This window comes from Pseudomonas sp. GW821-FHT09C08 (genome assembly GCF_059418125.1).
Genome location: NZ_JBWKPG010000001.1, coordinates 1197597 through 1254183, shown reverse-complemented (window position 1 = coordinate 1254183; position 56587 = coordinate 1197597). Strand labels below are relative to the sequence as shown.

48 protein-coding genes and 2 pseudogenes (2 of these 50 only partly in view) are annotated in these 56587 nt (G+C 63.3%); 21 read left to right on the top strand and 29 right to left on the bottom strand.

What is annotated here, in order from left to right:
* Positions 1 to 325, top strand: the 3' portion of a protein-coding gene (locus tag AC07OJ_RS05295; RefSeq protein WP_495094136.1) for a RidA family protein. It extends 146 nt beyond the left edge of the window; 325 of the gene's 471 nt are visible here — the last part of the coding sequence; its start codon lies off the left edge, out of view; its stop codon occupies positions 323 to 325.
* Positions 326 to 329: 4 nt separating this feature from the next.
* Complete coding sequence (locus tag AC07OJ_RS05290; RefSeq protein WP_495094271.1) at positions 330 to 1064, top strand: CPBP family intramembrane glutamic endopeptidase; 735 nt, start codon at positions 330 to 332, stop codon at positions 1062 to 1064.
* Between the two features lie 111 nt (positions 1065 to 1175).
* Here AC07OJ_RS05290 and AC07OJ_RS05285 read toward each other — a convergent pair whose 3' ends face one another.
* Both AC07OJ_RS05285 and AC07OJ_RS05280 read right to left on the bottom strand, forming a co-directional pair.
* Positions 1176 to 2885: an amidase gene (locus tag AC07OJ_RS05285; protein WP_262135787.1), complete on the bottom strand. Its 1710-nt coding sequence runs from the start codon at positions 2883 to 2885 to the stop codon at positions 1176 to 1178.
* 54 nt (positions 2886 to 2939) lie between these two features.
* Complete coding sequence (locus AC07OJ_RS05280) at positions 2940 to 3728, bottom strand: helix-turn-helix domain-containing protein (protein WP_262135732.1); 789 nt, start codon at positions 3726 to 3728, stop codon at positions 2940 to 2942.
* 84 nt (positions 3729 to 3812) lie between these two features.
* Between AC07OJ_RS05280 and AC07OJ_RS05275 the strand changes: the two genes are divergently transcribed.
* Positions 3813 to 4133 (top strand): DUF2834 domain-containing protein, encoded by a 321-nt coding sequence (locus tag AC07OJ_RS05275; RefSeq protein ID WP_495094135.1) that lies wholly within the window; start codon positions 3813 to 3815, stop codon positions 4131 to 4133.
* 163 nt (positions 4134 to 4296) lie between these two features.
* On the opposite strand, the gene AC07OJ_RS05270 is transcribed toward AC07OJ_RS05275, so the two are convergent.
* Genes AC07OJ_RS05270 through AC07OJ_RS05260 form a run of 3 tightly spaced genes read right to left on the bottom strand, consistent with a single transcriptional unit; the run spans position 4297 to position 7234 of the window.
* The gene (locus tag AC07OJ_RS05270) at positions 4297 to 5220 is read right to left on the bottom strand and encodes a sugar ABC transporter substrate-binding protein (protein ID WP_495006380.1); all 924 of its coding nucleotides are present in this window, start codon (positions 5218 to 5220) and stop codon (positions 4297 to 4299) included.
* Positions 5221 to 5255: 35 nt separating this feature from the next.
* Positions 5256 to 6389 (bottom strand): phytanoyl-CoA dioxygenase family protein, encoded by a 1134-nt coding sequence (locus tag AC07OJ_RS05265; protein WP_065908004.1) that lies wholly within the window; start codon positions 6387 to 6389, stop codon positions 5256 to 5258.
* Positions 6389 to 7234 (bottom strand): SDR family oxidoreductase, encoded by an 846-nt coding sequence (locus tag AC07OJ_RS05260; RefSeq protein WP_120448784.1) that lies wholly within the window; start codon positions 7232 to 7234, stop codon positions 6389 to 6391. Before AC07OJ_RS05260 ends, AC07OJ_RS05265 begins: the two co-directional genes overlap by 1 nt.
* A 124-nt stretch (positions 7235 to 7358) precedes the next feature.
* On the opposite strand from AC07OJ_RS05260, the gene AC07OJ_RS05255 reads away from it, so the two are divergent.
* Complete coding sequence (locus AC07OJ_RS05255) at positions 7359 to 8384, top strand: LacI family DNA-binding transcriptional regulator (RefSeq protein ID WP_495094134.1); 1026 nt, start codon at positions 7359 to 7361, stop codon at positions 8382 to 8384.
* A gap of 33 nt (positions 8385 to 8417) precedes the next feature.
* Complete coding sequence (gene iolG, locus AC07OJ_RS05250) at positions 8418 to 9422, top strand: inositol 2-dehydrogenase (RefSeq protein WP_495094133.1); 1005 nt, start codon at positions 8418 to 8420, stop codon at positions 9420 to 9422.
* Between the two features lie 51 nt (positions 9423 to 9473).
* On the opposite strand, the gene AC07OJ_RS05245 is transcribed toward iolG, so the two are convergent.
* Both AC07OJ_RS05245 and AC07OJ_RS05240 read right to left on the bottom strand, forming a co-directional pair.
* Positions 9474 to 10637 (bottom strand): GGDEF domain-containing protein, encoded by a 1164-nt coding sequence (locus AC07OJ_RS05245; protein WP_495094132.1) that lies wholly within the window; start codon positions 10635 to 10637, stop codon positions 9474 to 9476.
* Between the two features lie 109 nt (positions 10638 to 10746).
* Positions 10747 to 11958 (bottom strand): MFS transporter, encoded by a 1212-nt coding sequence (locus AC07OJ_RS05240; protein WP_065908015.1) that lies wholly within the window; start codon positions 11956 to 11958, stop codon positions 10747 to 10749.
* A 97-nt stretch (positions 11959 to 12055) separates the two neighbouring features.
* Between AC07OJ_RS05240 and AC07OJ_RS05235 the strand changes: the two genes are divergently transcribed.
* Positions 12056 to 12877 (top strand): AraC family transcriptional regulator, encoded by an 822-nt coding sequence (locus tag AC07OJ_RS05235; RefSeq protein ID WP_495094131.1) that lies wholly within the window; start codon positions 12056 to 12058, stop codon positions 12875 to 12877.
* Here the strand turns inward: AC07OJ_RS05235 and AC07OJ_RS05230 are convergent.
* Both AC07OJ_RS05230 and AC07OJ_RS05225 read right to left on the bottom strand, forming a co-directional pair.
* The gene (locus AC07OJ_RS05230) at positions 12870 to 14054 is read right to left on the bottom strand and encodes an MFS transporter (protein ID WP_495094130.1); all 1185 of its coding nucleotides are present in this window, start codon (positions 14052 to 14054) and stop codon (positions 12870 to 12872) included. The genes AC07OJ_RS05235 and AC07OJ_RS05230 overlap by 8 nt on opposite strands.
* Positions 14054 to 15076 carry an alpha/beta hydrolase gene (locus tag AC07OJ_RS05225; protein ID WP_495094129.1) on the bottom strand — a complete coding sequence of 341 codons (1023 nt, stop codon included), beginning with the start codon at positions 15074 to 15076 and terminating at the stop codon, positions 14054 to 14056. The genes AC07OJ_RS05230 and AC07OJ_RS05225 overlap by 1 nt, the downstream gene beginning before the upstream one ends.
* 166 nt (positions 15077 to 15242) lie before the next feature.
* Between AC07OJ_RS05225 and AC07OJ_RS05220 the strand changes: the two genes are divergently transcribed.
* Positions 15243 to 16166, top strand: a complete 924-nt coding sequence (locus AC07OJ_RS05220) for an AraC family transcriptional regulator (RefSeq protein ID WP_495094128.1) — start codon at positions 15243 to 15245, stop codon at positions 16164 to 16166.
* Here AC07OJ_RS05220 and AC07OJ_RS05215 read toward each other — a convergent pair.
* Both AC07OJ_RS05215 and proP read right to left on the bottom strand, forming a co-directional pair.
* Positions 16141 to 16647 carry a GAF domain-containing protein gene (locus AC07OJ_RS05215; protein ID WP_065908023.1) on the bottom strand — a complete coding sequence of 169 codons (507 nt, stop codon included), beginning with the start codon at positions 16645 to 16647 and terminating at the stop codon, positions 16141 to 16143. The genes AC07OJ_RS05220 and AC07OJ_RS05215 overlap by 26 nt on opposite strands.
* 51 nt (positions 16648 to 16698) lie before the next feature.
* Positions 16699 to 18201, bottom strand: coding sequence for a glycine betaine/L-proline transporter ProP (gene proP, locus AC07OJ_RS05210; RefSeq protein WP_065908025.1), 1503 nt, complete (start codon positions 18199 to 18201; stop codon positions 16699 to 16701).
* 539 nt (positions 18202 to 18740) lie between these two features.
* Between proP and AC07OJ_RS05205 the strand changes: the two genes are divergently transcribed.
* Positions 18741 to 19265 (top strand): GNAT family N-acetyltransferase, encoded by a 525-nt coding sequence (locus AC07OJ_RS05205; RefSeq protein ID WP_065908027.1) that lies wholly within the window; start codon positions 18741 to 18743, stop codon positions 19263 to 19265.
* A 144-nt stretch (positions 19266 to 19409) separates the two neighbouring features.
* The gene (locus tag AC07OJ_RS05200) at positions 19410 to 20813 is read left to right on the top strand and encodes an MFS transporter (RefSeq protein WP_495094127.1); all 1404 of its coding nucleotides are present in this window, start codon (positions 19410 to 19412) and stop codon (positions 20811 to 20813) included.
* Between the two features lie 42 nt (positions 20814 to 20855).
* Here the strand turns inward: AC07OJ_RS05200 and AC07OJ_RS05195 are convergent, their stop codons facing one another.
* From AC07OJ_RS05195 to AC07OJ_RS05180, 4 genes are all read right to left on the bottom strand, one after another.
* Positions 20856 to 21776, bottom strand: coding sequence for a bifunctional helix-turn-helix transcriptional regulator/GNAT family N-acetyltransferase (locus tag AC07OJ_RS05195; protein ID WP_106803667.1), 921 nt, complete (start codon positions 21774 to 21776; stop codon positions 20856 to 20858).
* A gap of 69 nt (positions 21777 to 21845) precedes the next feature.
* Positions 21846 to 23138 (bottom strand): PQQ-dependent sugar dehydrogenase, encoded by a 1293-nt coding sequence (locus tag AC07OJ_RS05190; protein ID WP_495094126.1) that lies wholly within the window; start codon positions 23136 to 23138, stop codon positions 21846 to 21848.
* The gene (locus AC07OJ_RS05185; protein WP_065908035.1) at positions 23135 to 23557 is read right to left on the bottom strand and encodes a DUF2231 domain-containing protein; all 423 of its coding nucleotides are present in this window, start codon (positions 23555 to 23557) and stop codon (positions 23135 to 23137) included. Before AC07OJ_RS05185 ends, AC07OJ_RS05190 begins: the two co-directional genes overlap by 4 nt.
* Positions 23558 to 23647: 90 nt before the next feature.
* Positions 23648 to 23971, bottom strand: coding sequence for a hypothetical protein (locus tag AC07OJ_RS05180; RefSeq protein ID WP_201144843.1), 324 nt, complete (start codon positions 23969 to 23971; stop codon positions 23648 to 23650).
* Positions 23972 to 24233: 262 nt separating this feature from the next.
* Here AC07OJ_RS05180 and AC07OJ_RS05175 point away from each other — a divergent pair, with 262 nt between their 5' ends.
* The 4 genes from AC07OJ_RS05175 to AC07OJ_RS05160 all read left to right on the top strand — a co-directional run bounded on the left by AC07OJ_RS05175 (position 24234) and on the right by AC07OJ_RS05160 (position 27759).
* The gene (locus tag AC07OJ_RS05175; protein ID WP_495094125.1) at positions 24234 to 24713 is read left to right on the top strand and encodes a P-loop nucleotide/nucleoside kinase family protein; all 480 of its coding nucleotides are present in this window, start codon (positions 24234 to 24236) and stop codon (positions 24711 to 24713) included.
* Positions 24710 to 25504, top strand: a complete 795-nt coding sequence (locus AC07OJ_RS05170) for a nucleotidyltransferase domain-containing protein (protein WP_495094124.1) — start codon at positions 24710 to 24712, stop codon at positions 25502 to 25504. Before AC07OJ_RS05175 ends, AC07OJ_RS05170 begins: the two co-directional genes overlap by 4 nt.
* A gap of 478 nt (positions 25505 to 25982) precedes the next feature.
* Complete coding sequence (locus tag AC07OJ_RS05165; RefSeq protein WP_106803673.1) at positions 25983 to 26885, top strand: LysR family transcriptional regulator; 903 nt, start codon at positions 25983 to 25985, stop codon at positions 26883 to 26885.
* Positions 26886 to 26964: 79 nt separating this feature from the next.
* A complete protein-coding gene (locus tag AC07OJ_RS05160; RefSeq protein WP_495094123.1) occupies positions 26965 to 27759 on the top strand; it encodes an alpha/beta fold hydrolase in 795 nt (264 codons plus the stop codon).
* Here the strand turns inward: AC07OJ_RS05160 and AC07OJ_RS05155 are convergent.
* From AC07OJ_RS05155 to AC07OJ_RS05145, 3 genes and pseudogenes are all read right to left on the bottom strand, one after another.
* Positions 27749 to 28516, bottom strand: coding sequence for a methyl-accepting chemotaxis protein (locus AC07OJ_RS05155; RefSeq protein ID WP_371905347.1), 768 nt, complete (start codon positions 28514 to 28516; stop codon positions 27749 to 27751). The two genes, AC07OJ_RS05160 and AC07OJ_RS05155, sit on opposite strands and share 11 nt — an antisense overlap.
* 87 nt (positions 28517 to 28603) lie before the next feature.
* Positions 28604 to 29608 (bottom strand): annotated as a pseudogene (locus tag AC07OJ_RS05150) (cache domain-containing protein); the annotation flags it as partial.
* Between the two features lie 231 nt (positions 29609 to 29839).
* Positions 29840 to 33841 carry a bifunctional nitrate reductase/sulfite reductase flavoprotein subunit alpha gene (locus AC07OJ_RS05145; protein ID WP_495094122.1) on the bottom strand — a complete coding sequence of 1334 codons (4002 nt, stop codon included), beginning with the start codon at positions 33839 to 33841 and terminating at the stop codon, positions 29840 to 29842.
* Between the two features lie 573 nt (positions 33842 to 34414).
* On the opposite strand from AC07OJ_RS05145, the gene nirB reads away from it, so the two are divergent.
* Both nirB and nirD read left to right on the top strand, forming a co-directional pair.
* The gene (gene nirB, locus AC07OJ_RS05140) at positions 34415 to 36958 is read left to right on the top strand and encodes a nitrite reductase large subunit NirB (RefSeq protein ID WP_315421532.1); all 2544 of its coding nucleotides are present in this window, start codon (positions 34415 to 34417) and stop codon (positions 36956 to 36958) included.
* Positions 36958 to 37320, top strand: coding sequence for a nitrite reductase small subunit NirD (gene nirD / locus AC07OJ_RS05135; protein ID WP_106803677.1), 363 nt, complete (start codon positions 36958 to 36960; stop codon positions 37318 to 37320). Before nirB ends, nirD begins: the two co-directional genes overlap by 1 nt.
* Before the next feature lie 378 nt (positions 37321 to 37698).
* On the opposite strand, the gene AC07OJ_RS05130 is transcribed toward nirD, so the two are convergent.
* The gene (locus tag AC07OJ_RS05130; protein ID WP_315421529.1) at positions 37699 to 38193 is read right to left on the bottom strand and encodes a MarR family transcriptional regulator; all 495 of its coding nucleotides are present in this window, start codon (positions 38191 to 38193) and stop codon (positions 37699 to 37701) included.
* Between the two features lie 49 nt (positions 38194 to 38242).
* On the opposite strand from AC07OJ_RS05130, the gene AC07OJ_RS05125 reads away from it, so the two are divergent.
* From AC07OJ_RS05125 to AC07OJ_RS05115, 3 genes are all read left to right on the top strand, one after another.
* On the top strand, positions 38243 to 39733 hold the full coding sequence (locus AC07OJ_RS05125) for an FAD-dependent oxidoreductase (RefSeq protein ID WP_495094121.1): 1491 nt from the start codon (positions 38243 to 38245) through the stop codon (positions 39731 to 39733).
* 203 nt (positions 39734 to 39936) lie between these two features.
* Positions 39937 to 40101 carry a hypothetical protein gene (locus AC07OJ_RS05120; protein WP_157955075.1) on the top strand — a complete coding sequence of 55 codons (165 nt, stop codon included), beginning with the start codon at positions 39937 to 39939 and terminating at the stop codon, positions 40099 to 40101.
* Positions 40077 to 41465 (top strand): XAC2610-related protein, encoded by a 1389-nt coding sequence (locus AC07OJ_RS05115; RefSeq protein WP_495094120.1) that lies wholly within the window; start codon positions 40077 to 40079, stop codon positions 41463 to 41465. Before AC07OJ_RS05120 ends, AC07OJ_RS05115 begins: the two co-directional genes overlap by 25 nt.
* 217 nt (positions 41466 to 41682) lie before the next feature.
* Here AC07OJ_RS05115 and AC07OJ_RS05110 read toward each other — a convergent pair whose 3' ends face one another.
* The 3 genes and pseudogenes from AC07OJ_RS05110 to AC07OJ_RS05100 all read right to left on the bottom strand — a co-directional run.
* Positions 41683 to 42303: a LysE family translocator gene (locus tag AC07OJ_RS05110; protein ID WP_495094119.1), complete on the bottom strand. Its 621-nt coding sequence runs from the start codon at positions 42301 to 42303 to the stop codon at positions 41683 to 41685.
* Between the two features lie 518 nt (positions 42304 to 42821).
* Entirely contained in the window at positions 42822 to 43856 is a 1035-nt protein-coding gene (locus AC07OJ_RS05105) for a methyl-accepting chemotaxis protein (protein ID WP_495005353.1), read from the bottom strand.
* A 264-nt stretch (positions 43857 to 44120) separates the two neighbouring features.
* Positions 44121 to 44387, bottom strand: a pseudogene (locus AC07OJ_RS05100) (PAS domain-containing protein); the annotation flags it as partial.
* A 163-nt stretch (positions 44388 to 44550) separates the two neighbouring features.
* Between AC07OJ_RS05100 and AC07OJ_RS05095 the strand changes: the two are divergent.
* Positions 44551 to 46749, top strand: coding sequence for an OsmC domain/YcaO domain-containing protein (locus AC07OJ_RS05095; protein ID WP_495094118.1), 2199 nt, complete (start codon positions 44551 to 44553; stop codon positions 46747 to 46749).
* A gap of 106 nt (positions 46750 to 46855) precedes the next feature.
* Here AC07OJ_RS05095 and AC07OJ_RS05090 read toward each other — a convergent pair whose 3' ends face one another.
* Positions 46856 to 48022: a cystathionine gamma-synthase gene (locus AC07OJ_RS05090; RefSeq protein WP_495094117.1), complete on the bottom strand. Its 1167-nt coding sequence runs from the start codon at positions 48020 to 48022 to the stop codon at positions 46856 to 46858.
* Positions 48019 to 49395 (bottom strand): pyridoxal-phosphate dependent enzyme, encoded by a 1377-nt coding sequence (locus AC07OJ_RS05085; protein ID WP_106803684.1) that lies wholly within the window; start codon positions 49393 to 49395, stop codon positions 48019 to 48021. The genes AC07OJ_RS05090 and AC07OJ_RS05085 overlap by 4 nt, the downstream gene beginning before the upstream one ends.
* A gap of 243 nt (positions 49396 to 49638) precedes the next feature.
* Here AC07OJ_RS05085 and atzF point away from each other — a divergent pair, with 243 nt between their 5' ends.
* Positions 49639 to 51435: an allophanate hydrolase gene (gene atzF / locus AC07OJ_RS05080; protein WP_495094116.1), complete on the top strand. Its 1797-nt coding sequence runs from the start codon at positions 49639 to 49641 to the stop codon at positions 51433 to 51435.
* Between the two features lie 2 nt (positions 51436 to 51437).
* Positions 51438 to 52133: a GntR family transcriptional regulator gene (locus tag AC07OJ_RS05075; protein ID WP_495094115.1), complete on the top strand. Its 696-nt coding sequence runs from the start codon at positions 51438 to 51440 to the stop codon at positions 52131 to 52133.
* Positions 52134 to 52442: 309 nt separating this feature from the next.
* Here the strand turns inward: AC07OJ_RS05075 and dapA are convergent, their stop codons facing one another.
* From dapA to AC07OJ_RS05050, 5 genes are all read right to left on the bottom strand, one after another.
* Positions 52443 to 53306 carry a 4-hydroxy-tetrahydrodipicolinate synthase gene (gene dapA, locus AC07OJ_RS05070; protein ID WP_495094114.1) on the bottom strand — a complete coding sequence of 288 codons (864 nt, stop codon included), beginning with the start codon at positions 53304 to 53306 and terminating at the stop codon, positions 52443 to 52445.
* 308 nt (positions 53307 to 53614) lie between these two features.
* Entirely contained in the window at positions 53615 to 55000 is a 1386-nt protein-coding gene (locus AC07OJ_RS05065; protein WP_106803688.1) for a hypothetical protein, read from the bottom strand.
* A 111-nt stretch (positions 55001 to 55111) separates the two neighbouring features.
* Positions 55112 to 55591, bottom strand: coding sequence for a VOC family protein (locus tag AC07OJ_RS05060; RefSeq protein ID WP_213553048.1), 480 nt, complete (start codon positions 55589 to 55591; stop codon positions 55112 to 55114).
* A 33-nt stretch (positions 55592 to 55624) separates the two neighbouring features.
* Positions 55625 to 56017, bottom strand: a complete 393-nt coding sequence (locus tag AC07OJ_RS05055; protein WP_106803689.1) for an ester cyclase — start codon at positions 56015 to 56017, stop codon at positions 55625 to 55627.
* Between the two features lie 15 nt (positions 56018 to 56032).
* Positions 56033 to 56587, bottom strand: partial view of an SDR family NAD(P)-dependent oxidoreductase gene (locus AC07OJ_RS05050; protein WP_065908077.1) — the 3' portion only. The gene runs 165 nt beyond the window's last position; 555 of the gene's 720 nt are visible here — the last part of the coding sequence; its start codon lies off the right edge, out of view; the stop codon is at positions 56033 to 56035.

Below are 56587 nucleotides of genomic sequence, written 5' to 3'. Positions count from 1 at the left end.
CATCGTGCTGCCGGGCAAGGTTGGCGACAGCATCACCCTGGCCCAGGCGCAAACCGCCGCCGGCATCAGCGCCTTGCGTTGCCTGGGGCTGCTCAAGCAAGCCTTGGGTTCGCTGGACCGGGTCAAGGCCATCCCTCGCATTACCGTGTATGTGCGCAGCGCCGAGGACTTTGATCAGCAGAGTGAAGTCGCCAATGGCGCCTCCGACTTGCTGCACGAGATTCTGGGCAGCGCCGGGGTGCATACGCGCACGTCGGTCGGTGTGATGCAGTTGCCGAAGTCGGCAGCGGTGGAGATCGACATGATCGCCGTTGCCCACGACTGAACCGATGATCACCCAGGGCATCGCGGTTCTGGTCAATTACGGTGCCTACCTGGCGCCGGGACTGTTGCTGTTTGGCCTGTGGTTCGCGCTGACGCCCAGGTCGCTTGCGGCGATGCGCATCCTGATCCTGCTGGCGGCATTTGTGCTGATGCGCGATGCCATGACACCCTTGGGCCTGTGGGCATTGAGCGATGCGGTAAGCATCGCCTTCACCGACAATGCGTTGGTGCTGGCGGCCTTGGGTGGGCTGTCGCTGGTGCTGATCGGGGGGCTGGCCTATGTCGCCCCCGAGCTATGGCGGTGGGTGGTGTGGGTCAAGGGGCCGCGTGCAATCGGGCTTGTGGTCGGGCTGGGTGTCGGCTGCCTGATCGGGGTGCCGTTGCGGCTCTATCAAGGGATTGAGGTGCAGGCGATCCCAGGCTATTGGGCGTGGCTGCCGGGCATGCTGGTGCTGGCGTATGGCGCCAATGCGCTTGAGGAAGTGTTGTTTCGCGGGTTCTTGCAGGGCTACCTGGAACAACAGGTCACGCCGCTGCGCGCAGCCTTGCTCAGCGGCGTGGCGTTTGCCGCCTGCCATGCCTTTCTGGCCTTGAGCGTCACCCAGTTGGGCTGGCCGGTGTTGCTGTTTACCCTGATCGAGGGGCTGGCCTGTGCGCTCGTGCGCATGCGTTACGGCGTGCTGGCCGCAACGTCGACCCACGGCACGGCGATCCTGCTGATTGCCGTGCCGATGGTGTAACACCGCCTGTAGGAGCTGGCTCGCCGGCTCCTACAGGACCGGTATTGCTGGCGAGTCAGTGGGGTACGGGCCGGCATTGCAAGCGAGCCAGCGTTTTCCGTTCCCACCGGCTTACGCGCAGGGCAATGGCGGGGTGCGCGGTGGAATCTGGCGTTTGCTGCCCGTCGCTTCATAGGCCGCTGCAAAGCGCAGCAACGCCGAGTCATCGTACGCGCGCCCGGCGAACGTCAGCCCGACCGGCATGCCGATATCCGCCATCACGCCCATCGGCACGGTGACGGTGGGCACGCCGAGGTGGCGAATCGCAAGGTTGCCGTTGGCCACCCACACGCCGTTGCTCCAGGCGATATCGGCGCTGGCTTCGTTGACGTCGGCGTCCGCCGGGCCGACATCGGCCACGGTGGGGAACAGCACCGCGTCGAGCCCCAGCGTGTCCATCCAGTCTTCCAGGTCGATCCGGCGGGTTTGCTCAAGACCGCGCAGGCCATCGGGGACGGTGCTGATCTCGTTCCAGGGGGTGATGCCACGCTCGGCCATGCGCACGTATTCGTCCATGCCGGCGGCCAGGTCATCTTCACGGTTGGGCAGGGTGCCGGGGTCGTGCGGGAAGATCTGCGGGCCGTCGACATCCGCCAGGCGGTTCAGCGCCGGGTCGTTGTTGGCGCGCAGGAAATCATCGAAGGCCCACGCGGAAAGCTCCCACAGTTCATCGTGCAGGAATTCCTTGGACACCAGGCCACGGGTAAACACGGTCGGCGCGCCGGGGCGGTCGCCTTCGCAGTTGGACACCAGCGGGAAATCCACCTCGATGACTTCCGCGCCAGCCGCTTCGAGGGCCTGGCGCGCGGCCTGCCACAGGTCGATCACGCTGGCGCGGGTATTGATCTTTTGCCCGGTCGGCCCGCCGATGCCGGGTTTTTCGCTGGTGCCGGCGTCCGGGTCGGCGTTGATGTACATGCGCGGCACGCCGAAGCGTTTACCCACGAGGGATTCGGCCGTCACCGCCAGTTGCGCGTAAGACGCCGGGCGCACCGAAGTGGCGCTCGGAATCGGCACCCAGGGCTGCAGGCGCCACAGGTCGCCGCGCGTGTCCGGATCGTCGGCCACCACCACGTCAAGCACTTCCAGCAGGTCGGCCATGGTGCGCGCGTAGGGCACGACCACGTCCATGGTGGGCGTCAGCGGCCAGTTGCCGCGCACCGAAATCACCCCCCGCGACGGTGTGTAGGCGCACAGGCCATTGTTGGACGCCGGGCCACGCCCGCTCGACCAGGTTTCTTCCGCCAGGCCGAAAGCCGCGAAGCTCGCGGCGGTCGCGGTGCCGGCACCGTTGGACGAGCCGGAGGCGAATGGCGCGGTCAGGTAGTCGGCGTTGTACGGGCTTTCTGCGCGGCCATACACACCGCGTTGCATGCCGCCATTGGCCATCGGCGGCATATTGGTCTTGCCCAGGCAAATGGCGCCACCGGCGCGCAGGCGCTCGATGGTGAAGGCGTCACGCTGGGCGACCAGCTTGGCAAAGGCCGGGCTGCCCGACGCAGCCGTCAGCCCCTTGACCAGGTAACTGTCCTTGGCGGTGTAGGGAATACCGTCCAATGGCCCCAAGGTTTCGCCCTTGGCCCGGCGCGCATCGGACGCCTCGGCCTCCTTCAGGGCCTGAGGGTTGCGCACCACCACGGCATTGAGTGCGGTAGCGGTCTGCGCACCGTCATAGGCATCGATCCGCGCCAGGTACGCCTGGACCAGTTCAACGGCCGTGGTCTGGCCGGTTTCAAGCGCCGCGCGCAATTGGGCAATGGAGACTTCGGTAACTTGCATCAGATTTTTTTCGCCGCCTTCAAGTGGGGGTATGGCGGCAGTCTACGTACAGATATTTCACAAAACCAGCGCCGCATAATCCGCATGGGCGCCGCGCATCACCTGCCAGGTGGCGTCGTCAGCAGGAATCAGATGTTCGATGCGCAGCGAGGCGAGGGTGATGTCCTGGGGCATGCCGAAGGTGGTGAAGGTCGACAGGAAGTTCAGTTCGCCACGGGTCGAGCGCACGCGGGTGAGCACCAACGGCGGCAGCGCCTCGGACCGCTCGGTGCTGGCCGGCGCCGGCAGAGAGGCCAGCAACGCCGCCAGCGTCGGATTACCCAGCGCCTCCCGGCTGGCGCGCTGCCAGGCCAGGGTGCGGATTTCGTCGGCATTGATCAGGTGATCGCCGAGGCCGCACGGTTCCAGCAAGGTGGCCAGCAGGTTCAAGCCGTCGCTGGCCTGCGGCGGGATGCCCACCAGCTCGAACAGCACCGCGGTGCTGGCGTTGGCGGCCAGCACTTGCCATTCGCTGCCCAGCAGGATCGCCGGGGCCGGGTTGTTGGCGTGCAGCACATGGCTGACCGCCTCGCGAATCGCCGCCATGCCGGGCGCCGCGAGTGGCGTGGCGGTGTAGCGCGGCGCGAAGCCGGCGGCGAGGAATACGCGGTTGCATTCGTCCAGCGGCACTTCCAGCGCGGTCAGCAGGTTATGCAGGGTGCCGGGGCTCGGCTTGGCGCGGCCGGTTTCGAGGCAGCTGAGGTGGCGCTGGGAAACACCGGTGATCAGCGCCAGGTCGAGCTGGCTCAGCTTGGCGTGCCGACGCAGTTGGCGCAGGTAGGCGCCGGCGGTAACAGGCGTGTCCATGGCGTGTTCATGACCTCCGAGGTCATTGCGAGGGCGCCCACCTTATCACTAGGGTGACGGCTCGATCACTACAAGGAAGAAACCATGCTCAGACCCTCTATCGCCCTGGCCGCCTTGCTCGGGTTTTCGCTGTATACCCTGGCTACGATGCTCATGGCCGAGCAGTCGCTCATGGCGTTTGGATTGGAATTGATCTCGCGCCCGGACACCGCGCAGGTGGTGATTGACCTGTACCTGATGGCAGTACTCGCCTGCGTGTGGATGTACCGCGATGCTCGCGGGCGAGGGCGGTCGCTGGCGTCGGTGTTGCCGTATTTTTTGCTGACGGCGGTGTTCGTGTCGGTGGGGCCGCTGCTCTATATCGTCGTCAACCAGTGTTCGCGACGCACACAGCCCCCGGTCTGACGCAATTCCCTGTGGCGAGCGGGCTTGCCCCGCGTTGGGCTGCGCAGCAGCCCCAGTCATCGCCACCCCGTTTCTTCAGACAGACCGAGGTGTCAGGTTTTTTTTGGGGCTGCTGCGCGGCCCAACGCGGGGCGAGCCCGCTTGCCACGGAGGTAGAGGAGGGTCAAGGGTTGAGGAAGGCCTGGTAGTTGTCCTTGGTGATCTGCTGATAAGGGATGGTCAGCTCAGCCACGTAGGGCTCTTGCTTGACCATCTTCACTGCCAGGTCAATTGCGCCCACGGCCTGCCCCTTGTTGTCCTGATACGCCGTCACCAGCAACTGGCCTTTCTTCACGGCATCCAGCCCGGCCGCGCCGCCATCGCTGCCGGCGACCAGGATGTCCTTGCCCGGTTGCATGCCCGCCTGGCTGATGGCCATGGCCGCGCCAATCGCCATCTCATCGGCATTCGCCGCCACTGCGTCGATCTTGCGTCCGGACACGATCCAGTTGTTCATCAGGTCAATCGCCTTGCTACGCTGCCACTCCGCGCTTTGCTCCTCGACAATCTTGATGCCGGGGTAGTCCTTGAGCACGTTTTTCACGCCCTGCGTGCGGTTGTGCGTGGCGTTGTTGGACAGCAGCCCGAGCATGATCGCGAGGTTGCCCTTGCCGCCCATTTTCTCGGCCAGGTAGCGCATCTGGATCTCGCCCGCCTTGATCTCATCCGAGCCGACATAGCCCACCCCCGGTGGCACCTCCTTGAACTCGGGACGGCGGTTGACGTACACCAGCGGGATCTTGGCCTGCTGCGCATTCAGGGTCATTTTCTGCGTGGCGGCGGTGTCGACGGCGTTGACGATAATCGCGTCCATGCCCTGGGCGCTGAAATTCTGTACCTGGTTGAGCTGGCGGACCACATCGCCCTGGGCGTCTTCGAATTGCAGGCTCACGCCCGGCAGCTCCTTGGCATGGGCGGCCATGTAGTCACGCATCTGCGCGAGAAATACGTCGTCGACCTGGGCGATGCTTACGCCGATACGAATATCGGCGAGTGCCCAGGGGCTGATGGCGAGGGTGAAAAGTGCCGCAAGGAGGTGTTTCTTCATGATATTGCTCCGTTGTTTTTGTTGTTGTTAAAGCATCACGCCTGTCGCTTGGCCCGCAGCTGCACGACGGCCGCCGCGAAGTCTGCAGGTGTCCAGCGTTCGTCGAGGGCTTGCAGCATCAGTGCCTGTCCGGTTTGCGGGGCCAGGCCGTGCAAGGGTGGGTCGGTGTCGAGGTTGGTCGGGAAGGCATAGCCGTCGGCGGTGCAGGCCACCACCGCAGCAACCGCCTGCGCGTCCAGGCCGGTATTGGCCAGCAACGCCGGGTACACCGCCAGCATCATGCGGTCCCGGTCGAGGGCTTCCATGGGCTTGCCGAATGCCGAGGAGATTTGCAGCAGATTGGCCATGCGCTGGCAGTCGGCGGTGCGATTGGTGCCGGCGGCATGGAACAGCGCCGGATTGAAGAACAGCAGGTCGCCCTTGTTCAGTGGCAGTTGCACCGCATGGTGCTGGAAGTAGTCGATAAACTCTGCGCGGCGCCAGGCCAGGTAGCCCAGGGCGTATTGCTGGGAAAACGGTAGCAGCTGGGTCGGGCCGGTTTCCAGTGGCATGTCCGAGTGAGCCACCGCGCCCTGCAACGTCAGGTACTGCGACAGCAGGTGCAAGGGCAGGGGGAAGCGCTCCACCACCTCGACGGTCTGGAAACCCAAGTGATAATCGCGATGCGGCTGTTGCGCCTGGCCGCCGGGATGCACCACGTTCACCTGCGCCGTGACCTGGTAACTCGGGCCCAGCCACGCCTCGGCGATCAGCCCCAGCAACGGGTTGGCGTAGTACTCGACAAACGATTCCGGCGACTGCAACGCGGCCTTTTGCAACGCGTTCCAGATGCGCCCGTTGCTGCCGGCCTTGGCAAAGTGGTCGGCGGCCACACCTTGCGCGGCCTCATGCGCGAAGATCGCGTCGAACACCTGGCTGTGCCGATCCACCACCTCCAGGTCTTCATAGGCGCGGCGCACCACCATCACTCCCGGCCCGTCGCGAAACAGGCGATGCAGTTCGTTCATGACCGCAAGGCGGTCGCTGTTGCGCAAGGTCTGCGCCTGGTAGATCGGCACGTTGCTGACCACTTCAGCGGCCAGCGGATAGTCCTCGGCATGCGCCTTCTGCGCGCAGACGCGGCTGAAGTCAGCCAGGCGCACGGCCTCTTCGGTCACAAATGCGGACATCACGCACCTCCTGGCAGGCTCAGCGCCTGGTGCGGTTGCGGGCTGCCGCCGTCGGTGCAACCGACCACGCCTTGTTCCAGGTCGATGATCGAGCCGGTCATCATCCCCGACTCGCGTGACAGCAAAAACGCCACGCTTTGCGCGACCTCCTCGGGCTTGAGCAGGCGCCCGAACGGCTGCGCGCTTTCGGCCTTGGCCAGCCAGCCATCCTCGGCACCGTGGTAGTGGCGCTGGATTTCATCCTCGTGGGGCGTGTCCATCCAGCCGATATTCAGGCCATTGACGCGGATGCGGTTGCGCAGCGCGCTGAACGCGACGTTCTTGGTCAGAATCGCCAGCGCGCCCTTGGACGCCGCGTAAGCACTGAGGAACGACTGCCCGCCATGCCCGGTCACGCTTTGGATATTCACCACGGCGCCTTCCACACCGTTGCTGATCATCAGTTTCAATGCGTCCTGCATCAGGAAGAACGGGGCGCGCACGTTCACCGCCATCAACCGATCAAACAGCTGCGGCGAGGTGTCGAGAATGGTGCCGCGATCCGACATGCCCGCGCAGTTCACCAGCCCGTGCAAGGTGCCGAAGTGGGTGCGTGCCGCCTCGATGATCGCGCGACAATCCTCGACTTTCTCAAGGTCGGCCTCGACAAAAAACGCCGGGCAATCGAGTTGTGCCAGCAGTCGCACCTGCTCTTCGCCCTGGGCGCGGCGGCGCCCGCAGATGATCAGCCCGGCGGCGCCACGGCGCGCCAGGGTGTGGGCGACTGCCGCGCCGAGGCCCTGGGTGCTGCCGGTGACGACAAAGTATTGGCCTGAAAACGAGGTGGCGAGATCGGTAGAGGGCATGCAGTTTCTCCTGGATTCTTGTTGTTGTGGATCGTCCGGCTCGACGCCGGGCAAAACTGAGACTAGCATTGCAAAACCTCAGTAACGCCCAAAAAAGACCTCAAAAACACCTCAGGCGAAACCCATGCTCGAACGCGCAAAACATTTCTCCATCAAGCAACTCGCTACCCAGGCCGGGGTGAGCAAAGCCACGGTCGACCGCGTGCTGCACCAGCGCGGCAGCGTGCACGCGCAGACCCGGCGGCGGATCGAGCAGGCGCTGGAGGAATTGGAGGCCCAGGAGAAAAACGGACTGGCGGTGGGGCGCACGTTTCATGTCGACGTGATCATGCACACCCCGCAACGCTTCAGCGCGGCGGTGCAGGCAGCAATCACCGCGCAGTTGGCGAGCCTGGCGCCGTTTCGGATTGCCCCGCGTTTTCACCTGTTCGAAGAAATCGAGCCGCAGGCCATGCACGACCAACTGCTGCGGTGCCTCGACACCGGCAGCCAGGGCGTGGTGCTCAAGGCGGCCGATGAGCCGGCGGTGAACCAGGCGGTCAAGCAACTGATCGCGGCAGGGATTCCGGTGGTAACCCTGGTCACGGACCTGCCGCAAAGCGAGCGCATCGGCTACGTCGGCATGGACAACCGCACCGCCGGCCAGACTGCCGCCTACCTGATGTCGCGCTGGTTGCCGACGCAGCCCCAGGACGTCGCGGTGGTGATCGGCAGCGAGCTGTTTCGCGGCGAAGAAGAACGCGAGATGGGCTTTCGTGCCTGGCTGCGCGGGCGTGCCCCGCACTTGCGCGTGCTCGATATCAGCGGTGGCTACGGCGTGTATGCACGCACGTTCGAGCGGGTCACCGAGGCGCTGCAACAGCATCCCGACCTCAAGGCGGTGTACAGCGTCGGCGGCGGCAACCGCGCGATTGTCGATGCCTTCGCCGCGCTTGAACGCCCGCTGGAGGTGTTTATCGGCCACGACCTCGACCAGGAAAATCGCCAGTTGCTGCTCGACGAAAAAATCGCCGCGATCATCGATCACAACCTGCAGATCGATGCCCGCCACGTGTTCCTGCACATCCTGCACTACCACCGGTTATGGAAGGCCGGCCCGATTGCGCCGTCACAGGTACAGATCGTCACGCCGTTCAACCTGCCGGACTGAATCTCCCTCAATAACAACATCAGGAGTTCGACCATGCTACGTATCGCCGTTCTGGGTGCCGGGCGCATCGCCAAGATCCACGCCGCCAACGTCGCCGCCCACCCCAATGCCACGCTGGTGCTGGTGGCTGATCCCTGGCGCGAAGGCGTCGATGCGCTCAGCGCGCAACTGGGCTGCGAGGCGGCCTACGATTGCGCCGCCGCGCTGACGCGCAAGGACATCGACGCCGTGGTGATCGGCACGCCCACCGACACCCATGTCGATTTGCTGCTGGCGGCGGTCGCCGAAGGCAAGGCGGTGCTCTGCGAGAAGCCCATCGACCTCGATATCGCCAAGGCCCGCAGCGCCGCCCAAGCGGTGGAGCGCCAGGGCGGCAAGGTGATGCTCGGCTTCAACCGGCGCTTCGACCCTGACATGCTGCGCCTGCGCCAGGCCCTCGACGCCGGTCAGATCGGCGCAGTGCGCCAGGTCATCATCACCAGCCGCGACCCCGGCCTCGCGCCCCGCGATTACCTCGAACACTCGGGCGGCATCCTGCGCGACATGACCATCCACGATTTCGACACCGCCCGCCACTTGCTCGGCGAAGAGCCGGTGCAAGTCAGCGCCATCGCCAGCCGCCTGGTGGACCCGAGCCTGGAAGCGATCGACGACTACGACAGCGTGATGGTCCTGCTGCGCACCGCCTCGGGCAAGCAATGCCATATCAACTGCTGCCGCCAGGCGGTGTACGGGTACGACCAGCGGGTCGAAGTTTCCGGCGCCAACGGCGTGTTGCTCACCGATAACCATCGTCCCAGCACCGTGCGCCACTGGAGCGCCGAACACACCGAGGCGCTGGAACCGCTGCAGCACTTCTTCCTGGAGCGCTACGCCGATGCTTATCGCAATGAGCTGACGCAGTTCATCGAGGCGCTGAACCACGGCCACGCACTGCCCACCAGCATGCGTGACGGCTTGTACGCCCTGCACCTGGCCGATTGCGCATTGGCTTCGGTGCAGACCGGGGGCAGCGTGGCCGTTAACTACGACCTGTAGGCGCTGGCTTGCCGGCGCTGACGCGTCAACACCGGGCCGATTGCAGCGTCACTAAGGCGCCTGCATCGTCCGGCGGTCCACCAACCGGATGCTATCGCGCCCGCCACGCTTGGATTCATATAACGTGGTGTCGCCTTGCTCGATCAATGCGGTGAGGCTCGCCGGCGGTTGGTCGAACAGGTTGGCGCCGATGCTCAGGGTCACCGGCTGCGGGGTAGGCACGGTCTGCGCGGCCAGTTGATAAAACTGGTCGCGCAGGCTGCTGCCCAGTTCGATGATCTGCTCGCTCGACGCCGGGGTGAGCAGGATCACAAATTCGTCACCGCCCAGGCGTGCGGCCAATGCGCCACGGGGCACCACACTGCGGATCATCTCGCTCAGGGAGATCAGCAGGCGGTCGCCGGCCGTGTGGCCGTAAAGGTCGTTGACCCCTTTGAAGTTATCGATGTCGATCAGCAGCAGCGCACCCGGTTGCGCAGGTGATACCTGGGCCAGCAGGCGTGGCGCGCGCAAGTCGAGGGCGCGGCGGTTGTACAGGGCGGTCAGCGGGTCGCGGGCGGCGAGGCGGGCGATCTGTTGTTCGCGCCGGTAGCGTTCCGAGCCGGTCATCGACAGTGCGATCAGCATGATCGCCATGGCGCCTTCCACCAGCGACACCTGGATAATTTCGCCCTTGAACGCGGCAAGGTCGATCAACGTGCCGGGGATCAGCACCGACAGCGCCTTGGCCAGATAGAACAGGCCATGGATCAGCAGCACGTACCGCAGCTGCACCGCGCCGATGCTCAGCGATTTACCGTGCGGACGCAGCAGGAAGCTCGCGCGCAGCGTCGGCAGCGCCACCAGCAGCGATTGCACGCCGAGCATGGCCTTGGACCAGGGCAGGTCAGCCGGCAGCATCAGCATCCCGAGCCAGACCACCAGCAGCAACCACCACAGGCGCGAGAGGCGCACCTGGGTGAACCGCGCCACGCCGAGTAAAAACAACAGGTGCGCAGCCACCAGCAGGCCATTGGCGAACCAGATGCCGATCATCAGGAAACCGCTGCTGCGCAGCAGGGCCAGGGTTGAACCGAGGGTAATGGTGGCGAAACCGGCGCTCCAGAACAGCAGCGAAGGTTCGCGTACGCTGCGCCATTCAACGGCCAGGTACAGGGCGGCAGCGGTTGCCAGGGCAACGGTGAGTGCCAAAATCGTGGGAGGGTCGAGCGTCATTTCGTGCCGGGTCTGCCTGGGTGTGCGTTTAAACCGGGATTGTAAGCGCACACGCAGGTTTTTCAGAACACTTAGGGTGATGGCACACAGCCATCCGATGACCGGCGGTCTAGACGCCTTTGGTTGACGGCAACAGGATGGTCAGGATGCCCACCAGCGGCAGGAACGAGCACAGCTTGTAGACATACTCGATGCCATGGTTATCGGCGAGCAGGCCGAGCAAGGCCGCGCCGATCCCGCTGAAGCCGAACATCAGGCCGAAGAACACCCCGGCGATCATGCCGACGTTGCCTGGCACCAGTTCCTGGGCGAACACCACGATGGCCGAAAAGGCCGAGGCCAGGATAAAGCCGATCACCACGCTGAGCACGGCGGTCCAGAACAGATCGACGTAGGGCAGGGCGAGAGTGAAGGGCGCGGCGCCGAGGATCGAGAACCAGATGACTTTCTTGCGGCCGATCTTGTCGCCAATCGGGCCGCCAAAAAACGTGCCCGCCGCCACTGCACCGAGGAACAGGAACAGGTACAGCTGCGAATTGGCCACCGACAGGTTGAATTTCTCGATCAGGTAGAAGGTGAAATAGCTCGTCAGGCTGGACATGTAGAAGTACTTGGAAAACACCAGCACCGCCAGTACCACCAGGGCAAACGTCACCCGGCGTTTCGACAGGCCGTGGGTGGCTTTGCTGCCTTGCTTGAGCTTGAACAGGTTGAGGTGGTTGCGGTACCAGCGGCTCAAGCCATAGAGCACCAGGATCGCGAACACCGCAAACAGGCCGAACCAGGCGATATGGCCCTGGCCGTAGGGAATGATGATCGCCGCCGCGAGCAACGGGCCGAGGGCACTGCCGGTATTGCCGCCGACCTGGAAGGTCGATTGCGCCAGGCCGTAGCGCCCACCGGAAGCCAGGCGCGCGACGCGCGAGGTTTCCGGGTGGAAGGTCGACGAGCCGACGCCCACCAGGCCTGCCGCCAGCAGAATCGCCGGGAAGCTGCCGACAAACGCCAGCATCAGGATGCCGATCAGCGTGCACACCATGCCAGCCGGCAGCAACCACGGCTTGGGATGACGGTCGGTGTGGTAGCCGATCCACGGTTGCAGCAGCGAGGCGGTCAGCTGGAATGTCAGGGTGATCAGGCCGACCTGGGTGAAGCTCAGCCCGTAATTGGCCTTGAGCATCGGGTAGATCGAGGGCAGCACGGCCTGGATCAGGTCGTTGATCAGATGCGCCAGGGCGCAGGCGCCGAGGATACGCATGACTAACGGGCTTACTTGAGGCGGACTCGAGGTGGCAGCAGGTGATGCGGTCAAGGTCGACATGCAGGCATTCCATACAAGGCAGCGATCAGGGACAGCCCGTACTTGAGCAGGCTGTCCATTTCAAATTGTTTCGATGGTTATGCTAGAGTCGCCGAAAATGCCTGTCTCGCGTAATTCGGGAGGCAACCATCGCAAAAAGGGCGAAATGATTAAATCACTCGATGTTTTTCTGCAGGAGATCGATGCGGGCGACTGGGCCGTGATCAGCTCGGCCACCGACTACCCGGAGAACTGGGTGATCCCCGACCATCGCCACGAAAAGCACCAGCTGTTGTACGCCACCGAAGGCGTGATGGTGGTGCATTCGGCGCATAACCAGTGGACGGTGCCGCCCAATCGCGGTTTCTGGATGCCCAGCGGGCAGGTGCATTCACTGCGTTGCGTGGGTGCGCTGAAAATGCGCAGCGTGTTTGTGCGCCCCGACAGTTTTCCCAACCTGCCGACCGAGACCAAGGCAGTCAGCATTTCGCCGCTGCTGAGCGAACTGATCAAGGCCTCGGTCAGCCTCAAGCCGCCGTACGCCGAGGATTCGCGGGATGCGCGGATCATGCACCTGATCCTCGACGAACTGGCGCTGCTGCCAGCGTTGCCGCTGTCGTTGCCGCAGCCCGCCGACGCGCGCATCAATCAGATCTGCGAGGCGTGGCAGGAGGATCCGGGTGATGCCTCCACCGTGGCCGACTGGAGCGAGCGCCTGGCCCTGGACCAGAAAACCATCCAGCGCCTGTTCCGCAAGGAAACCGGCATGACTTTCGGCCAGTGGCGCCAGCAGGCACGGCTGCTGCTGGCGCTGGAGCGTATTGCGGTGGGAGAGAAGATCATCGACGTGGCCCTGGAACTGGGTTACGACAGCCCGAGCGCCTTTACCAGCATGTTCAAGAAACAGTTCGGCAAGACGCCGAGTCATTTTTTCAGGTAGCGCGGCGCGCTTCGACAGACCTCAAGGCCGGGTGGGAGGCCAGGCCGGCAAGCACGGCGGCAATCACCAGCAACGCGGCGCTCAGTTCGAACGTCGCCGGGTAGCCGCTGCGATCGAATGTCACGCCACCGACCGTAGCCCCAGCCGCAATTGCCAACTGGATGATCGCGACCATCAACCCGCCGCCAGCCTCGGCATCTTCGGGCAGCGTGCGCGCCAGCCAGGTCCACCAGCCCACCGGCGCGGCGGTGGCCACCAGGCCCCAACCGCCCAGCAAGACCGTGGTGATGATCGGTGAACGGCCGAGGGCGACGAGCAGCACGGCGATTCCTGCCATCAATAGCGGGATGGCAATCAGCGGCACGAACAGGTTGTTCTTGAGCACACGTTCGATCAGCAACGTACCGGCCAGCCCGGCCAGGCCGAGGACCAGCAGCATCAGCGACAGCGTGGACACACTGACCTGGGTGACGCTTTCCAGAAATGGCCGCAGGTAGGTGAACAGCATGAACTGGCCCATGAAAAACACACTGACGGCGAGCATGCCCAAGGCCACGGGTGTGTGTTTCATCAGCCGCAACACATTGCCGGTTTTCGCCGTGCCGTCGGCCTTGATCGTCGGCAGGCTCACGAGCAGCCACACTGCCGCGACCGCGGCCACCGGCACGACGCAGAAAAACGCGCCCCGCCAGCCGATCAGTCCGCCAAGAAAGCTGCCCAGCGGCGCCGCAATCACCATGGCCAACGCATTGCCGCCATTCACCAGCGCCAGCGCGCGCGGGACCTGGGCCGTGGGCACCAGGCGCATGGCGGTGGCGGCCGACAGGGACCAGAAGCCGCCGATGGCCACGCCGATCAGCGCGCGACCGAGCATGAACGTCAGGTAGTTCGGCGCGAGGGCGACCACGCTGCCGGAGAGAATCATCAGCAGCGTCAATGCCAGCAGCAGGCGCTTGCGCTCGACCCGCGCCGCCACGCTGGCGATCACCAGGCTGGTGAGCAAGGCAAACAGCCCGGACACCGAGATCCCTTGGCCGGCCTGGCCCTCTGTAATGTGCAGGTCGGCCGCCAACGGGGTCAGCAGGCTGACCGGCAGGAACTCGGACGCGACCAGGGCGAAGGCGGCCAGCGCCATGGCGAACACCGCGCCCCAGTGAGTTTTAGAGGTATTGGCCATTACTTCAGGTTGCCTTTGAAAAATTCCGTGAGCGTGGCGAAAGGGATCAGGTCGACCCGGTCGTAGAGGTCGACATGGCCTGCGTTGGGGATGATCACCAGTTTCTTGGGCTCGGCGGCGCGCTGGTAGGCGTCCTCGCTGAACTCGCGGGAGTGCGCTTCGGCGCCGGTGATCAACAGCAGCGGGCGAGGGGAGAGCGTCTCGATGTCGTTGAGCGGGTAGAAATTCATGAACTTCACATTGCTGGTCAGCGTCGGTCGCGTGGTAGTGCGCGCCGAAGCCCCGGCCGGGGTGAATTCGCCGCGCGGGGTGCGGTAGAAGTCGTAGAACTCATCACCCACAGGATCACCGGTCAGGGTGTGTGGGGTGCCGCCGGTGTACACGGTCTCGCCACCCTGGAACTCCACGTAGCGCTGGTTGGCAGCCTGCAGCAGCACCTGGCGACGTTGCGCGAGGGTCACGCCGTGCTTGAGGCCGTTACGGTTGGCCGCGCCCATGTCGTACAGGCTGACCGTGGCGATGGCCTTGAGGCGTGGGTCGATCTTCGCCGCACTGATGGCGAAACTGCCGCTGCCGCAGATACCGATCACGCCTATGCGCTCGCGGTCGACGTTGGGCCGGGTGCCGAGAAAGTCCACGGCAGCGCTGAAGTCTTCGCTGTAGAGGTCGGGCAGTACCGCGTTGCGCGGTTGGCCCGCGCTGGCACCCCAGTACGACAGGTCCAGTGACAGGCTGACGAAACCCTGCTCGGCCATCTTGGTGGCGTAGAGGTTGGCGCTCTGTTCCTTGACCGCGCCCATCGGGTGGCCGACGACAATCGCGGCAAGCTTGGCGTCGGGGGCGAGATGTCTGGGCACGAACAGGTTGCCTGCGACGGCCATGCCATATTGGTTGTTGAAGGTGACTTTTTCGACGGTCACCTTGTCGCTCGTATAGAAGTTGTCAGCACCGTTGGACATATCGGCTCCCAGCGCAGAAAGAGAAGTCACCAGCAAACCCAGGGCGAGCAAGAGGCTGTTCATGAGCGGTTCCTTGAGAAAAATGAGTCTGCGCATTTTCCCGGCACTGCCACGCGAGCTGTAGTGCGTTCCAGTGGATTGCTTGCCTGATCCTCTGAGTTTCGCCGTTTGCCAGGGACACCTGCGGGCGGCCGCGGTACAGTTCGATCAACAGAAAAAAGGGCCCTTCATGAGCATTCATTCAACGCCCCTGGACGTGCTGATCCAGGCCATTGGCGCGCGCGTCCGGGTACCCGGGGACAGCCCCATGCCGATCCCGGGCCTGGGCTTTTATCGCCGTGAGGAGCCGGCGACCCCGGTGGTGTGCATGGTCGAGCCGAGCATCGTGCTGGTGGCCCAGGGCGAGAAGCGACTGTGGGTGGGCGGCGAGGGTTACCCTTATGACACCTCGCGCTTCCTGGTGACCTCGCTGGACATTCCCGCCAACTCGGAAGTGCTCACCGCCAGCCCGGAAAAACCCTGCCTGGGCCTGACCTTCAAGCTTGACCTGCGCATCCTCGCCGAGCTGATCGCCCAGAGTGAGGCGCCGCCCAGGCGCGAGCGGGCGGTGCTCAAAGGCGTGGGAATCGGCACGGTCACCACCGGCATGCTGGCGTCGTTCGCGCGCCTGGTGGAATTGCTTGATGAGCCTGAGGCGATACCGGTGCTGGCCCCCTTGGTCCAGCGCGAGATTCACTACCGGCTGCTGCAAAGTGATCAGGCTGGTCGCCTGCGGCAGATCTGTTCGGTGGACGGCCAGGGTTACCGGATTGCCCGGGCAATCGACTGGCTGAAACTCAATTACCACGGCCCTTTGCGCGTGGATGAATTGGCCGCGCGCGTGCAAATGAGTGCCGCGACCTTTCACCATCACTTTCGCCAGCTGACGGCGATGAGTCCACTGCAGTATCAGAAATGGCTGCGCCTGAACGAGGCGCGGCGCTTGATGTTGAACGAGCATCAGGACGTGTCCAGTGCTGCGTTCAAGGTTGGCTACGAAAGCCCGTCGCAGTTCAGTCGCGAATACAGCCGACTGTTTGGAGTACCACCCAAACGCGACATGGCCGCGTTGCGTGGCAAGGCGGCGGTCACTGATCTGCGGGGGTCAGATTAGCGTAGAAAATGCAGCCGATCAGGCGTGCAAACAGGCTGAGGGTTTCCGGCAGGTTGGGGTCATCAAACAGCATCGACCGCGAATCCAGTGCGCACAGCGCGCCAAACAGGCGGCCGTCGGGCAGGAAGATCGGCGCACCGGCGTAGCTCTCGATCGCGTATTGCTTGACCACCGGGCGCGATGCAAAGCGGCCGTTGTCGCTGATCTGCGGAATGAACAGGGCCTGGGGGTCGATGCAGAACTCGCTGCACAGGGTGGTTTCGAGGTCGAGGACGTCGTCGACGTGGATGCCCATGTCGACCGTGTCATGCACGGAGCAGACGATCCATTCCAGGTCGGTGAATTTGGCGATGCCGGCAAAGCGCATGCCGGTCAGGCGGGTGACCAATTGCAGGATGCTGGTGGTGGCTTCTATTTCGGCGATGGCAGCGCGTTCATCGGCGCTGAGTAGCGATTGTGCAGCGGTGACGCTTGAAACCATGCTTGACACTCCAATGGCGCGACGGCCGGGGCCGCCACGCCGGGTAAGGGCTTAATTAATCCGTGGATGCTGCTGCACCAGGTTCTGGCGCTTGGCTTCCAGGGCGGCAATCTCGGCATCGATGTCTTCGATTTTCTGCTCGATATTGTCGTGGTGCTCCTGCAGGAGTTCCTTGGCTTCTTCCATGTCCGAGGCGGCAGGGGCTGCGCCGCGCAGAGGCTTGTTGGCGGTTTCCTTCATGGTCAGGCCAGTGATCAGGCCGATCACGGCAAACACCATCAGGTAATAGGCGGGCATGAACAGGTCATTGGTGCTTTCCACCAGCCAGGCCACGGCGGTTGGCGTCACGCCGGCGATCAATACCGACACGTTGAACGCACTGGCCAGGGCGCTGTAGCGCAGGTGGGTGGGGAACATCGCGGGCAGCGTCGAAGCCATCACGCCGATAAAGAAGTTCAGCACGACCGCGAGGATCAGCAGGCCAGCGAAGATCAGCCCGGTCTTGCCGCTGGTGATCAGCATGAACGCCGGGATGGCCAGGAACAGCAGGCCGATGCTGCCGGCGATGATGAAAGGCTTGCGGCCGATCTTGTCACTGACAAAGCCAATGAACGGCTGCACGAACAGCATGCCGACCATGATCGCGATGATGATCAGCACGCCGCTGTTTTCGGCGTAGTGCAGGTTGTGCGAGAGGTAGCTGGGCATGTACGTGAGCAGCATGTAGTACGTCACGTTGGTGGCCGCGACGATACCGATGCAGGTCAGCAGGCTGCGCCAGTGCTTGGTGGCGATTTCCTTGAACGACACTTTCGGGCCGTGGGTCAGGCCTTCGCGGTCGCCTTGTTCAAGCTTGTCGACATGTTGTTGGAACGCCGGGGTCTCTTCCAGCGCATGGCGCAGGTACAGGCCGATGATGCCCAGGGGCAGGGCCAGGAAGAACGGCAGGCGCCAGCCCCAGGCTTCGAAGTCCGCTTCGCCGAGCACGCTGGAGATCAGCACCACTACACCCGCACCCAGCACGAAGCCGGCAATCGAGCCAAAATCCAGCCAGCTGCCGAGGAAGCCGCGCTTGCGGTCTGGCGCATATTCGGCAACGAAAATCGACGCGCCGGTGTACTCGCCGCCCACCGAGAATCCCTGGGCCATCTTGCACAGCAGCAACAGGATCGGTGCCCAGATGCCGATGGAGGCGTAGCCTGGAATCAAGCCGATGGCGAAGGTACTCAGCGACATGATCACGATGGTCGCGGCGAGGACTTTCTGTCGCCCGTATTTATCCCCCAGCGCGCCGAAGAACAGGCCGCCCAGCGGACGAATCAGGAAAGGCACGGAGAAGGTCGCGAGGGCGGCGATCATTTGGACACTGGGCGAGGCGTCCGGGAAGAACACTTTACCCAACACATAGGCGACGAACCCGTAGACACCGAAGTCGAACCATTCCATGGCGTTACCCAGGGCGGCGGCGGTGATCGCCTTGCGCATCTTGGTGTCGTCGACGATGGTGATGTCTTTCAATCCGATGGGTTTGACGCTTTTCTTACGTAATTTCATGCGGGCCACTCTAAAGCAGAACAGGGGAGGTGCCATCGTTGCGATGGCACCGCTCTGTCACTTCAGATACAAGGGGACACGAAATAATTCACCACTATTTGTGTTTTTTTGCTTGGCGGGGAAACTGATTTTAAACCGATTGGGTTTTATGGGGGGATTGGTTTGGGGTGAGCTGGCTTTCTTCGTGGCGAGCTGGCTTCTTTTGTAGTGAGCTGGCTGTCTTTGTAGTGAACTAGCTTTCTTTATAGTGAGCTGGATTTTTTTGTAGTGAACTGGATTTTTTTGTGGCGAGCGGGCTTGCCCCGCGTTGGGCTGCGCAGCAGCCCCAAAACCAGTCGCCACGGTATACCTGATGTTTAAAGGGGGTACTTATGGGGGCTGCTGCGCAGCCCAACGCGGGGCAAGCCCGCTCACCACAAAAAGCGTGCTCACCATAAGCTTGCACACCATAAGCCTGCTCAGCATAAGTCAGCTCACCACAGTTCGGTGCGCCGCAAAAAGACACACTACTATATACAAACAGAAACGAGAGCTAGCCGATGACCGCCCCACGCCTTACCTACCGCCAGCCCCAGCCCACGGATGTGGCGCGATTGTTCGCGATCTTCGGTGACCCGCAAACCAACCTCTTCAATCCGGCCGGCCCGATGCAAGACCTGGCAGCGGCCCAGCGCCTGCTCGATCACTGGCTGCAGCAATGGGCGGCGCATGGCTATGGCTGGTGGGCGATTGCTCGGCGCGAAGCGCCGGCGCACATCATCGGGTTCGGCGGTATTGCGCCGCTGAACTACCTCACGCAACCGCGCATCAACCTGGGTTATCGCTTTGCCGTGGAGGCCTGGGGGCAGGGCTATGCCACTGAAGTCGCGCGTGATGCCTTGAGGCTGGCGTTTGACACCCTGGGGCTGCCCGCCGTGTTCGGTTTGGTGCGGCCGGACCATGCCGCTTCGATTCGCGTGCTGGAGAAAGTCGGCATGCAGCCATTCGGTGAACTCGATGACGTACCCGGCCAAGCCCCGAGCGTGGTCATGTGCGTGCGTCATCCTACAACTTGTCGCGCCTGACAGTTTTGACACCGGCGTGACACCCCACAAAAACCGCAATCTTTCAGATTGACAGCCGTCAGGCAGCCCGCTATAAAAGCCACAGTTGTACGACGACATATGACGTTACATATGTCCTGACTAACAAAAATAAAAAGTGATGCCATGAACTTGAATGAGCCCATCAACGCCCACCGCGTTGGCCAGGCGGTAGGCAACTATCGCTGGACCATCTGTGCGATGTTGTTTTTCGCGACCACCGTCAACTACCTCGACCGCCAGGTGCTCAGCCTGCTGGCGCCGCAGTTGTCGACGCAATTTGGCTGGAGCAATACCGACTACGCCAACATTGCCGCTGTGTTCCAGTTCGTCTACGCGATTTCGATGCTGTTCGCCGGGCGCTTCGTCGACAAGATCGGCACCAAGGCCGCGTATGTCGTGGCGATTGGCATCTGGTCCACCGGCGCAATCATGCACGCGTTCGCGGTGCCGATGGGCGAGGGCATCGCGGCGGTCAGCGGGGCGATCGGGCTGGCGGTGATTCCGGTGTCGATTGCCGGCTTCATGCTCTCCCGCGCGGTACTGGCGATTGGCGAGGCGGGTAACTTCCCGATCGCGATCAAGGCCACTGCCGAGTACTTCCCGAAGAAAGAACGCTCGCTGGCCACCGGTATCTTCAACTCCGGCGCCAACGTAGGCGCGATCCTGGCCCCCATCTGCGTGCCATTGATTGCCGGCCTGTGGGGCTGGGAAGCCGCCTTCATGGTGATCGGCATGTTGGGCTTCGTGTGGGTGGCGGTGTGGTCGGCGCTGTACGAAAAACCCGACCAGCAAAAACGCCTGTCCGCCGAAGAGCTGGCGTATATCCGCAGCGACCAGACCGTCCAGCCGTTCACGGCGGCGCCGGCCGGCACGCCGGAGAAAAAAGTCTCGTGGTTCAAATTGCTCAGCTACCGCCAGACCTGGGCCTTCGCCTTCGGCAAGTTCATGACTGACGGCGTGTGGTGGTTCTTCCTGTTCTGGCTGCCAACCTACCTGTCCGCGCAATACGGCATGAAAGGCGCCGACATCGTCATGCCCCTGGCGGTGCTGTACAGCATGACCATGGTCGGCAGCATCGGCGGCGGCTGGTTCCCCAGCTACTTCATGGCGCGCGGCGACGCACCGTACGACGGTCGCATGAAAGCCATGCTGGTGATCGCGCTGTTCCCGCTGGTGGTATTGCTGGCGCAGCCGCTGGGCTATATCAGCTTCTGGGTGCCGGTGTTGCTGATCGGGGTGGGGGCGTCGGCGCATCAGGCGTGGTCGTGCAATATCTTCACCACCGTGTCCGACATGTTCCCGCAGAAAACCGTGGCCTCGGTGGTCGGCATCGGCGGCATGGCCGGCGGTATCGGCGGGGTGGTGATGACCAAGATCGGCGGCTGGGTATTTGATTACTACAAGTCGATCAATGATATCCATACCGGCTACATGATCATGTTCGCGATCTGTGCGCTGGCCTACCTGGTAGCGTGGAGCGTGATGAAAGCGCTGGTGCCGCGCCACAAGGAAATCACTGATTTGTAACGCCTGGCCTCCCGCGCCGAGTACAGCGCGGGAGGTATTTTTCTACAGGGCGCGTACCCACGTCTCACTGACCAGGGTCTTGCCGAAACTGACGGTGGGCTCCTCCTCGGTCAGTTCGAAGCCCGCCTTCTGATATAGCTTGCGCGCGTCGGTGAGGATGTTCACCGTCCACAGCAGCATGCTTGTATAGCCGGCCTGCCGGGCAAAACGCAGGCATTCATCCACCAGCCGCTGGCCAATGCCCATGCCTCGGGCGCTGGCGTCGACATACAGCATGCGCAACTTGGCGGTGGTGGCGTCATGGCGCACCACAAACACCGAACCCACCACCTCGCCGTCCTTTTCCGCAATCCAGCAGCGCTCGCACGTTGGGTCAAACTCGCGCAGGTACTTGGCGACAATCTCCGCCACCAGCGCCTCGAACTCCCAGTTCCAGCCATATTCACGCGCGTATAAGGCCGATTGCTGTTGCACCACCAGGCCCATGTCGCCAGGTTGCGGGTCGCGCAGCAGGTAGGTCGGCGCAGTGCCTTGCAGCAGGGCCTGGATGCGTTGCATCGCGCCGGTGAGTTGGCGTTGCTGGGCGTCGGGCAGGGCATCGAGCAGGGCGATGACTTCGTTCTGCGTCTGCTGCTCCAGCGGGGCCAGTACGGCGCGGCCCAGATCACTGAGGTGCAACAGCACCGCACGTGCGTCGGTGGGCGAGCGGACTTTCTGGATCAGGCGGTTTTTTTCCAGGCCGCTGGTCAGCCGGCTCAGGTAACCCGCGTCGAGGCTGAGCATCTGGCACAGGTCGGCGCTGGTCAGGTCGCCTCGCGATGACAACTCGTACATCACACGGATTTCGGTCAGGGAGAAATCGCTCTGCAGCAGGTGTTCCTGCAGCACGCCGATCTGGTGGGTATAGAAGCGGTTGAAGCCGCGCACGATGCCGGCGCGTTCGACAAGCTGGGGTGTAGACATGGCGGATGCTCGAATGGTTGCCCGAGGCAATTATATTGTTGCTTCAGGCAACCAAGTCAAACATTTTACTCAGCGGTTACGTGTCACCCGCCAAACGGTGTTGGCCAGGTCGTCGGCGATGATCAACGCACCTCTGGGGTCCACCGTCACGCCCACCGGGCGCCCGCGGGTCTTGCCGTCGTCGCCGCGAAAACCGGTGGCGAAGTCGATCGGCTCGCCGGAAGGCTTGCCATTACTGAACGGCACGAAGATCACTTTGTAGCCCACAGGGTTGTCGCGGTTCCAACTGCCGTGTTCGCCGACAAACACACCGTCGGCGAATTTCTCGCCCAGCGCCGGGATGGAGAAGTCCACGCCGAGTGCCGCCACGTGGGAGCCCAGGCTGTAGTCCGGCTTGATCGCGGCGGCAACTTTGGCCGGGTTCTGTGGTTGGGCGCGCGGGTCGACGTTCTGGCCCCAGTAGCTGTAGGGCCAGCCGTAGAAGGCCCCTTCGCGTACCGAGGTCAGGTAGTCGGGCACCAGGTCCGGGCCCAGCTCGTCGCGTTCGTTGACCACCGTCCACAGTTGCCCGGAATCAGGCTGGATGGCCAACGCCGTCGGGTTGCGCAAGCCGGTGGCGTAGGGCTTGTGGGCGCCGGTTTGCGCGTCGATCTGCCAGACCATGGCGCGGTCGATTTCGACTTCCATGCCGCGTTCGGTGATGTTGCTGTTCGAGCCGATGCCCACGTAGAGCTGGCGGCCATCGGCGCTCACGGCCAGGGATTTGGTCCAGTGGTGGTTGATCTGCGCCGGCAGGTCGGTGACCTTGGTCGGCGGCCCGCTGGCTTTGGTCTGGCCGTCGACGTAATCGAAGCGCACCAGCGCGTCCTGGTTGGCCACGTAGAGCTTGCCGTCGGCAAACGCCAGGCCGTAGGGCGCGTTGAGGTTGTCGGCGAACACGGTCTTCAGTTCGTAGGTGCCATCACCGTCGGCATCCCGCAGCAGCGTCAGGCGGTTGCCGCCCTTGACCTTGGTGTTGCCCTGGGCCTTGATCACGCTGGCGATCACGTCCTTGGGCTTGAGCTTGGCCGCGCTGCCGCCACGGCCTTCGGCGATAAGGATGTCGCCGTTGGGCAGCACCAGGGTCTGGCGCGGGATGGCCAGGTCGGTGGCAATGGCGGTGACGCTGTAGCCCTCGGGGACCTGGGGTTTCTGTTCGCCCCATGGCGTTGGTTCGGCGATCTTCATGCTCGGCAGCAGGCTGCTTTGCTGCTCCGGCAACTTCGGGTCGGGGCCGCGGGCCTGGGTCTTGTCACCTTCGCCACCGCAGGCGCTCAGCAGCAGCGCTGCACTCAATACGGTCAGGGTGCTGGACGTTTTCATTGGGCATCTCCCGAGCGCAGGTTGGTCAGGCCGGTCCACGTCGCCGCCACCGCCAGCAGCGTGACGATCGCCGACAGCACCAGGCCCGTGGGCATCATGGCGTAGGCGTCCTTGGCATGCTGGAAGGCGTTGACCAGCCCCACTACCCAGGCCGCGAGCAACAGCAGGAAGTACACGGTCGGGCGCCCAGCCTTGGGCCGGGCGCGCAGCAGATTGACCAGTGCGAACAGCAGTGCAAAACCGCTGAACACCAACGCGCCGGCGATCAGCCAGGAAGCGAAGTTGGCCCATTGAATCTGGTAGGTCTGCCCGTAGGCAATATCACTGAGCAAGGCCCCTAGAAACAGCGGCACACTGCCGGCGAGCAACGTCGCATGCAGCGGCCCTGGGGTATAGCGGTAGGTGGGGAGGGTGGTCATGGGGGTGGCGGCTCCTTATCGTTCTGCGCCCATGGGCTCAGGGGCGCGATGACTTCGCATAGGAAAGGAACGTGCCGTTTGTAAGAAAGTTCAGTGGGGTTTCGTGTCGAGATGTTTTTCGAACCAGGCGGCATAGGGCGTGTTGGCAACCTGGCACCGATTGAAATCAGGACTGCCATCGGTCCACCATACGGGGCCGCGCTCGCCGAGAGCGACCTTGGCGCGCTGCACCTGTTGGCGTGCGGCCTTGAGTTGTTGGGGATCGCCGCTGGCCTTGGCCGTCTTGACCGCGCGGCGGGCGTCCATCAAGTCATTGACCCAGCGTTGTCGCGTGGCGTCATCCAGCGCCGGGTCCGTGCAGCGCCAGAGTTGGCCCTTGACCACAAAGTAGCGCCCATCCGGCGTGCTAATCATGGTGCCAGCGCAGCACCCGCAGTACGCCCCACATCATTGAAATCACAATAGCCATCCAACCGGCAAACAGGCTGAAGAGTGTCATTGCAAGGTTCATAACCACCTCCATTGCGTTGTCGTCTCGCTGTCGTCCTTATAGGTGACCGCCCTGTAAACGCAGGAATTCAACTTAATTGATCGAGCGTGCATCGCTGTGCTTCGACACGCGGGGCAAAAATGTGGCAGCGTTGGCATCCTTGATTCAGACAATGGAGCTGTGCCCATGCCTACCCTGCACCTGCTGTGCGGCAAGATCGCCGCCGGTAAGTCGACACTGGCCAAGACCTTGGCGGCCGAGCACGCGGCCATCCTGCTCAGCGAAGATGCCTGGCTCGCCCGCTTATACCCGGGTGAAGTGCTGTCGATCGCCGACTACCTGCGCTGCGCCCAACGGATTCAAGCGGTGTTGGGGCCGCTGGTGGTTGATCTGCTGGGAGCAGGCGTCAATGTGGTACTGGATTTTCCTGCCAACACCCTGGCCAATCGCGCAGCGCTGCTGGGGTTGGCGCAGGCCGCCGGGGCGCCGCACTGCCTGCATTACCTGGAACTCGATGACGCCATCTGCCGCGCGCGGCTGCACGCACGCAATGCACGTGGCGAGCATGACTTCGCCGCCACCGATGCCGAGTTTGAGCTGATCACCCGCCATTTCTGTGTGCCGAGTGCGGAGGAAGGACTGGTGATTGAGGTGCATCGTCCGTGAGTACCGTGCATTCCACCGGCCTTGATGCCGAGGGCTTTATCCTGACGGTAGGCCGGGTGCCTGTGCAGCCGGCGTTCCAGGCGTTGCTCGCGGATGTGTGCAGCTCGTTGTCGCTGCCGGCGTTGGGGCTGGACGGCATTTACCTGTATGGCAGCGTCGCGCGCGGCGAGGCCACGCCGGGTGTCAGCGACCTGGACCTGACGCTGGTGCTGCGCGAGCCGCCGACTGCGCAGAGTGTGCAGCAACTGGAGGTGCTGCGCCTTGCGCTGGAGCGGCGGCATCCCGAGGTCACCAAGATAGATTTCGATATCGGCAGCCGTGCGCAGGTGTTGTCGGCTGAACACCGCAACAGTTGGGGCTTCTGGCTCAAGCATCACTGCCGCTGCCTGTGGGGTGACGACTTGTCGCTGCAGTTCGAGCGGTTTCGGCCCTGCCGTGAGATTGCGTCAGCGGTGAATGCGGACTTCGCCGAGGTGTTGGGTGCCTACCTCACCCGCATCGCACAGGCCGGCACCGAGCAGGAGCGCCTTCGTTTGCAGCGCGAGGCGTCGCGCAAGTTGATCAGGGCGACGCATGTCTTGAGTGCCGAGTCGGCAGTGACATGGCCGCAGACGCTGGAAGAATATGTGGCGCTGTTCGTCCAGTGGTACCCGGCCAGGGTCACTCATGTGGCGTTCTTTCTGTTTGAAGCCAGGAACCCGAGTGCGGCGGGCGACCCGTTCTGTACCCGGCTGCAGGCGTTCCTGGACTGGATGGTGACTCATCCTCCGGTGGGAGCCGTCGAGCTTTAGCGAGGCCGCGAAGGCGGTATGTCAGGCACAGAAGGGTTGTCAGTGCCGCCGCCTTCGCAGCCTCGCTGGGGCTCGACAACTCCCACAGTGGGGCGGTGGGGTAGCTGGAATCCAAGCCATACAGCGAAACGCGGTGCTTGCTCAAATCCCCTTCATATACTGCTGAATATCGCGACCCCCTGTGCTAGCTTGCTGCACAAAATCCCACTCACACAGGCGCTTTCCTGTGGGAGCCGTCGAGCTTTAGCGAGGCCGCGAAGGCGGTGGGTCAGGCACAGAAGGGTTGTCTGTACTGCCGCCTTCGCAGCCTCGCTAAAGCTCGACAGCTCCTACAGTTGGGCGGTGGGGTGGCTGGAATCCGAGCCCCATAACCGCGCCCGAGGAAACCGGTGATCAAAACACCCATGCCGGTCGACATCAATGATAGGTATATTGGCAATCAACGCATCATTACATACGCACAGCCTATGGACCGCCCATGATCAACTTCCGCCTGATTCGTCACCTCTGGCTGTTCCTCGCCGTTGCCGAAGAGCAGAACTTCGGCCGCGCCGCCAAGCGCCTCGGGATGTCGCAGCCGCCGTTGAGCGAGCAAATCCAGGTGCTGGAGCAGGCGCTCAAGGTCACCTTGTTCGAACGCTCGCGGCGTGGGGCGAAGTTGACGCCGGTCGGCGCGGCGATCCTGCCGGCGGTGCGCAAGTTTGCCGAGCAGCTGGAGCGCCTGGAGCTGGCGGTGGAAGAGGCGGTAGCGGGGCAGTCCGGCATGCTGACCATCGGCGCGATTTCCACGGCGATGTTCGATGTGTTGCCCGGCTTGATCGACCAACTCAAGCAACGCTACCCGCACCTCACCGTGTCGGTGCGCGAGATCGACAGCGTCGAGGCGGTGCCGGCCCTGGAAGCGGGTGATATCGACCTGGCCTTCGCCCGGCTGGACGGCGACCTCGGCCAGGCAATCCAGTCGCTGCCGCTGCGCGAGGATCGCCTGATGGTGGCCTTGCCCAGCAATCACCCCTTGGCGTCGCGTACGCGCATCAGCCTGTCGAGCCTGGCCAGCGAGCCGCTGGTGATGTTTTCGCGCAAGGTCAGCCCGGTGTACTTCGATAACCTCATCGCCACCTGCCGTGCCAGTGGTTTCTCGCCCCGGGTCCTGCACGAAGTGCGCTCGGTGGCCTCGCAAATCGCCTTTGTCAGCTGCGGCCAGGGCATTGCGCTGGTGCCGGCAGCGCTGAAAAAACTGGCGCCGGACAACGTGGTTTTGCGCGCCCTGACGCAGAAACTCAACGTGGTGACCACCGCAGTCGCCTGGAACACCGAACGGCCCAACCCGCTGGTGAGCGAGCTGATCGAGCACTTCCAGACCCATACGATTGGCGTATGAACGCGTTCCGTTATCCGTCATTTACAGCAGGCAGGAAACCGCTGAAATTGCCGGGCTGTCTGTTCCAGGAAACCCCATCATGTCGTTCACTCACACCCACTTGCCGCTGACGGTAGACGGCGTATCGCTGGACATCGCCGCGATCCATCGCACTGGCGACCGCGCGCCCATCGTGTTCCTGCACGGATTTGGCTCGACCAAGGAAGACTACGCCGATATCGACCTGCACCCGGCGTTCGACGGGCACCCGTTCATTGCCTACGACGCCCCCGGCTGCGGTGAAAGCCAGTGCGCCGACCTGACAAAGATCAGCATCCCGTTCCTGCTCGACACCGCGTTGCAGGTGCTGGCGCATTTCCAGATCGAGCGCTTTCATTTGGTCGGCCACTCCATGGGCGGCCTGACGGCGCTGATGCTGGCGCACCGTTTTCCCGGGCGTGTGCTGAGCTTCATCGACATAGAGGGCAACATCGCCCCGGAAGACTGCTTCCTCAGCCGCCAGATCGTCGACTACCCGGCGGACGATCCCGAGGCGTTTTTCCGCGCCTTCATCGAGCGCACCCGCCAGGCCCCGGCGTATGCCAGCGCGCTGTACTCGGCCAGCCTGCGCCACAAGGTGCGGGCCGGCGCGGTGCGCGGGATTTTCCAGTCGATGGTGGAGCTGTCGGATAACGCCGGGCTGATGGACAAGTTCCTCGGCCTGCCGTGCCCGCGTCTGTTCATGTACGGCGAGCAGAACGCCGGGCTGTCCTACCTCGCGCATATCCAGGCACACGGTGTGCGCCTGGCGCCGATTGCCGAGTGCGGGCACTTCCCGATGTATTCCAACCCGCGTGCCATGTGGCAACAGATCTCGGCGTTCATCAGGACTTGAAGCGGCCCACCAGCCCATTCAGCTCATCCGACAGGTTCGACAGCCGTCCCGAGTCGTCCTGCGCCGAGTTGGCCAGGCTTTCCACCAGTCGCGCCTCGTCGTAGATCTGCTGGATATGCCGGTTGATCTCTTCGGCGACGCTGTGTTGTTCCTCGGCGGCGGCGGAGATCTGCAGGTTCTGGTCACGGATCTCGTTGACCGACAGTTGGATGCCTTCAAAACTGTCGCGCGCGCTTTCGATGGACGACACACTCGCGCGTGACAGATCCAGGCAACTGCCCATCTTTTGCGTGACTTCCTGGGTCTTGTTTTCCAGGGTGCCGAGCAGTTGCTCGATCTCGCCGGTGGAGTCGGAGGTGCGCTTGGCCAACGCGCGCACCTCATCGGCAACCACGGCAAAACCACGGCCCTGGTCACCGGCGCGGGCGGCCTCGATGGCGGCATTCAGCGCCAGCAGGTTGGTCTGTTCGGCAATCGCGCGAATGGTGCCGAGGATCTGATTGATGCTGCGACTGCCGGCTTCCAGCTCGACCATCGCCTGCGACGATTCGGTCAGGCGGCGGCCCAGGCGGTTGACGTTGTCGGTGGTGACTTCGATCTGCTGCTTGCCCTCGGCGACACGGCGGTGGCCGTTCTCGGCAGACTCCGCCGCGCCGCTGCAGGAGCGCGCGACTTCGTTGGCGGTGGCGACCATTTCGTTGAACGCGGTGGAGACCAGTTCCACCGCTTCGCGCTGGCGCCCGGCGGCCTCGTTCATGTTGTGCGCCACTTCGCTGTTGACCTTCGAGGCGTTCTGCAAGTTGGCCGACGCCGCGCCGATATGCTGGATCAGTTGGCGAATGGCGGCGAGAAACTTGTTGAACCAGCCGGCCAGTTCGGCGGTTTCATCCTTGCCCTGCACCTGCAGCTCATGACGCAGGTCGCCTTCGCCCTGGGCGATCGACTGCAGGCCGGTGCTGACCTGGCCGATGGGCTTGACGATGACCTTGGAGAACGCCGCGGCGATCAGCCCGAAGATCAACACCAGCACACCGACGATGACGGCGGTGAGGTAGGTCATGCGCATGGCTTCGGCCATGACTTCGCGATGTTCGATCAGGCCGATGTAGCGCCAGCCCAGGCCCGGGGAAGTCCAGACGTTGGCCATGTAGCGCACGCCATCGATCTCGACCTCGGTGGATCCCTGGGGCGTCGCGGCCAGTTGGGCATAAGCGGCGCCGAGGTCCTTGAGTGGCTTGAAGCTGTGGGCGGCGTCGCGCGGATCGACCAGCACCACGCCGTCTTCGATCAGCATCACGTAGCCGCTTTCGCCAAGCTTGATGCTCTTGACCAACTCGGTGAGGTTCTTCAGCGACACGCTGACCACGAACACGCCCTTGGCCTTGCCGCTGTTATCCAGCAAGGCGCGCGCGGTGCCGACCAGGGCCACGTCGTCCTTGTCGTAATAGTACGCAGGGGTGCGCACGGTCTTGCCGGGGCTGGCCATTGCCGCCTTGTACCAGGGGCGTGTGCGCGGATCGTACTTGGCCAGCTGCGGGTCATCCGGCCATTTCACGTAGGTACCGTCTTCCAGGCCGATGGACAGGATGGCCGCCGCCGGGTGCGTGGCACCGAAGCGCGCGAAGCGCTCGATCATCGCTTGGGCCTCGGCCGGCATAGGCTGGCTGGCGGCATCGGCGGGTTGATAGTTCTTCAGGGTGTTCACGGAAGTGTATACAGGATCAGTGGCCATTTGATCGACGTTTTGCAGCGTGCCATCAAAGAACTGCCGGATGTTGCCATCGATCTGGCGGATTTCCCGCGTGCTGCCGTCGATGAACTGATCGACGGCCTGGGTCCGCGTGTTCATCACCGAAATCACGGCGACCAGGCTTACCGGGATAAATGCGACCGAGACAAACGCGAGTACAAGCTTATTTTTTATTTTCATCGAGACGACCATCAGCGTGGAGGGCGGCCAAATCGACGCCGTCCAGCCTAGAGTGGCGGCGATTTGCTATGCCTGCTGTTTCGGCCTGGGTCGGATAAATCTTTAGGGTTTCTTGTACACAATACAAAGTGCTTATTGTTCTGTATCCAATCAGTACACATCACGCAGATAACGCTTCTGCTCGCTCAATGCGCGCCAGTACTCCGCCGCGCTCTCCGCGCCAAGCCCGCCGTGGGTTTGCGCGATCTGACGGAGTGCCTGGTCGACATCCTTGGCCATATGGCTGGCGTCACCGCAGATATACAGCTGCGCGCCTTCCTGCAACCAGCGCCACAGCTCCGCACCGTGATCGCGCAGGCGGTCCTGCACGTAGACCTTCTGCGCCTGGTCGCGGGAAAACGCCAGGCTCAGGTGGGTCAGCAGGCCATCGTGCTGCAAGTCTTGCAGTTCCTCCTGGTAGTAAAAATCGCTGGCCGCATGTTGTTCACCGAAGAACAGCCAGTTGCGGCCCTGATGCCCCTGTGCCCGGCGTTCCTGCAAAAACGCGCGGAACGGCGCCACGCCGGTGCCGGGGCCGATCATGATCATCGGCACATTACCGTCGCTGGGTGTCCGAAAGTGCCGCGACGGCTGCACGAACACCGGCACCTCGGCGTCGCCGGCGCGGTCGGCGAGGAAGGTCGACGACACGCCTTTGCGCCGGCCATAACGCAGCGCGGCCACCGTCAGATGGACTTCGCGCGGGTAAGCCTTGGCGCTGGAGGCGATTGAATACAGGCGCGGTTGCAGGCGCTTGAGGGTGCCGAGCAGCTCCTGCGCTGTGCATTCAATCGGATAGTGGTGCAGCACGTCCGCCAGCTGTCGGCCCCACAGCCAGTCCTTCAGCTCGGCTTTGCGCTCGGGTTCGAGCAACTGCTTGAGGCCCGGATTGGCGCTGCGCTCGGCGATGAACGCGAGCGTGTCGCCGCTGGGACGGGCAATTTCGAAGTGCTGGGTCAGCGCCTGTTGCAGGGCCACTTCGCCGAAGGTGTCGACATTCACGCAGGTGCTGGCGCGCAGGCGAGTCAGGTCGAGCAGTTCACTGACCAGTTCCGGACAGTTGCGCGGCATCACCCCTAACGCATCGCCGGCTTCATAGCTCAGCCCGGAGTCGGCCAGGTCGAGGGCGAACTGGCGGGTTTCCTTGTGCGCGCTGTGCGGGTTCAAGTGCCGGTTGAGCAGCAGGCGTGACCCGAACAGCTTGGTTTTGCCGGCGGGTGTGGCGGGCGCTGCAGGTTTGGCCGGGTTGAGGGTTTGCTGCAATTGCGCCAGCCAGGCGTCGGCACGGCTTTCGAATTCGGTGTCACAGTCGACGCGTTCCAGCAGGCGAGTGGCGCCCAGTTCCTGCAGGCGCTGGTCGAGCTGTTTACCGTGCTTGCAGAACTGGTCGTAATTGGGATCGCCCAGCGCCAGCACCGCATAGCGCAACGATTCAAGGCGGATGTCGGCGCTGCTGAGGCTGCGCCAGAAACTTTCGCCGTTGTCCGGTGGGTCGCCGTCGCCGAAGGTGCTGCTGATGAGGGCCAGGGTGTGGGTACTGGCGAGTCTGCTGGCGGGGAAGTCAGCCATGGCGCTGAGCACCACCTCTATGCCGGCGTCGCGCAGGCGTTGGGCACAGCGCTCGGCCAGGGTTTCGGCGTTGCCGGTTTGCGAGGCCCACAGCAGGGTGACGGCCGGGCCGGGCAGGGCGCTGGCTTCGACCGCTTGCGCACGACTGAACAGCCCACCCAGCAGGCCGTCGAGCCACAACCGAGTGTCTTTGGCCAAGGGGGCCTGCGCCGGCATCACCGGTACGCCGGCTTCGTGGCCAGTGCTGGCGCGCAGGCCACTGAGAAAGCCCGCAAGGTAGGTGCGTTCGCTGTCGCTGAGTGCCGGCGCCGGCACGTTGCGCAGGCCCGCGAGATCGGCGAAGGCGTCGAGGCGCGACATGGTGAGGTCCTCTGCTGAAGGGGGGATAACGCGGGTTACGGGTTTGGGCGCGTCGAGGAACTGATGGTCGATCAGCTCGATCCGCGTCAGGGCCACGGCGCAGAACTTGAATTCCGGCTGCAACGAAATCGGGTCGACGGCGTCGTTGGTCACTGCATTGATCGCCAGGTGTTCGCCAAACACATCGTTCCAGTGAAACGGCGCAAAACAGTTGCCCGCCCGCACGCGGTCGGTGACCACCGCAGGGAGCACGGCATGCCCGCGTGATGAGCGAATCTCGACCCGGTCCTGGTCCTTGATGCCCAGTTGCGCGGCGTCTTCGGGATGCAATTCCACGAACGGGCCGGGGTTGAGTTTGTTCAGCGTGGCGACCTTGCCAGTCTTGGTCAGGGTGTGCCATTGGTGCTGCAGGCGGCCGGTGTTGAGCACAAAGGGAAACGTCGCATCCGGCATCTCCGCTGGCGGCATGTGCGGACGGGCGAGGAACTGGCCCTTGCCGGTTTCGGTGGCGAACTTGAGTGTGTCGCCATGCCGGTAGCGGATCGGGTTGCGGTCGGCGCCATCTGCGGATGCGCAGGGCCATTGCAAGGGCGTTTCGCGCAGGCGTGCATGGCTGGCGCCGCGCATGTCATAGCCAGTCTTGGGGTTCCAGGCGCGCTTGATTTCGTCGAATACGTCGGCGGCGCAGGTGTAGGTGAAGGCCTCGGCAAAGCCCATCGCGCAGGCGACCCGGGCGATGATCTGCCAGTCGGGCAAGGCCTCGCCGGGGGCGTCGACGGCTTTCTGCATCAGGGTCAGATTGCGTTCGGAGTTGATCATCACGCCTTCGGCTTCGGCCCAGAGTGCGCCGGGCAACAGGATGTCGGCGTAGCGGTTGGTCTCGGTGTCGAGGAAGGCGTCCTGGGTGATCACCAGTTCGGCGGCCTGCAAGCCTTCAATGACCTTGCGTCGATTCGGCGCGCTGGCCACCGGGTTGGTGCAGATGATCCAGCAGGCCTTGATCTGCCCGGCGGCCATCTGCTCGAACATCGCCACGGTGCCGCCGCCGACCTGGCGCGGCAGGCTGCCTGCGGGCAGTTGCCAGAGGTCTTCGATAAAGGCGCGGTCGGCCTCGACCAGCACCGAGCGCTGCCCCGGCAGGCCCGGGCCCATGTAGCCCATTTCGCGCCCGCCCATGGCGTTGGGCTGGCCGGTGAGGGAAAACGGCCCGCTGCCGGGGCGGCAGATCGCGCCGGTGGCCAGGTGCAGGTTGCACAGCGCGTTGGTGTTCCAGGTGCCGTGGGTGCTCTGGTTGAGGCCCATGGTCCAGCAGCTCATCCAATCGCCGGCCTGGCCGATCCAGGCGGCGGCCTGGCGGATGTCGGCTTCAGCCAGGCCGGTCAGTTGCGCAACCCGCGCCGGCGGGTAGTCCTTGAGGAAACCGGGCATGGCGTCCCAGCCTTCGGTGAAGGCCGCGATAAAGGCCGGGTCCGTGTGGCCGTTTTTCACCAGCAGGTGCAACAGGCCGTTGAGCAGGGCGAGGTCGGTGCCGGGGGCGATCTGCAGGAACAGGTTGGCCTTGTCCGCCGTGGCACTGCGTCGGGGGTCGACCACGATGAGTTTCGCCCCGGCCTTGACCCGGTCCATCATGCGCAGGAACAGGATCGGGTGACAGTCGGCCATATTCGCGCCGATCACGAAGAACAGGTCGGCGCGGTCGAAATCTGCATAGGATCCCGGAGGCCCATCGGCGCCCAGGGACAGCTTGTAGCCACTGCCGGCGCTGGCCATGCACAGGCGCGAGTTGGACTCGATGTACTGGGTGCGCACAAACCCCTTGGCGAGTTTGTTGACCAGGTATTGGGCTTCCAGGGACATTTGCCCGGACACGTAGAACGCCAGCGCGTCGGGCCCGTGGGTGTCGAGAATGTGGCGCAAACGACTGGCCGTGTCGCTGATGGCCGTGTCGATGCCAATGCGCACCGGGTCGTGATCGCGCGCCTGACGCACGTAGGCGTTTTCCATGCGGCCGGACTCGGCAATGGATTGCCCGCAGGTAGTGCCCTTGGTGCACAGGCGGCCGAAATTGGTGGGGTGGGCCTTGTCGCCGATCACCTTGACCACCTTGTTGTGCTCGACCTGCATGACGATGCCGCAGCCCACACCACAATAAGGGCACACGCTGCGCACGCTTTGAATTGCCATCCGTACCCCTCGACTGCTTTGTGCCCGGCATAAAAAAAGCGCCCTGCAACCCTCCGTTGGAAACGGGGATTGCACGGCGCCTTTGTCGTGATTGGGCAGTCAGCGTTGACTGCTGTATGTGGGGTTCCTAGCAAGTCACGCGCCAGGTTTGAACGCAGGCGGGCTCACGTGTCGTGGCGAGGGCGCTGGCTCCCGCCGGGCTGCGCAGCGGCGCCAAAATCCTCGGTGCGCTACCCACGCCAACGAGAGCCAGGACCCTCGCCACACAAATGCTCCAGTGCGCAGTTATGAAGCAGGGCGCACCAGTTGGAGGCGGGATTCGGCGTATTGGAGGGGCAGAGGAGGCGCCGGGTGTGGCTGCTACGGGCACCTGGGCGGGTTGGCACGCCGCCTGCAAGTTCATCCTCAACCCATCTCGGTCAACGACGATCGACACCAGGGGCAATCGCGGCAGAGCCGGCGCAGTCGCCGATCCGATCCCGCAGAAGAACAGGCAAAGACGCCTGGAACCGCAAGGTTTCAGGCGTTTTTTTTTGCTTTTAAAACCGTGATGAACGTTGCCGGGTGCTTGGAATGAATAAACAGATGAAAACCCTGATCGTCGTCGGCAATGGCATGGTCGGCCACCACTGTGTGGAGCAACTGATCGAGCGCGGCGCGCTGGCGCATTATCGGTTGCACGTGTTCAGCGAAGAGCCGATGCGTGCCTATGACCGCGTACACCTTTCCGAATACTTCACCGGCCGCGATGCCGAGTCGCTGGCGCTGTCCGAGGCGTCGCTGTACCAGACGCCGGGCGTTACCCTGCACCTCGGCGTGCCGGTGCTGGAAATCGACCGCGCCCGTTGCGAGGTCATCACCGCCAATGGTTGCGTGGCGTACGACAAGTTGGTGCTCGCTACCGGTTCCTACCCGTTTGTGCCGCCGATTGAAGGCGCCGAAGGCGATTCGCGGCTGGTCTACCGTACCCTTGAAGACCTCGACGCCATTCGCGCGGCGGCAGCCAATGCACGGCGCGGCGTGGTGGTCGGCGGCGGCCTGTTGGGCCTGGAAGCCGCCAACGCCTTGAAGAGCCTGGGCCTGGAAGCCCATGTGGTGGAGTTCGCGCCGCGCCTGATGCCGGTGCAGCTGGATGATTTTGGCGGCCTGGCGCTGAAGGCTCAGATCGAGCGCCTCGGCGTCGGTGTGCATTTGTCGCGCGCCACTCAATCGATCAGTGCGGGCGAGCAGTACCGCTACCGCATGAACTTCGCCAATGAGGCGTATCTGGAAACCGACCTGATCGTGTTCTCCGCCGGTATCCGCGCCCAGGACGCACTGGCCCGCCAGGCCGGGCTGGAGATCGGCCCGCGCGGCGGGGTGGTGATCAACGACGAATGCCTGAGCTGCGACCCGAACATCTACGCGATTGGCGAGTGTGCGTCCTGGAACGGCAGCCTGTTCGGCCTGGTCGCGCCGGGCTATCAGATGGCGCGTGGCGTGGCCGCATTGTTGAGCGGGGAGGCCGCCGAGCCTTTCGTGGGCGCCGATATGTCGACCAAGCTCAAATTGCTTGGCGTCGACGTCGGTTCCATAGGCGATGCGCATGCCCACACGCCCGGCGCGCGCAGCTACCAGTTTATCGACGAGGCGAGCGCCAGCTACCGTCGCCTGGTGGTGGATGCGAGCGGCAAGCACGTGATCGGCGCGGTGCTGGTCGGTGACAACAGCTACTACGACACCTTGCTGCAATATCTGCAGAACCGCATCGCGTTGCCGGCGGAACCGGCGAGCCTGATCCTGCCGTCGTCCAGCGGCGCACCGACACTCGGCCCTGGCGCGTTGCCGGAATCGGCCACGGTGTGTTCGTGCCACAACGTCACCAAAGGCGCGATCTGCTCGGCCATCGACGGTGGCTGCAGCGACCTCGGCGTGCTCAAGTCCCAGACCAAGGCGTGTACCGGTTGTGGCGGCTGCGCCGGGTTGCTCAAGCAGGTGTTCGAGCATGAGCTGATCGCGCGTGGCGTCAGTGTCGATAAAAGCCTGTGCGAACACTTTGCCCACACCCGGCAGGCGCTGTATGCGCTGGTGCGGGTGGAGGGGCTGAGCACCTTCGAGGAGCTGCTCGCCAAGCATGGGCGTGGCCACACCGGCTGCGATGTGTGCAAGCCGGCGGTGGGTTCGATCCTCGCCTCCTGCTGGAACCAGCCGATCATGGACCCGTCCCTGGTGCCGCTGCAGGACACCAACGACACGTTCATGGCCAACATGCAGAAGAACGGCACCTACTCGGTGGTCCCGCGTATTCCGGGCGGTGAGATCACCGCCGACAAGCTGATCGTGATCGGCGAGGTCGCGAAGAAATACGACCTCTACACCAAGATCACCGGCGGCCAGCGCATCGACCTGTTCGGCGCGCAACTGCATGAGCTGCCGGACATCTGGGCCGAGCTGATCGCTGCCGGCTTCGAAACCGGGCATGCATATGGAAAGTCCACGCGTACGGTGAAATCCTGCGTGGGCAGCACCTGGTGCCGCTACGGTGTGCAGGACAGCGTGAAAATGGCGCTGCTCATCGAAGACCGCTACAAGGGCCTGCGCTCGCCGCACAAGCTCAAATTCGCGGTGTCGGGCTGCACCCGCGAGTGCGCCGAAGCGCAGAGCAAGGACGTCGGCGTGATCGCCACCGAGAAGGGCTGGAACCTGTATATCGCCGGCAACGGGGGCATGCGCCCACGCCATGCGGAACTGTTCGCCACCGACCTCGATGACGCCACGCTGATCCAGTACATCGACCGCTTCCTGATGTTCTACATCCGCACCGCCGACAAGCTGCAACGCACCTCGGTGTGGCGCGAAAGCCTGGAGGGCGGGTTGGAGTTCCTCAAGGACGTGATCGTGCACGACAGCCTGGGCCTCGGCGCGGAACTTGAAGCGCAGATGCAACGGGTGGTCGACCGCTACGAATGCGAGTGGGCCAACGCCCTCAAGGACCCGGAGAAACTCAAGCGCTTCCGCACGTTCGTCAACGACAAGCGCGCCGACCCGGACATTCACTTTGTGCAGGAACGCGGCCAGCGCCGGCCGATCATGGCCGCCGAACTCAACCTGATTGCCGTCACCGAGGAGATTGCCTGATGAGCCAGCCCAACAGCCAGCGACACCTGGCCAGCTGGAAACGCGTGTGTACCGAACAAGACCTGGTGAGCAATTCCGGCGTGGTGGTATGGGTCGACGGCGTGCAGGTGGCGCTGTTCTACCTGCCGCAGGCGCCGGACCAGACGCTGTACGCCATCGACAACCATGACCCGCAGTCCGGCGCGAACGTCATCGGCCGCGGCCTGGTCGGCAGCATCAAGGGCCAGCTGGTGGTGGCTGCGCCGATCTACAAGCAGCATTATCGGCTGCAGGACGGTCAATGCCTTGAGGCGCCGGAGCAGCGATTGCGGGTATGGCCGGTGCGGTTGAACGGCGGGGTGGTGGAGTTGGCGGTGGATTGATAGCGCGCGGGGCGGTTGTGCCTATGTGCTGGCGGGTTTGTTGTGGTGAGTGGGCTTCCTTTGGCTAGTGGGGCTTGGTGTGTTGAGTGGGCTTCCAGTGGCTAGTGGGCTTGTTGTGGTGAGTGGCTTCCTGTGGCTAGCGGGCCTGTTGTGGCTAGCGATCCTGTTGTGGTGAGCGGGCTTGCCCCGCGTTGGGGCGCGCAGCGGCCCCTCTCAAGATCACTGCGCTGTTTCAGGTAAACCGAGGGGTTGGGTTTGGGGCTGCTGCGCAGCCCAACGCGGGGCAAGCCCGCTCGCCACAACAATCCCGCTCACCATAGGATGCCCGCTTGCCTCAACAACTCAGCCTGGCTCACCAGAGCGCAGTGCATGGCTTCACTACATCCCCTTCGTCGCCCGCACTGAATCGTCCTTGATGTCCTCGGCAAACTTGCGCATCAGCCGCACGAGGTTGTCGAAATCACCCTCGTCCCAGGTCGAGAAGATCGACTGGCCGATCCTCTCCCGCGCCTCATCGACACGGTCCGTCATGGCCTTGCCCTTGTCGGTAATCACCGACTCACGCACGCGGCGGTCCGCTGCACTTTCCTGGCGCAGGATCAGGCCGAGGCTTTCCAGTTTCGCCACCTGCCGGCTTACGGTGGTGTAGTCGCGGCCAACACGATCGGCCAGTTCAACCACGCCAATCGGGCCCAGCCGCTCCACCAGCACCAGCAGCGGAAACAGCGCGCGATCCAGGGAAATCCCGGCTTCGCGCACCATCGCCTCGTCGCGTTGCGGGCGATTCATCACGCCGACGATTTCCACCAGCGATCCATGCAGGTCGCGCAGTTGGGCGGATATATGTGCGCTTTGCACATTTTTAATTGACACTGTGCTTCTCCCTCTTAATATGTGCGTATTGCACATATAGGTGGCCCGTATGAACGAGCGATGCGCTGTCGATGTACTGATTTGCGGTGCCGGTGCTGCCGGCTTGACCCTCGCGATCGACTTGGCCAGACGGGGCATCACCTTCCGTCTGATCGAGAAGAGCCCACAGCCGTTCCATGGCTCGCGCGGCAAGGGCATCCAGCCAAGGTCACAGGAAGTCTTCGAAGACCTGGGGGGTCTCGACCGCCTGGTGGCAATGGGGGGAGTCTATCCGACTGAACGGCGCTACCGCGACGATGGCAGCTTCAGTGACGGCAATTCTATCGCGCAGCATCCTGCGACACCGGCCGAGCCTTATCAACAGCCGCTGATGGTGCCGCAATTTCTGACTGAGCAAGTGCTGCGCGAGCGTCTGTTGGAGCTGGGGCATCGGCCTGAATTCGGCTGTGAACTGCTGGACTTTGTTCAAGACGATGACGGCGTCACCGCGCAGGTGATGGGGCCGACGGGCGCCGACACCGTTCGCGCGCGCTGGCTGGTGGGCGCCGATGGCGGTCGCAGTTTTGTGCGGCATGCGCTGCAGATTGGCTTCCCTGGCAAGACGCTGGGCGTACGCGCGCTGGTGGCGGACGTGGTGCTCACCGGGCTGTCGCGTGACCATTGGCACCGTTTTGGCGAGGGCGATGTACAGCGACAAGTCGCGATATGCCCGTTGGCCGGCACCGATCTGTTCCAGATCCAGGGCCCGATTCCTCTGGAGGTTGATGTCGACATGAGTGCAGAAGGGCTGACGGCGCTCATCGCCCAGCGCACCGGGCGTGAGGATATTGAGGTGCATTGCGTGTCATGGGCATCGGCCTACAGCATGAATGCGCGCCTGGCCGACCACTACCGCGTCGGCCGTGTGTTGCTGGTGGGCGACGCCGCCCATATCCATCCACCTACCGGCGGCCAGGGCCTCAATACCAGCGTGCAGGACGCCTACAACCTCGGCTGGAAACTCGCCGCGGCGGCTCACGGCGCGTCCGATGATCTGCTCGACAGCTACGAGGCAGAACGCCGTCCCGTCGCCGCGTCCGTACTCGGCCTGGCCACCCAATTGCTGGGCGCGATGGCCAACGGCGACTTGCGCCGGGGCAGGGAAGTGCACCAGCTGGATATCGGCTACCCGCAGTCCTCGCTGGCCCTGGTGCAGCCGACACGTACTGCCAGCCTGCGCGCCGGCGACCGGGCACCGGATGCACCGATCCGGGGGGCGGCAGGCCAATCGTTGCGACTGTTCAACCTCTTCCAGGGCACGCATTGGACATTGCTCGGGTACGGAGTAAAACGCGGCTCGGTGGCCGCGCGGCCGGGGCTGCATATCCATCGGTTCGGCCTGCAAGGCGACATGATCGATGCGCAGGGGCACTTTCAGCGCGCTTATGAACTGGCGCTCGGTGACTGGGTGCTGGTGCGCCCTGACGGGTATATCGCCGCGATTGTTTCATCCGCGCAGGTTGACGTTCTTGAGGGTTACCTTCAGCGGGTCTTGCTCTAGACAGCGCCACCGCCATCGCAGCCTCGCTGGCGCTACACGGATTGTCGTGGGCATTGAACGAGTACGAGCAAACGCCCCGATCCCCTCCTGTGGGAGCCGTCGAGCCCTGGCGAGGCCGCGAAGGCGGCGGGTCAGGCAACGAAGATATCGCCCGTGCCGAAGGATCAAGATGCAACCCGCTTCAGCCAAATCAAGGACACTTTATGGCGCTCATCACCGAGCGCCTGGAACAAGCCCGCAATGGCATCAACCCCAAGCCCGATCTTGGTGTGCGTTCAAACCGCGATTTGTTTGAAAACAACCGCTACACTGCCGCCCCCCAATTTCAGCAAGGATGCTCAGGATGCGTGCGTACTTCGCCGGCGTAATCCTCTTTCTGGCCCTGGCCACCGCCGCCATGGCCGAACCCCGATCGTTCTCGGTCAATGAGCCCAGTGGCAAGTTCCTGGTCGAAGTGCTGTTCCCCGAGGTCCCGCAGGACCTGCAAACGTTGGCACCAGCCTTGATCACCGTGCGCGACAGAGCGACGCTCGCGATTCTCCAGCAGTTGCAAACGCCCGCCGGCAATGTGCCGCTGGATCGCCACGGCAAAACCGACGCGGACCATCTGGTGGGCGAGTACGGGCTGTTGTATTTCGCCGATATCAACGGTGATGGTCGTCAGGACCTGGCTATCCGCAATGGCAGCGGCGCCGCTGAAGATTTTCAATTCAATTACGATGTGTACCTGCAAGACCCGCAACAGGTGCAATGGGTCTTGAACCAACCCTTGACCGACCTGGCGAACGAGACCTCCGGCGGGATGTTTTCGATCAATCCCACGGATGGCGTTATCCATTCGCAAACCGACCGCGGTTGTTGCTGGATGCGCGCCAGTCGCTGGCAGATGCAGGGCGACCAATTGGTCCGGCTGAGCTTCTACACCCAGGAAGAAGTGCCGGCCACAGACAGCAATGAAAATACCAGCATGCCCAGCGGCTACATGCTGCGCACCACCGGCGAATGGAAGGATGGCCAGTGGCTGGAAACACCCAGGCTTGAGGGGCCGGTCAACGAGGACGCGCAGCGACTGGTCGGCACGCTCGATGGCAAGATTCCGGTGGAAATCTGGTACCAGCAACAGGGCGCGGTCTTGATCGGCGAACTGCGCTACACCAAAAGTGGCAGCGGCCAGCCGATCAAGCTGGTGGGTGACCGCGGTGAGTATGCTGGTGAACCCTTCTTCTACCTGCATGAATACACCGATGACGGCCATCAGACCGGCATCTGGCGCATCACCCGTGATTACACCGGTACCTGGGTCAGTGGTGCGAAGGGCGACACGCGCGAACTGGCCATCCAGTTGCACGATGAGTACCAGCAACCGGATTACGATAAATTCGATGAAGTCGCCCGCGACCAGCGCGACGGTCACTACCAGATGCGTGATGATTTCCTGGACCGTGACGGCGACCTGGACTTGAAAATCCTGCCCGAGCGCGATGCCCAGGGGCGCGAAGTCGCGGAGTTCACCGTGACGCTCAAAGACACCGGCACCTCAAAAGTCATCGTCACCGCCCACCACCGCGTGCCGATGGAAACCGAAAATCTCATCATCGTGCCGGAACCGCTGGCGACTCGCCGTGCAGGTCCGTACCACATTCAATTGGTGAAAAACTTCGCGGTAATCGAGCACAACTCAGCGCCGGACAGCCCGGATTACCTGACCGGTTATTACCGCAAGCAGCCTTGAATTACCCCCCCCATAATCCGCCGCCCCAAAGATCAAATGTGGGAGCCGTCGAGCCCCAGCGAGGCCGCGAAGGCGGTGGCATTGCCAATGAATTTAGTGCCTGGCACACCGCTTTCGCGGCCTCGCCAGGGCTCGACGGCTCCCACAAGGGGGGGCTTTGTCTCACCCGGAGAATTCAGTCATGTTGGCGTTACGCGTGGTTCGGAGAGCGAATGGCTCAGCGCCTGCTGAACGCCAGCCGCGCGGCAAACAACACGAAGATCACGCCGGTGGTGCGGTCCATCCACTGGATGACTTGCTCGCGGCGCAGAAAGCCGGACAGTTGCTGCGTGGCGCCGATCAGCACCAGCGACCACAGCAGCCCGAGCACCACGTGGATGCTCACCAGGCCGAATGTCCAGGCGATCAGCGAATGCCCTTGCGGAATGAATTGCGGCAGGAAGGACACGTAGAAAATTCCCACCTTGGGGTTCAGCACATTCCCCAGCATGCCCTTGATAAACCAGTTGCCGCCGGGTTTCGCTTCGGGCGAAGCCGGCGCCAGTGAGCGACGTGGACGCAGCAGCATGTTCAAGCCCAGCCAGGCCAGGTAGGCCGCGCCACAGTATTTGAGCAGGTTGAATGCCACCTCGGACACCGCAATCAACGCGCCCAGGCCGAAGGCCACCGCCGCGCCCCACAGCAGGCAACCGGCGTTGATCCCCAGGGTGGCCTGCAGCGCCTGGCGTTTGCCTTCTACCGTGGCGGTCCGCAGCACCAGTGCGGTGTCGAGCCCGGGCGTGAGCGTCAGCAGGGTGGCGGCTAAGGTAAAGGCGATGAGGTTATCGGCAATGGACATGGCGAGGGGCTTCATGAGGGCGCGTGGGTGGACGTTACCTCAAGCAGGTCCAGGTCGCAAAGGCGTGGGTAGCTTCTGGGGGATAGCGCTGCTGGGGTGGGGGGCTTGTCGAGTCGTTGCACTGCTCGAGTTGGGCTGCGCAGGGGCCGTAATCAAGCAGAATGTGCAATGTCAGGCGAGGGTATTGGGGCTGCTGCGCAGCCCAACGCGGGCGGTGCGACGATTCGACAAGCCCGCTCGCCACAGGGGGCGCCTTTGCCACAGGAGGGGCCTTTACCACAGAGGGCGCCTTTGCCACAGGAAGGTCCTTTGCCACAGGGGGCGCCTCTGCCACAGGAAGGTCCTTTACCACAGAGGGCGCCTCTGCCACAGGAAGGTTCTTTACCACAGAGGGCCCCTTTGCCATAGGAAGAACCTTTGCCACAGGGGCCCCTTTGCCATAGGAGGGTCCTTTGCCCAGGGCTTCCTATGTCACAGGAATATCCTATGCCACAGGAAGCCCGCTGTCCCCATCGCAGTCAGCGGTTGAAGCGTTCAACCAAGGCGTATTGGGTGGACGCGGTATGGGTCAGTTCCTTGCTCAGGTCCGTGGATTGATGGGCTTGGATCGAGGTCTGGTCGGCCAGTTCGGCGATGGTGGTGATGTTGCGGCTGATCTCCTCGGCGACCGCGCTTTGTTCCTCGGTCGCGGCGGCGATCTGGGTGGTCATGTCGGTGATATGCGACACCGCTTCGCTGATGCCCACCAGTGCCTGGTCCGCTTCCAGCACCCAGGCCACGCCTTCCTCGGCCTGGCGCTGGCCGTGTTGCATGCTTTGCACGGCATTGTTGGAAGATGCCTGCAACTGAGTGATCAGCGCGTGGATCTGGGTGGTTGATTGCGTGGTGCGCTGGGCCAACTGGCGTACTTCGTCGGCCACCACCGCGAAACCACGGCCCATGTCGCCGGCGCGCGCGGCCTCGATCGCGGCGTTGAGCGCGAGCAGGTTGGTTTGGTCGGCGATGCCCTTGATCACATCCACCACGCTGCCGATTTCGTCACTGTCCTTGGCCAACTGCGCCACGGTGACGCCCGTCTCGCCGACCACGGCAGACAGGCGCTCGATGGCTTCGCGGGTATCGCGCGCCACTTCGCGGCCACGCCCGGTCAGCACGTTGGCTTGCTGGGTGGCATCGGCGGTGCGTTGCACGTGGCTGGCGACTTCCTGGGTGGTCGCGGCCATCTGGTTGACGGCGGCCGAGACCTGCTCGGTTTCGACGCGTTGACGGTCCAGGCCGTTGGAGCTGGCCGTGGCCAATTGATCGGATTGGCCGGCGAGGGCGCTGAGCTGTTCGGCGCTGTCCTGCAGGCGGGTCAGGCACGTCTTCAGGCGTGCAGTCTGGCTGAGAAACGCGGTTTCCAAACGGGCTTGAGGCCCGCGTGCGTCACTGTACATCTGCGCGATCAAGGCATCCGAGGTCGACGGCTCGACACCCGCCAGCAGGCGCAAGGTGCTGCCCTGGCGAACGCGCGAGCACAGCACACCCACCGGCACTGCGACCGCCACGGCCACTGCGAGGGCCAGCGGTGCACTGAGGAACAACCCGGCAACGCTGCCGGCAACGGCGGTCGCCACATAGGGCACGCAGCTCAAGGCCGCCGGCAGCCACGCATCCTGGCGCGGCACGCCTGGCTTGCCTTGGCTGATACGCCGGTACAGCGCCTCGGCGCGACGGATTTCATCGGCGCTGGGTTTGACCCGCACCGACTCGAAACCCACCACATTGGCACCTTCGAAGATGGGGGTGACATAGGCGTTGACCCAATAATGGTCGCCATTTTTCGCACGGTTCTTGACGATGCCCATCCAGGGCAGGCCTTGCTTGAGCGCGCTCCACATGTGCGCGAACACGGCGGGGGGGACATCGGGGTGACGCACGATGTTTTGCGGCGCGCCGATCAGGTCGGCGCGGTTGAATCCGCTGATGGCGACAAAGGCATCGTTGCAGTAAGTGATCACACCCCGGACATCGGTGGCGGAGATGAGTTTTTGCGAAGACGCGAGTGAAATCTCGCGTTGTGTAACAGGCTGGTTGTTGCGCATTCCGACTACTCCCTGGTTGCACTCAGTCCATCGGCGCCAACTGCCAAAAGGTTAATGCACATTCGACAATTCGCCAGCCACTGGTCAAAAGCCTGAAACTTCCCGGTGAAACACTTCATAATGGCGGCCATTTTTATATAGCCCGTTATTCTGGTGTGCCCGCATGGAAATCAAGGTCAACTTTCTCGACAATCTCCGACTTGAAGCCAAGTTCGATGATTTCACGGTCATTGCCGACCAGCCTATTCGCTACAAGGGCGATGGCTCGGCGCCGGGGCCTTTCGATTACTTCCTGGCGTCATCGGCATTGTGCGCGGCGTACTTCGTGAAGTTGTATTGCCAGACGCGCAATATCCCCACTGACAATATTCGCCTGTCGCAGAACAACATCGTCGACCCGGAAAACCGCTATAACCAGATCTTCAAGATCCAGGTTGAATTACCCGCCGATATTTCCGACAAAGATCGCCAGGGCATCCTGCGTTCCATCGACCGTTGCACCGTGAAGAAAGTCGTGCAGGCCGGTCCCGAGTTTGTGATCGAAGAAGTCGACAACCTCGACGCCGACGCCCAGGCGTTGTTGATGCCTGGCGTGGGCACCGAAGCCGGCACCTATATCGCCGGCAAGGACCTGCCGCTGGAGCAGACCATCGCCAACATGTCGGCGATCCTCGCCGGCCTGGGGATGAAGATCGAGATCGCGTCGTGGCGCAATATCGTGCCCAACGTTTGGTCGCTGCATATCCGCGATGCGCATTCGCCGATGTGCTTCACCAATGGCAAGGGCGCGACCAAAGAGGGCGCACTGGCCTCGGCGCTGGGCGAATTCATCGAGCGGCTCAACTGCAACTTCTTCTACAACGACCAGTTCTGGGGCGAAGAGCTGGCCAACGCGCCATTCGTGCATTACCCGGACGAACGCTGGTTCCAGCCGGGTCGCAAGGATGAGCTGCCGAGCGAAATCCTCGATGCCTACTGCCTGAAGATCTACAACCGCGACGGCGAGTTGCGCGGCTCGCACCTGTACGACACCAACTCCGGCAATGAAGAACGCGGCATCGTTTCGCTGCCCTTCGTGCGTCAGTCGGACGGCGGAGTGGTGTACTTCCCCTCCAACCTGATCGAAAACCTCTACCTCAGCAACGGCATGAGCGCCGGCAACACCCTGGCCGAAGCCCAGGTGCAGTGCCTGTCGGAGATCTTCGAGCGCGCGGTGAAACGCGAAATCATCGAAGGTGAATTCGCCCTGCCGGATGTACCGGCCGAGGTGCTGGCCAAATACCCGAGCATCCTCGCCGGTATCCAGGGCCTGGAAGCCCAGGGCTTCCCCGTACTGGTCAAGGACGCGTCCCTGGGCGGTGAATTCCCGGTGATGTGCGTGACCCTGATGAACCCGCGCACCGGCGGCGTATTCGCCTCGTTCGGCGCACACCCGAGCCTGGAAGTCGCGCTGGAGCGCAGCCTCACCGAGCTGCTCCAGGGCCGCAGTTTCGAAGGCTTGAACGATCTGCCCCAGCCGACTTTCGAAGGCCACGCAGTGACCGAGCCGAACAACTTCGTCGAGCACTTCATCGACTCCAGCGGCGTGGTCTCGTGGCGCTTCTTCAGTGCCCAGTCGGACTACGAATTCGTCGAGTGGGACTTCTCCGGCCAGGGGGAAAACTCCAACGCCGAAGAAGCCGCGACGCTGTTCGGCATTCTGGAAGGTATGGGCAAAGAGTCCTACATGGCCGTGTACGAACACCTCGGCGCCACGGCCTGCCGCATCCTGGTGCCGGACTACTCGGAAATCTACCCGGTGGATGACCTGATCTGGGACAACACCAACAAGGCGCTGTTTTTCCGCGCCGATATCCTCAACCTGCACAGCCTCGACGACGAGGCGCTGCAGGCACTGGCCGAGCGCCTGGTGGAAAGCGAGCTGGACGACTACACCGACATCACCACCTTGATCGGCATCGAGTTCGACGACAACACCGCGTGGGGCCAGTTGACCATCCTGGAGCTGAAGCTGCTGATCTACCTCGCCCTCAAGCAGTACGAAGAGGCCAAGGAGTGCGTGGAGATGTTCCTGCAGTACAACGACAACACCGTCGAACGCGGGCTGTTCTACCAGGCAGTGAACGCGGTGCTGGAGATGGAACTGGACGAAGACCTGGAGCTGGCGGACTACGAGGCCAACTTCCGCCGCATGTTTGGCAATGAGCGGATGGACGCGGTGATCGGCTCGGTCGAGGGCAGCGTGCGCTTCTACGGGCTGACGCCCACCAGTATGAAGCTGGAAGGGCTGGACCGGCATCTGCGCCTGATCGACAGCTACAAGAAACTGCACAGCGCACGGGCCAATGTAACGTCAAGCTGATGGACTTATGTGGGAGCTTGGCCGGCGATTGCATCACCGCGAAGCACCTGGTGCACCGCGGTGTCTGCATCGCCGGCCAAGCTCCCACAAAGGCTCGTTTCTTCGGTTAGATCTGCGCCAACGCCTGGGCCAGGTCGGCGCGCAAATCCTCCACATCCTCGACCCCCACTGACAACCGTACCAACCCATCGCCGATCCCCAACTGCGCGCGCGTGGCGGCGGGGATGCTGGCGTGAGTCATGATCGCCGGGTGCTCGATCAGGCTCTCCACGCCGCCGAGGCTTTCGGCCAGGGCGAAGATCTTGACGTTCTCCAGGAAGCGCGTGGCGCCGGCCAGGTCGCTGTTGAGGTCCACCGAGATCATCCCGCCAAACCCACGCATCTGTTTGCGCGCCAGTTCATGCTGGGGGTGGGACGTGAGGCCCGGATAGTACACCCGCGCCACTTGCGGTTGCTGTTCCAGCCAGGTGGCGAGGTCGAAGGCGTTGCTGCAATGGCGTTCCATGCGCAGCGCCAGGGTTTTCACGCCGCGCAGGGTCAGGAAGGCGTCGAAGGGGCCGGCGATGGCGCCGACTGAGTTCTGCAGGAAGCCCAGGCGTTCGGCGAGCGCGGGGTTGTCGCCGACGATGGCGATGCCGCCGATCACGTCGGAGTGGCCATTGAGGTACTTGGTGGTGGAGTGCACCACCACATCAAAGCCCAGCTCCAGCGGACGCTGGATCCACGGGCTGGCGAAGGTGTTGTCGGCCACGCAGATGATGTCGCGGTCGCGGCAGATACGTGCGATCGCGCTGAGGTCGGTGAGGCTCAGCAGCGGGTTGCTCGGGGTTTCGACCCAGACCATGCGCGTGTCGTCCTGCAACGAGGCTTCGAAAGCCGACAGGTCACTCAGGTCGACAAAGCTGAAGCGGTGCCCGGCGCTGCGTTGGCGCACTTTGTCGAATAAACGGAAGGTACCGCCGTACAAGTCATTGCCGGAGACGATATGAGCGCCGGCGTCGAGCAGTTCCAGCACGGTGGAAATCGCCGCCAGCCCGGACGCAAAGGCAAACGCCTGGCTGCCGCCTTCGAGGTCGGCGACGCAGCGTTCCAGGGCAAAGCGCGTGGGGTTGTGGGAGCGGCCATAGTCGAAGCCCTTGTGTACGCCGGGGCTGTCTTGCAGGTAGGTGGAGTTGGCGTAGATCGGTGGCATCAGCGCGCCCGTGGTCGGGTCGGGTGATTGCCCGGCGTGGATCACGCGGGTGGCAAATGCACTTTTATCGGGCTGACTCATACAAGGGATCTCCGCAGGTGGTTAAGCAGGTCGACGCGCGTGATCAGGCCGTGGAAGCCCGAGGCGTCGGCGATTATGGCGACCAGGCCGCGATCCAGTTCCGCCTGCAGTTCGGCGAGGCTGGCGCTGGGGGCCAGGGTCTGCAGGTGATCGGTCATGGCGCTGGCGACGACCATGGAAAAATCTGCCGCGTCGTGATGCAGGCCGAGCAGGATGTCGGACTCGTCGATGACGCCGACCAGGGTCTGGCCGTCGACCAGTACCGGCAGTTGCGAGACATCCGCCAGGCGCATGCGCTGGAAGGCGGTGAGCAGGGTGTCGTCGGGGCTCACGCTGATCACGCGGCCATCTTCGAAGCGCCGCGCGATCAGGTCGCGCAGGTCGCCGTAGTGTTTGTATTGCAACAAGCCGGCGTCGTTCATCCACTGGTCGTTGTAGACCTTCGACAGGTAGCGCGTGCCGGTGTCGCACACAAAGGTCACCACGCGCTTGGGTTCGGTCTGTTCGCGGCAATAGCGCAGGGCGGCGGCGAGCAGGGTGCCGGTGGAGGAACCGCCGAGAATGCCCTCGGCCTTGAGCAGTTGGCGCGCGTGGTCGAAGCTTTCTTCATCGCTGATGGAGTAGGCGTGGCGCACGCTGGAGAGGTCGGCAATCGAGGGGATGAAGTCTTCGCCGATGCCTTCCACGGCCCAGGAACCGGGAGTTTCCAGCTGGCCGCTGCGGCTGTATTCGGCCATCACCGAGCCCACCGGGTCGGCCAGGACCATTTCCAGTTCCGGTTGGACGCGCTTGAAGAAGCGGGTCAGGCCGGTGAGGGTGCCGGCCGAGCCGACGCCCACCACGATTGCGTCGACATCATGTTGGGTCTGCGCCCAGATTTCCGGCGCGGTGCTGGTTTCGTGGGCCAGGGGGTTGGCCGGGTTGTTGAACTGGTCGGCAAAGAATGAGCCGGGAATATCCTTGGCCAGGCGCGCGGCCACGTCCTGGTAGTACTCGGGGTGGCCCTTGCCCACGTCGGAGCGGGTGATATGCACTTCGGCGCCCATGGCCTTGAGGTGCAGCACCTTTTCCGTGGACATCTTGTCGGGCACCACCAGCACCACCCGATAGCCCTTCGCCCGGCCGACCAACGCCAGGCCCAGGCCAGTGTTGCCGGCGGTGGCTTCGATAATGGTGCCACCTTCGCGCAGGCGGCCGTCGCGTTCGGCGGCGTCGATCATGGCCAGGCCGATGCGGTCCTTGATGGAGCCACCGGGGTTCTGTGATTCAAGTTTGAGAAAGAGTGTGCAGGGGCCGGTATCGAAACGGCTGACCCGAACCAGCGGCGTATTGCCGATCAGCTCGAGGACGGCGGGGCGGGAAAGCGTGGGCATGTCTTCACCTGATTGCGAATGGGATGGACAGCAAAATGCACGGCATGGCTTGGAACATAGGCCGGTATCGGGCGGGTCGCAACCGCGCGGTCCGCTGAATGTCTTTTTTTGGCGCATGGGCGATGGGTGGGTGCGCTATCAGCGGGCAGGGTTTGAGTGCATGCCCGCGCATTCATTGGGTTTCGAGGTTGGCCTGGGGTTTGCTTCCACTTATCCAAACTTGGATACAAGATGGAGTTTCCCATGCACAACGCGTTTGGCTGGACCCTCGGCGAGTGGCTTGACGGCTACCGTAGCGGCAGCATCACCCCGGATATTCTGCTGACCCTCGCCGCTGAGTACCCCGGCGACGACAACGCCTGGATCGCCCGTGCGACCCCGGCGCAGCTGACCGAACAACTGGCGCAGTTGAGCGCGCGCCTGGCGGCGGTGGACGGTGATGTCACCCAGCTGGCGCTGTATGGCGTGCCATTCGCAATCAAGGACAATATCGATGCGGCCGGCTGGGAGACCACGGCGGCCTGTCCCGAATTTGCCTACACGGCGGCGCAGGATGCATCTGTAGTCCAACGGCTGCGCGAAGCCGGCGCGATCCTGATGGGCAAGACCAACCTCGATCAGTTCGCCACGGGCCTGGTGGGCACACGCTCGCCCTACGGCGCGGTGGGCAATAGCTTTGACGCGGATTACGTCAGCGGAGGCTCCAGCTCAGGCTCGGCGTCGGTGGTGGCGCGTGGGCTGGTGGCGTTTTCCCTGGGCACCGACACCGCAGGCTCCGGGCGCGTGCCGGCGGGGTTCAACAATATCGTCGGGTTGAAACCGACCAAGGGCCGCCTGTCCAATACCGGGCTGGTGCCGGCGTGCCGCACCGTGGATTGCATCTCGGTGTTTGCGTTGACCGTCGAATGCGCCGAAAGCGTGATGCGCGTTGCTGAGGGCTACGATGCCAGCGACGCCTATTCGCGTGTGGACCCGCATACCGCACCAGTCGCGGTGGGGGCGGCGATCAAGCTGGCGATTCCGGCGAGCCTGGAGTTTTTTGGCGATACCCTTAACCAGGCGGTGTTTGAGCACGCGGTGCAAGGCTTCAAGGCACTGGGCGCGGTGATCACCCCGGTGGACTTCAGCGCGTTCAAGGCCCTCGCGGACCAGTTGTATTTCGGCCCGTGGGTCGCCGAGCGTACCGTCGCCCTGGAACGCATGCTTGAGCAGCAACCGGAGGCGATCAACCCGGTGGTGCGCGGCATTGTCGAGAGTGGCCGCCAGTACAGCGCGTGCGACGCCTACAAGGCTGAGTACTTGCGGGCCGAGCTGAGCCGGCGCATCAACGACACGCTGGCGGGTTTCGACGCGTTGCTGGTGCCCACGTCGCCAACCCTTCGCACCCAGGCGGAAATGGCCCAGGAGCCGGTGCGCTATAACTCGCAGTTCGGCTATTACACCAACTTCACCAATCTCGCCGACCTGTCGGCCCTGGCGCTCCCGGCGGGCCTGCGCAGCGATGGGTTGCCCAGCGGCATCACCTTGCTGGCACCGGCCTGGCACGACACGGCCTTGGCCCACCTGGGCAAACGCTGGCAGGCCAGCCTGGACCTGCCCTTGGGCGCCACCGAACGTTATTTGCCCGCGCCGGCCACCGCGCTGCAGGCGCCTGGCAGCGTGCGGGTGGCGGTAGTGGGCGCGCACCTGACCGGCATGCCGCTGAACGTGCAGCTGACCTCGCGTAACGCGGTGCTGGTGGAGCAGACCCTGACGGCCGACAACTATCGGCTCTATGCCCTGCCGGGCACCGTGCCACCCAAGCCTGGGCTGGCCAAGGCAGACAGCGGGCGTGCGATTGTTGTCGAGCTGTGGGATATGCCGATTGCGCGCTTCGGTGAATTCGTCGCCGAGATCCCGGCGCCCTTGGGGATCGGCAATCTGCTGCTGGCGGATGGGCGCAGCGTCAAAGGTTTTATCTGCGAGCCCTGGGCCCTGGCCGACGCCCTCGACATCACCGAGTTTGGCGGCTGGCGCGCCTTTATTGCGAGCCGGGGGTAGGCATGCAACTGGCGACGACGACAACCGCCAAGCCACGACCGGACAGCCTGGCTGAACAGGTCTATGCGCAGCTCAAGGCGGATATTTTCGAGTTCCGCCTGCTGCCGGGCGATCGCTTCAGCGAAGGTGATGTGGCTATGCGCATGCAGGCCAGCCGTACCCCGGTGCGCCAGGCGCTTTATCGCCTGGAGAAGGAAGGGTACGTGCAGGTGTATTTTCGCAGCGGCTGGCAGGTCAAGCCGTTCGACTTCGCGTATTTCGAAGAGCTGTATGACGTGCGCATTGTGCTGGAACTGGCAGCGGTCAGCCGCTTGTGCGCGATGGACGAACCGAGCCCTGTATTGCAGGCCTTGCAGGCGATCTGGCAGGTAGAAGCCGGGGAGCGTCTGCAGGACACCCAGGCCGTCTCGGCGCTGGATGAGCGTTTTCATTGTGACCTGGTGCACGCCACGGGCAATGGCGAAATGGCGCGTATGCATTACGCCATTACGGAAAAAATCCGCATCATCCGCCGGCTCGACTTTACCCAGGCGTCACGCATTGCGGCGACGTACGAGGAGCACGGGCAAATCCTCGCGGCCATCCTGCAACGCCAGGCCGATCAGGCGCAGCACCTGCTCAAGCGTCATATTGAACTGAGTAAACAGGCCGTGCGCGAGATCACGCTGCACAGGTTGCATATGGCGAGGCAGGGTTGAGGTTCTGAATCAGGCTGAGCTGTTGTGGCAAGTGGGGGGGTGTGGCAAGCAGGCTTTGTTGTGGCAAGCAGGCCTTTTTGTGGCAGGCAAGCTTTTTTGTGGTGAGCGCGCTTGTTGTGGCGAGCGGGCTTGCCCCGCGTTGGGCTGCGAAGCAGCCCCAGTCCGCCAGATGCGGTGTGTCAGGCAATTCTCGGTGGATGGTTTTGGGGCTGCTGCGCAGCCCAACGCGGGGCAAGCCCGCTCACCACAAAAAAGCCCGCTCACCAGAAAAATGCGGGCCCTGGCACCAAGAGGCCTGTATATCAGCGCTTATGCGCGAACTCCAGGAAGCTCGCGCAACCGTGTCACCACCGCCTCGCTGGCCCGTTGCATCGGGGCGCGCAGCTCGTCGCTGATCAAACCTTCAAGGGCCAGCGCTGCCTTCACCGGTGCCGGGTTGGGCTCCATGAACATCGTGTTGATCAACGGCACCAATTCCAAAAACGTCGTCCGGGCCTCGGTCAGTTGGTTATCACGTACCTGCTGCCACAGCGCCACAAACTCTGCGGTACGCACATGCGCCGATGCCGCAATCGCACCGCTGGCACCCAGGCACAGCGCATTGAAGATCTGGATATCCTCGCCGCACAACACATCCACCGCACCACTGGCCAGTAGCGCCAGGGTGGTGTCCAGGTTGCCGCCGCAATCCTTGATCGCCACGATGCGTTCGTGCGCGACGATGTTGAGCAAGGTCGCCTGCTCGAAGGTCACGCCGGTGCGGTAGGGAATGTCGTAGAGAATGATCGGCGCGCTGGACGCGTCGGCCACCGTGCGAAAGAACGCTTCAAGGCCGGCCTGGGACGGGCGGATGTAGCTCGGCGCGGGCACCAGCAGGCCAGCCACCGGGCGCTTGAGGACCTCGCCCTGGAACTGCAGCAGTTCACTCTGGTTATTGCCCGCCAGGCCCATTACCACGCGGTGCGCCGGCACCCATTGCAACACCGCGTCGAGCACGGCCAGTTGTTCCGCACGGCTCAGCGACGCCGCTTCGCCGGTGGTGGTACACACCATGATTCCGGCTACGTGCTGTTCCAGCAGGTGGTTGACCAGCCGGTGCAGGCCGATGAAATCGATGGCGCCGTCGTGGAACGGCGTGACTACGGGAACCCAGATACCTTGAAACGAGGACATGCATTTTCTCCTGATGATTGACCGCTTGAGTCACCGTCAGAAGGGCATGGGGAATTGTGCAAAGGGGGAGGGAGTCCGTCGCGCTCAATGTCCTGTCAGCTCATCTGACGGGACAGCGCGCCCCGGTCACATGAGCGACTGTTTCTTCGATTTGAGGGCGTGCGCAACGCAACCTTGCGCCTTGGCAATCAAGCCAACGGCGGAAAGGTTAACGGAGGACATTGCGGACATTGACTGACACACCCTGAATAAGGCCTCCATCTTCATGGAATATTACAGGGTGTGTCAACGATGTTTATTCGGCGCTGTTATTCGAATCGATCGATGCGCGAATCGGAGTAGAAAAACTCATTCTTGTCCGTGCTGGACTCGTGGAAATACGCATAGTCGGTCAGGTAGAACAGGTGGTTGACGCGGTTGTACTTGTCGTCGTCGGTACGGCACGACAAGGCCTTGGCGCTGCCCAGCAGCTTGGGATTGAGTTCACTCGCCGGCAATTCGCGCTCGACCACGCAGCGCGTGACCTGCTGCTTGTTGTAGCTGCCGAGCAAGCTGTTGAGGGTCGAGCGGTTGATCTGGTAGACCACCGTGTCGCCGACCGGCAGTTCCTTCCAGTTACCGGTGAGGCTCAGCTGGGTCAGCGTCGAGCTTTCGGCCATGCTCGAGAAGGTCGACTTGGACACCAGTTCGATCAGGTTGCGCCAGCTCACCGACTGCGACTCGTAGCCATCGCCACGCAGGGCGATCGCCTGCTGGCCGCTCGCCGCGTCCTGGCTGATGAACTGCTCGATGGTCGAATTGCTGGTCTTGCCTTTCATGGTCGAGGTGCCGGTGAAGTGTACGTACTTCAGGGTGCGCGCCGGCTTGTCCTGCTTGAACGGCGCCAACGCGGCGAGGACTTGTGGCTGCACCGAGGTCAAGGCGATGTTGGCCGGCGCTTTCAGGCGCGGCTTGAACACCGGCAGCGCGGCGATTTTCTCTGGGGTGGCGCAGACATGCTTGAACAGCAACTCGTAGTCGTCGTTGCTGCCGGCCATCGCGCGTGGCGTCGGGAAGCTGTCGACGCGGCCGTCGCTGACACGATTGCGTGCGTCCAGGTCATACCCGGCCAGTTCCTTGTAGGTGCCGTTTGCGCAGGACACCGCAAAGTGCTCGCGTTTTTGCGCGTACGGCGCGTCGTAGGGCAGGTCGTTGAGTACCGTGGGGTTATCGAACGCCGCCCAGAAGCGGGTTTCACCCTGCACGGTCTTGACGCTGGCGGCGTCGATCAGCACCCAGTTATCGCGATCGTCGCTCTTGACCAGGCGCCAGTCAGGCTTGGGCGTCTCGGCACAGGCACGCACGAAGGTCGGGTTGGCGGCCAACTTTGCATACAGGTCGGCGGACAGCTCGCGCGCTTTGCTGTAGCGCCCGGCTTTCAGCGGATAGACACGCTGCGAGCCGTCGATGTACAGCAGGTACAGTTGTGGCGACGAGCACGCGGCTTCGAACTGCATGGTAGGGCGCATGCCGGTTTTGAATTCGGGCATCAGCACTTCGAAACTCAGCAGGTCGCCTTCGCGCACGATGCTGTTCTCGACCAGCGGTTGGCCCAAGGTAACGGCGAACATTTGGTCGACTCTGTTGGCCTGGGTGGCGCAACCGGACAAGGTGGCAATGCCACCGGCAAGCAATAGGGAAGTTAAAACGCGCACAAGAGCCTCATTGAGTCCATTCGGGGATGTAAGGGTGACGGCAGGGGAGTGTCAATCTTTAAGGTTATCGCATCGGGGCCTCAGGGACCTAACCCCAAGGCCCGCCGTTGCTTAGCCCTTGATGGCGGCTTCAATGGCGGCAATGTCGATTTTGGTCATGGTCATCATCGCGTCGAAGGCACGCTTGGCGATCTTCTGGTCCGGATTGGAGACGGCGGCGGTCAATACCCTTGGCGAGATCTGCCACGACAGCCCCCATTTGTCCTTGCACCAACCACAGACGCTGGCCTGGCCGCCGTTGTCGATGATTGCATTCCAGTACCGGTCGGTTTCCGCCTGATCATCGGTGGCCACCTGAAAGGAAAACGCCTCGGAGTGCGTGAAGATCGGGCCGCCATTCAGACCGATGCACGGGATGCCCATCACCGTGAACTCCACGGTCAGCACATCACCCTGCTTGCCGGAAGGGTAGTCGCCGGGTGCCAGGTGCACGGCATCGACCGTGCTGTCCGGGAAGGTGCTGGCATAGAAGCGGGCAGCCTCCTCGGCGGCGCCGTGGTACCAGAGGCAGAGGGTGTTCTTGCGTTTCATGGTCGGTCTCCACAGGTGACGGGTGTATGGAGTCTAGACGCCGAGCTGCGCTTCGATAGCCGCCTTGTCGATCACCGACCATACGTGCGCAAACCGGCCGTCGAGCACTTCATAAAACACGTTTTCATCGAATTTCACCTGCCGGCCATTGATCGGCAGCCCGAAGAATTCGCCCCTGGGCGTGACGTTGAAATTCAGCCGGCTGGCCACCGTGGGCGGGTCGGCGACCAGCAGTTGGATGCGAAATACCAGGTCGGGGATTTCGCGGAAGTCACGCTCCAGCATCGCGCGGTAACCGTCGAGGCCGACCCGTGTGGCGTTGTAGGTCACGTCCGGGTGGACGAAGTCGCCCAGGCGATCCCAGTCCTGCTGGTTGAGGCAGTCAATGTAGCCTCGGTAAAGGTCGGCGAGTTCGTTGCGGGTCATGTGCAGGCTCCTCGGTCAAAAGCGCTCGTCCAGAATCGCCGGCAGGGTGATGTCCTTGACGAAACTGGCGGAAGACAGACTCAGCGTCATGCGCACCACCTGTACCACATCGTGCACGGGAATCGAGTGGCCTTCACCGCGTTGCTCGGCCACCGCACGCGGTGTGCTCAAGGGGTCTTCGGTGTTGAGGTAGCCGAGGTTCAGGCAGGTGACGCCCAGGCGTTGCTGGCGATAGCCTTCACGCAGGGCATCGGCGATACCGCGCAAGGCGAACTTGGAAGCTCCGAAGGCAACCTCAGGCCGGCCACTTTGCGGCAGGCCGGAAGTGGAGCCGGTCAGGATGATGCGTGGATTTTTGCTCTTCAGCAGCACCGGCAACAGCCGCTTGATCAGCAGGATCGTCGAGGTGATGTTGCAATTGACGATGGCTTCCAACTGGTCATCGTCGTCAGCCAGGAACGCGTAAGCCGGGTCAAACGCCAGTGCCTCCCAGATGCCGAGGTTGTAGATCAGCGTGTCCAGGCCGTCATCGGCTATTGCGTCTGCGATGACTTGCGCTGCCTTGGCCGG

Excerpts from the sequence above, each read along its gene's own strand:
- AC07OJ_RS05290 (WP_495094271.1), top strand. The coding sequence starts at position 330 with ATGATCACCCAGGGCATCGCGGTTCTGGTCAATTACGGTGCCTACCTG.
- AC07OJ_RS05280 (WP_262135732.1), bottom strand. The coding sequence starts at position 3,728 with ATGGACACGCCTGTTACCGCCGGCGCCTACCTGCGCCAACTGCGTCGG.
- AC07OJ_RS05275 (WP_495094135.1), top strand. The coding sequence starts at position 3,813 with ATGCTCAGACCCTCTATCGCCCTGGCCGCCTTGCTCGGGTTTTCGCTG.
- AC07OJ_RS05270 (WP_495006380.1), bottom strand. The coding sequence starts at position 5,220 with ATGAAGAAACACCTCCTTGCGGCACTTTTCACCCTCGCCATCAGCCCC.
- AC07OJ_RS05265 (WP_065908004.1), bottom strand. The coding sequence starts at position 6,389 with ATGTCCGCATTTGTGACCGAAGAGGCCGTGCGCCTGGCTGACTTCAGC.
- AC07OJ_RS05260 (WP_120448784.1), bottom strand. The coding sequence starts at position 7,234 with ATGCCCTCTACCGATCTCGCCACCTCGTTTTCAGGCCAATACTTTGTC.
- AC07OJ_RS05255 (WP_495094134.1), top strand. The coding sequence starts at position 7,359 with ATGCTCGAACGCGCAAAACATTTCTCCATCAAGCAACTCGCTACCCAG.
- iolG (WP_495094133.1), top strand. The coding sequence starts at position 8,418 with ATGCTACGTATCGCCGTTCTGGGTGCCGGGCGCATCGCCAAGATCCAC.
- AC07OJ_RS05245 (WP_495094132.1), bottom strand. The coding sequence starts at position 10,637 with ATGACGCTCGACCCTCCCACGATTTTGGCACTCACCGTTGCCCTGGCA.
- AC07OJ_RS05240 (WP_065908015.1), bottom strand. The coding sequence starts at position 11,958 with ATGTCGACCTTGACCGCATCACCTGCTGCCACCTCGAGTCCGCCTCAA.
- AC07OJ_RS05235 (WP_495094131.1), top strand. The coding sequence starts at position 12,056 with ATGCCTGTCTCGCGTAATTCGGGAGGCAACCATCGCAAAAAGGGCGAA.
- AC07OJ_RS05230 (WP_495094130.1), bottom strand. The coding sequence starts at position 14,054 with ATGGCCAATACCTCTAAAACTCACTGGGGCGCGGTGTTCGCCATGGCG.
- AC07OJ_RS05225 (WP_495094129.1), bottom strand. The coding sequence starts at position 15,076 with ATGAACAGCCTCTTGCTCGCCCTGGGTTTGCTGGTGACTTCTCTTTCT.
- AC07OJ_RS05220 (WP_495094128.1), top strand. The coding sequence starts at position 15,243 with ATGAGCATTCATTCAACGCCCCTGGACGTGCTGATCCAGGCCATTGGC.
- AC07OJ_RS05215 (WP_065908023.1), bottom strand. The coding sequence starts at position 16,647 with ATGGTTTCAAGCGTCACCGCTGCACAATCGCTACTCAGCGCCGATGAA.
- proP (WP_065908025.1), bottom strand. The coding sequence starts at position 18,201 with ATGAAATTACGTAAGAAAAGCGTCAAACCCATCGGATTGAAAGACATC.
- AC07OJ_RS05205 (WP_065908027.1), top strand. The coding sequence starts at position 18,741 with ATGACCGCCCCACGCCTTACCTACCGCCAGCCCCAGCCCACGGATGTG.
- AC07OJ_RS05200 (WP_495094127.1), top strand. The coding sequence starts at position 19,410 with ATGAACTTGAATGAGCCCATCAACGCCCACCGCGTTGGCCAGGCGGTA.
- AC07OJ_RS05195 (WP_106803667.1), bottom strand. The coding sequence starts at position 21,776 with ATGTCTACACCCCAGCTTGTCGAACGCGCCGGCATCGTGCGCGGCTTC.
- AC07OJ_RS05190 (WP_495094126.1), bottom strand. The coding sequence starts at position 23,138 with ATGAAAACGTCCAGCACCCTGACCGTATTGAGTGCAGCGCTGCTGCTG.
- AC07OJ_RS05185 (WP_065908035.1), bottom strand. The coding sequence starts at position 23,557 with ATGACCACCCTCCCCACCTACCGCTATACCCCAGGGCCGCTGCATGCG.
- AC07OJ_RS05180 (WP_201144843.1), bottom strand. The coding sequence starts at position 23,971 with ATGATTAGCACGCCGGATGGGCGCTACTTTGTGGTCAAGGGCCAACTC.
- AC07OJ_RS05175 (WP_495094125.1), top strand. The coding sequence starts at position 24,234 with ATGCCTACCCTGCACCTGCTGTGCGGCAAGATCGCCGCCGGTAAGTCG.
- AC07OJ_RS05165 (WP_106803673.1), top strand. The coding sequence starts at position 25,983 with ATGATCAACTTCCGCCTGATTCGTCACCTCTGGCTGTTCCTCGCCGTT.
- AC07OJ_RS05160 (WP_495094123.1), top strand. The coding sequence starts at position 26,965 with ATGTCGTTCACTCACACCCACTTGCCGCTGACGGTAGACGGCGTATCG.
- AC07OJ_RS05155 (WP_371905347.1), bottom strand. The coding sequence starts at position 28,516 with ATGAACGAGGCCGCCGGGCGCCAGCGCGAAGCGGTGGAACTGGTCTCC.
- AC07OJ_RS05145 (WP_495094122.1), bottom strand. The coding sequence starts at position 33,841 with ATGGCAATTCAAAGCGTGCGCAGCGTGTGCCCTTATTGTGGTGTGGGC.
- nirB (WP_315421532.1), top strand. The coding sequence starts at position 34,415 with ATGAATAAACAGATGAAAACCCTGATCGTCGTCGGCAATGGCATGGTC.
- nirD (WP_106803677.1), top strand. The coding sequence starts at position 36,958 with ATGAGCCAGCCCAACAGCCAGCGACACCTGGCCAGCTGGAAACGCGTG.
- AC07OJ_RS05125 (WP_495094121.1), top strand. The coding sequence starts at position 38,243 with ATGAACGAGCGATGCGCTGTCGATGTACTGATTTGCGGTGCCGGTGCT.
- AC07OJ_RS05120 (WP_157955075.1), top strand. The coding sequence starts at position 39,937 with ATGGCGCTCATCACCGAGCGCCTGGAACAAGCCCGCAATGGCATCAAC.
- AC07OJ_RS05115 (WP_495094120.1), top strand. The coding sequence starts at position 40,077 with ATGCGTGCGTACTTCGCCGGCGTAATCCTCTTTCTGGCCCTGGCCACC.
- AC07OJ_RS05110 (WP_495094119.1), bottom strand. The coding sequence starts at position 42,303 with ATGTCCATTGCCGATAACCTCATCGCCTTTACCTTAGCCGCCACCCTG.
- AC07OJ_RS05095 (WP_495094118.1), top strand. The coding sequence starts at position 44,551 with ATGGAAATCAAGGTCAACTTTCTCGACAATCTCCGACTTGAAGCCAAG.
- AC07OJ_RS05090 (WP_495094117.1), bottom strand. The coding sequence starts at position 48,022 with ATGAGTCAGCCCGATAAAAGTGCATTTGCCACCCGCGTGATCCACGCC.
- AC07OJ_RS05085 (WP_106803684.1), bottom strand. The coding sequence starts at position 49,395 with ATGCCCACGCTTTCCCGCCCCGCCGTCCTCGAGCTGATCGGCAATACG.
- atzF (WP_495094116.1), top strand. The coding sequence starts at position 49,639 with ATGCACAACGCGTTTGGCTGGACCCTCGGCGAGTGGCTTGACGGCTAC.
- AC07OJ_RS05075 (WP_495094115.1), top strand. The coding sequence starts at position 51,438 with ATGCAACTGGCGACGACGACAACCGCCAAGCCACGACCGGACAGCCTG.
- dapA (WP_495094114.1), bottom strand. The coding sequence starts at position 53,306 with ATGTCCTCGTTTCAAGGTATCTGGGTTCCCGTAGTCACGCCGTTCCAC.
- AC07OJ_RS05060 (WP_213553048.1), bottom strand. The coding sequence starts at position 55,591 with ATGAAACGCAAGAACACCCTCTGCCTCTGGTACCACGGCGCCGCCGAG.
- AC07OJ_RS05055 (WP_106803689.1), bottom strand. The coding sequence starts at position 56,017 with ATGACCCGCAACGAACTCGCCGACCTTTACCGAGGCTACATTGACTGC.